Raw genomic sequence first — 53,978 nt, 5'->3', positions numbered from 1 at the left:
ATATGCCGGGCATGGAGCGTTTCAATTCAGACAAGAATGAGCTTAATACGCTGCCTGATTTCAATGCGGCCGTGACAACGGTACGCGATAATCTTGCCAGAGGCGTGAATCATACAGGCGAGGTGTATGAGGTGGTTATGCCGGACAAAAAAATCGCCGTATTCGGCGTTGCCATGAATGACGCCAAAATGGGTGATGGTCGCTGGGTATACACTGTAGGCGGTACAGATTACATCGCTGGTCTGCCCTATGAAATCTATATCGTCGGTAACAAGGTATATTCTCTCTATGCGCGTTATCGTATCGCACTTGGCTGGCCGAATCTGAGTATGGGGCATTTCACGCGGATTATCGAAATTCCGGATGAAATCCGCGACACCATGAGCAAGGTGGCGGGTGCAACGACAGAATAAAAAAAGAAATTCGGTCATGGCCCCGCTGCGGCGGGGCTTTTTGTTGCAGGCTTACGTTAAATTCGTCACACTCTAAAGTTCGAAAATCAGGAAAGATCAGTTATGAAATCAATTAAAGTCACCGATGTGGGTTCGTTAAAAAATGAACTGAACAAATACAAGAAAGGCAAGAAGCTCGATATCCGTTATTTCAACCAGGCGGCGCGTATGGCGTGGCTGGGTAAAATCAGCATGAGTCCGGTGGATGCTGAGGACCCGGATTGCAAGTCCTGGTTACTGCATGTGCAGGCACCTGAAGGTTTTGCCGCTCATTTCGTGGATGTGGATGAGGATCTGATCAATGAAATCCATATTCTTGACGCCGAACAGGGACAGTATCTGGTTGAAATCATGCGCGCAGGTTTGACTGCGCGCGCTGAAGAGTTGGAGCAACTGAACCGGCGTGATTTCTATTTCGGCAAGTTTTTCAAGGAAAATACCGACAAGCCTGCTGAGGGAGACGAGCCATCCGCCTCCTGAAGGCGCGCTGGATTGATCTGGGTTGCTGTGATCCGTGGGATTACCATGCCACCTACGCAGGTGTGGCAGAAGCCATGCAACCCGGCGATTTACCCGCTGTGATATGGGGCAGACCACAACCACATGTTTGCCTGGGGCAGCATCAATCCGCGTCCGTTGAGCTCAGTACCGCCTATGCGGATGTGCCGGTAGTACGGCGTCCATTGGGGGGTGGCAGCGTTTGGGTGGATACTGATCAAGCGTGTGTGGTGCTGGTGGCGCCACTGGATTTTTTTCCGTTCCGCACTGTTGATTGGTACGCGCATGCCCTGCAGCCTATTGTTCAGGTTTACCGGGAAGCCGGGCTGCTTGCAGTGCTTGAGGTACAGGATATCTGGCTGCATGGCAGCAAGCTCGCGGGAAGCGGCGCCGCTACCATTGGTCGCGCCGGCGTGGTGGGATCAAGCTTTATGCTGAATTTTCCCATTGAACAGTTTGCCGGGCGCGTGGCTGCTCCTTCTGCTGGTTTTTACCAGTGGCTGCTTGAGGCCTTGCGTGCATCGCTTACCTGCTGGTCGCAACATGCCAATGTGCCCGACTGGGAATGGCTGTCCATGGTGTATCGCCGTGCAGCGAATGCTCAATTTGGTTGGCGCTGGGAACAGTCGTTGTTGCGAGAGGATGAGCGTGCTGCCAGTGACGATTGGCGCGCAGAACTGATCCCTGATCACGAAGCGAGTCAACGCATGATTCCCCACGGCATCAAAATCAATGCAGCGTGCTTTCTGACCGAGCGCCAGTACGGGAATGACTGGGTGCGGGTACTAACCCATGGGCGACAACTCGCGCGAGTGGCACTGTCCGTCGCTCCCGGTTTACCAGAGGTGCATTTGGAAAATGAGCATGATTCAATTATCGTGGCCCTGGCCCGTTATCTGGATAACACTGCATCACGTCTATGGGCGGAGCGCATTATCGAGACCGCTTATTTCAATCCGGAGGCCATATGAGTCAACCCACTATCGAAGCGCGTCTGCAACGCAAATTTATCCTGATGAGCAACGATGCGGATGTGGCGGCGCAACTGCGGTCGCACTTGCCACCAGGCTGGCAGATGGTGGAAACCCTGGATCTCGAGAGTCTGGGTGAGTTTCATGATGTTCTGTTGCATCGCTTCATATTTCTCGATCTGGATACGCTGACAGATGATTTCGATCCGCAGGATGCCATACGCCAGGTGCGTATGGAATGGATGCTTAACGTACCCGTATTCTGTTTCGGTGGCAGCCGCGATGAACGCGATCAGGCCAGGTTGAACCGGGCTGATCGCTTTTTTGAGCGTACCGAAGTGGTGGAGCGCGTAGAGCAGTTCTGCCACCAGTACCGCTGGGGGGAGGAATAATTATCCCATGCCGACCCCGGTCGGCATGGGAGATAACTATGTGTGTGCCGCGAGTCGGATCAACTGGTCTTGCAGTTTGTCCAGAGTGTCCTTGAAATCCATCAGGCGCTGTTTTTCCTGATCGACCACGGCGGCGGGAGCGCGATCCACGAAGCTGGCATTGCCCAGTTTGGCTTCGCATTTGGTGATTTCGCCTTGCAGGCGCGCAAATTCTTTTTCCAGCCGGGCTTTTTCTGCGTCTCGATCGATTTCGATCAGCAGCATCAGCCGGGTGTCGCCGATGATAGCCACAGGCGCATCCCCGGGCGGTAACGCCGAGTCTATTTTGACGTCACTCAATTTTGCCAGCGCCGCCAGATAAGGAGCGAAACCGGCGAGGGTAGCGGCATTGCCGCTAATGGCCATGGGTACTTTCAATGCCGGTGACAGGTTCATTTCGCCGCGCAGACCCCGGGTAGCGTTGATCAGGTCTTTCAGCAGCACGATGCGTTCGCATGCATTGGCATCTATTTTGGTTGTATCGGCTAACGGGTAGGGTTGAGTCATGATGCTCGGCCCCTGCTTGCCTGCCAGTGGTGCCACGGTGTGCCAGAGCTCTTCAGTAATGAAGGGAATAATCGGGTGCGCCAGACGCAGAGCGGCTTCCAGCACGCGCACCAGCGTGCGGCGTGTAGCGCGGGCGGCCGCCTCATCGCCACTGTTGATCTGCACCTTGGCAAGCTCCACATACCAGTCGCAGTATTCATCCCAGACAAATTCGTAAACAGCGCGGGCCGCCATGTCGAAGCGATAGTCTGCGAACGCACTGGCGACTTCGGTTTCGGCCTGCTGCAGGCGGCTGATGATCCAGCGGTCGGCATCGGAGTAGGTAAGCGGCAGGCTGTCGTCCAGTCCCACGTCCTTGCCTTCGCAGTTCATCAGCACGAAGCGCGTGGCATTCCACAGCTTGTTGCAGAAGTTGCGATAGCCGTCGGCGCGTTGCAGGTCGAATTTGATGTCGCGGCCATGGGTGGCGAGGCTGGCGAAAGTGAAACGTATTGCATCGGTGCCGAAGGCCGCGAAGCCATTCGGATAGTCGGTGCGGGTCTGTTTGGCGATGGCCTGCGCCTGCCTGGGGTTCATCATGCCGGTGGTGCGCTTGGCGATCAGGCTGTCGAGGTCGATGCCGTCGATCAGGTCGAGCGGGTCAATCACGTTGCCCTTGGACTTGGACATTTTGTTGCCGTGGGCATCGCGTACCAGGCCGGTCACATACACTTCGCGGAATGGCACTTCGCCGGTGAAATGCAGCGACATCATCACCATGCGCGCGACCCAGAAAAAGATGATGTCAAAGCCGGTGACCAGTACCGAGCCGGGCAGGAAGGCGCCCAGTTCAGGGGTTTTTTGCGGCCAGCCCAGAGTAGAGAACGGCCACAGCGCGGAGGAGAACCAGGTGTCGAGCACGTCCTCGTCGCGGGTCAGCGGGCGGCCGGCGGCGAGTTTGCGCGCTTCGGCTTCGCTGCGCGCGACGTAGTGATTGCCGTCCTCGTCGTACCAGGCGGGGATGCGATGTCCCCACCACAATTGGCGCGAGATGCACCAGTCCTGGATATTTTCCAGCCACTGGTTGTAGGTGGTGGTCCAGTTTTCCGGCACGAATCGGAGCTTGCCGGACTTGACCGCATCGAGGCCGCTCGCGCCCATTTGTTGCATCGCGACAAACCACTGGTCGGTGAGCATGGGTTCGATCACGGCGCCAGTGCGGTCGCCGCGCGGCACCATCAGCTTGTGCGGTTTAGCGGCGACCAGCAGGTCTTTGGCTTGCAGTTCGGCGAGCAGTTTCTCGCGTGCCACGTAGCGATCCAGCCCCTGGTATTCGGTGGGGCAGAGGTCGTTCATTTTGGCGTCGAGCGTCAGCACGCTGATCGGCGGCAGCTTGTGACGTATGCCCACGGCGTAGTCGTTGAAGTCGTGCGCCGGCGTGATTTTGACCACGCCGGTACCGAACGCCGGGTCAACGTAGTCATCGGCAATCACCGGGATGCTGCGCTCGGCAATCGGTAGCCGCACATGGCGGCCGACGAGATGTTTATAACGTTCGTCGTCGGGGTGCACCGCCACCGCGACGTCGCCGAGCAGGGTTTCCGGGCGGGTGGTGGCGACTTCGACAAAGCCGTCCTCGCCTTCGATTGGGTAGCGGATGTGCCAGAGGAAGCCGTCCTCTTCTTCGGATACCACTTCCAGGTCGGACACCGCCGTGCCCAGCACCGGATCCCAGTTGACCAGGCGCTTGCCGCGATAAATCAGCCCTTCGTTATAGAGCTTTACGAATACTTCCGTCACCGCCTCGGACAGGCCTGCGTCCATGGTGAAGCGTTCGCGCGACCAGTCGCACGAGGTGCCCAGACGGCGCATCTGGCGGGTGATGGTGGAGCCGGAGTGCTCCTTCCATTCCCATACTCTTTTCAGGAAAGTTTCGCGCCCGAGCTGATGCCGCGACTCGCCTTTGGCGTCGAGCTGGCGTTCCACCACGATCTGGGTGGCAATGCCGGCGTGATCGGTGCCGGGCTGCCACAGGGTATTGTCGCCCTGCATGCGGTGGTAGCGGATCAGTGCGTCCATCAGCGTATGCTGGAACGCATGACCCATATGCAGCGTGCCGGTGACGTTGGGCGGCGGCAGCATGATGCAGTAGGCGGGGCGGCTGGCGTCCATGCTGGGACGGAAATAGCCGGACTGTTCCCAGTGCTGATACCAGCGTTGCTCGATGTCGCGGGGTTCGAAGCTTTTGGCGAGTTCCATGATGCGTGTTGTTGAGCCTTAAAACACGCGATTATACCGGATTGGGCGGCTTCTCCGCGGGGTTGGCGCGACGAATGCCATGCCGGGCCAGCTCCTCGACCACGGCTTCGCGTACGAGAGATTCCATGTCGAGCGCAAGCTGGGTGAGTAAAGTGGATAAGGCGTCGTCGACAACGCGGCGCAGACGTTGTGCCACCACGGTGTTGACCTCATGCATGAGGTAGCCATCGATCATGCCCAGTACGTGGGTAGCGACCGAAGTGGCAAGCAGCTCGGCCTGCTCAGGGCTGGTGAAAGGCTTGGGGTGCTCCTCGATGGGTGCGGTGAGATGGGTAATTTCTACTGGAGTGAACGGCACATCGACCGGTGGCAGTGGGCTGGATATATCTACGGTAGGCGCAGTTAAATGCGGGTTTTCTTCCGGAGCATCCGCAACATCGGCTGGCAGTCCCTCGGGTTGGGGGAAATCATGGGTGTCCGGGTGTGCTGCTTCAATTGCGGCAGCGCTATCCTCGATGATATCGGGCGCTGTTTGCGTAGCGTCGGTTGCCACGCAGGAGAGCGGATCCTCGTTTCGCCAGACGATATCGGTCAGCACCGGTGGGGCGACAGCAGGATAGGGATCGGTCTGTTCCTCCGGGGTGAATGATTCCGGAATATCCACCATTTCCTCCGTTAAACGGGTGCTGCCTGCATCGGCGAAATCCGGTGCCGGTTGCGTCGTTGAGGAAGGTGCGTCAGCAATGATTTCGCCGCGCCGTACGATGTCAGTTAAAACCGGGAACGGGGTGGCTTCAGACACATTGCCGGTCGATGGTGCGGCGGGTTCTGTCTCGTGCATCACCGGCGCATCGCGATGCTTGCCCATGAGGTTCTGCATCTTATCCAGCAGTTGGTGCATCGGATCAGTCATGTTTGCTTTTCACGCAGGTCATGATTGCGCATCTCGTAGCCGCGCTGTTTGTAAAAACGCCAGCGCAGGCGCGCGGCGTCCTGATCGGCATCGTCCAGCGAAACAATTTCGATCAGGCGTTCAAAACGGCTGAAAAATGTGGGCGTGCTGTCGTGCAGATTGATCAGCACGTTATCGTGCGGCAGGTGATCGGCGCTCTCCCCGAGTATCACCGGCGTGGTACCGGCGTGTGGCGCAGAACACTTGCAGTGCGGCAAAAAACTGTTGGCGGGTGTTTCCCACAGGCGTTTATCCATATCCGCCATCACCCGGCTGTCGGGTGAGTAAAGCATGACTTTTAGTCCCTGCCGATAGGCCTTGCCGGTGAGAATACGCGCCAGATCCAGCTTGTCCGGCGCGTGCGTATAAAAATCCACGCGCGTCATTTGGCCCTGCTGGCACGGTTCATCAGAAAATGTACCAGCAGCGGAACGGGCCGTCCGGTGCTGCCTTTGTCCTTGCCGGATTTCCATGCGGTGCCGGCGATGTCGAGATGCGCCCAGTCGTATTTTTTGGTAAAGCGCGACAGGAAACAGGCAGCAGTGATGGAGCCGCCTGCGCGGCCGCCGATATTCGCGATGTCGGCAAAATTGCTGTCCAGCTGCTGCTGGTAGTCATCCCACAGCGGCAGGCGCCATACGCGATCTTGCGAGGCGGTAGCGGCGTGTTCGATTTCCTGCGCCAGACCGTTGTGATTGCTGAACATGCCGGTAGCATGATGTCCCAAGGCAATGACACAGGCACCGGTGAGTGTGGCGATATCGATTACGGCGGCGGGTTCGAAACGTTCGCTGTAGGTGAGCGCATCGCACAGAATCAGCCGGCCTTCTGCATCGGTGTTGAGGATTTCGATGGTCTGGCCTGACATCGAGGTGACAATATCGCCGGGTTTGTTGGCGTCCCCGTCCGGCAGGTTTTCACAAGTGGGGATAACGCCGATGACATTGAGCGGCAGCTTCATCTCTGCAATAGCGCGCAGTGTACCGAGCACACTGGCGGCACCACACATGTCGTATTTCATTTCATCCATTTCGGCGGCAGGCTTGAGCGAGATGCCGCCGGCGTCGAAAGTGATCCCTTTGCCAACCAATACCACAGGTTTATCGCTTTTTTTGCCGCCGTTATGATGCAACACAACCAGCTTGGGCGGTTGCCGGCTGCCTTTCGCTACCGACAGGAAAGAACCCATGCCGAGTTTTTCGATGCCTTTTTTGTCGAGTACCTCGCATTTGAGCTTGTGCGACTTCGCCAGGGCCTGCGCCTGTCCGGCCAAATAGGTTGGAGTGCAGACGTTGCCGGGCAAGTCGCCCAGCATTTTAGCCAGGCTCATGCCGGCGCCTATCGCCAGGCCTTGGGCCATGGCTGTTTCGGCACTTGCCTGTTGAGCGCGATCACCAATACCTAAAGTCAGTTTGCGTAGTTTGGAAGGTGATTTGTCTTGTTTGCTTTTGAGTTTACCGGGCTGGTACTGGCTGGCTTCGGCGGCGATAACCAGCTGTTCGATATTCCACGCCAGATTGCGGCCCTTGACGCTGGTTTGAATCGTATAGATAACCGCATCGGTTGCGCCACTGGCAGCGAGTGCCTTGAGTGTTGCATGACAGGCATCCAGGTAGGATTTCTCGTTCATGTCACGTTCGCGCCCGAGTCCGACCAGCAATACCCGTTCACAAATCGTGCCCGGTACCTTATGCAATACGCAGGTACTGCCCAGGCGACCATCCATGTCGCCATGGCGCAGGATGTCGGTCAGATAGCCGTCAGCCTGCTGGTCGATTTGCGTGGCTGCAGGCGAGAGTTTGCGCGATTCATGTACACCCACTACGATGCAGGCGGTACGTTGTTTGTCAGGGCTGGTACTTTTTATGCTAAATTCCACCGATGTACTCCTTAATGTTATCCGAGTGATTTCTAAACTGCGACTCGATTGGCCCAGGTACTTCAATGCATTATTTGCAGTGTTGGGGCAAATGTCAAAACAACTACGCCATTATCCTCCGCAAAAATGATTTTTCGACGCGCGCTGCTGCGCGAACTTGTATATAACTGTCTGGCGGTGTCCATGGTGCTCATTACGATCACCCTGAGCACGCTGCTCATTCGGCTGCTTGGCGATGCAGCGCGCGGCAAGCTGGCGCTGGATGCAGTATTGGCGTTTCTCGGATTTGGCCTGCTCGGCTTTATGCCGGTGCTGTTGTCTCTTGCCCTGTTTATTACTGTCATGATGACCGTGTCGCGTGCATATCGTGATAGCGAAATGGTGGTGTGGTTCAGTGCCGGACAGGGCTTGCTCAGCTGGATCAGGCCGATATTGTATTTCGCGCTGCCCGTGGTGTTCGCCATCGCTGCACTTAACCTTGCCGTGATTCCCTGGGCCTTGCAGAAAAAAGATCTGTACCAGGGGATGCTGAATAGCCGTGACGATATGTCGGCCATTTCGCCAGGCATGTTTATCGAATCCAGAAATGCGGACCGGGTCTATTTTGTCGAGAGTCTGTCGCAGCTTGGTACGCGGGTGAAAAACGTATTCATGCAGTCGCTGGACAATCACCAGTTGGGGATTGTCGTTGCCAGAGAGGGTTTTCATACCGAACTGCCCAATGGCGAGCGTTATCTGGTACTGGAAAATGGCCGGCGCTACGAAGGCGTACCAGGGCGCGCTGATTACAAAACCGTCGAGTTCGGCCGCTATTGGGTGCGTATTGAACCAACCCATATTGTCGAGCGATCGACTTTCGAACCTAAAGTGCTGTCCACCAGCAAACTGATGCAGGATCCTACGCCCGCCAATACAGCGGAATTGATATGGCGCTGGAGTTTCCCGATCAGCGCTGCGGTTCTGGCCTTGCTGGCGATCCCGCTGAGCTTTGTCAATCCGCGCGCAGGACGTTCGTTCAAACTGATTTTGGCGCTGCTCATTTACGTTATCTACAATAACCTGCTGGGTATTTCCCAGGCATGGGTGGCACAACAGAAAATCTCGCCATTAGCCGGCATGTGGGCAGTACATCTGCTAATGGCAGGTGTGCTGGTGTGGATGTTCTACCAGCGCATTTCCATGCGTACATGGTGGCGTAGACGCCGATGAAAATCCTGGCTCGCTATCTGGCGAAAGAAATCCTGATCAGTTCGCTGTTTGTGTTTACCGCGCTGATCACGCTGTATGCCTTTTTCGATTTGCTCAACGAGCTAGGTTCCTTGGGGCAGGGCGGTTATGGTTTGCTCAATATCCTGGTTTTCGTGGCTCTGAGTGTGCCGGGGCATGTCTATGAGTTATTACCCGTGGCGGCATTGATTGGTACGCTGTTTGCGCTGGCACGCATGGTGGCCAATTCAGAATTCACCATTATGCTGGTGTCGGGCATGTCGATCCAGCGCGTAGCAGTCTATCTGATGAGCGTCGGATTGCTGTTTACGTTGTTGACATTCGTGTTTGGCGAACTCATCGCGCCTGTTTCCGAGCGTTATGCCCAGCAGGTCAAGCTGACTGCAACGCATACATTGGTGGCGCAGGCTTTCCGTTCCGGGCTGTGGGTGAGGGATGGGCAAAGTTTTATCAATATTCGCGAAGTGACGCCTGGAAACGAGTTGCGTGATGTGAATATATACACATTTGACGATGGCTTTCATTTGCAGAAAATCAGCCATGCCAATCAGGGTGATTATCTGCGTGATAATCGTTGGCGCCTGCAGGATATTACCGAAACCAATTTCAGTGCAAATGGTGCCATTAGCGTCAGCCATACGCCCGAAGAAACCTGGCGTTCGGTGCTGACACCGGGAATCATGAGCGTGCTGCTGGTGGCGCCGGAAAAAATGTCGGCATCCAATTTGTGGTCATACATCCAGCATTTGCGCAAAAACAAACAAAGAACAGAACGCTATGAAATTGCTTTGTGGTCCAAGTTGATTTATCCGCTTTCCGCGCCGGTGATGTTGCTGATCGCCTTGCCGTTTGCGTATCACCGGCCGCGTTCGGGTGCGGTGGGTGCACGCGTGTTCGCCGGGATCATGCTTGGTTTGGGGTACCACTTGCTGAACCGGCTGTTTGCCTACCTGGGGCTGCTCAATGATTGGCCGGCGCTGATCAGTGCCCTATTGCCGACCTTGATCTTCCTGCTTATAGCGATCGCGATGATACGCAAGGTGCAGAAACAATAAGCGCAATGAATCTAAACGTCGGTTCTCACCAGTCTGGTGCCGGCGAGACGGTCATGCAGAAATTGTTTGTCTCGATCAAACAAGGCCCAAATCAGACTGATACCGAATGCCGGAATGAGCAAAAAAGCCAGTGCAAAACGTAATAGCGCTTGTTTTAATGTGATCGGCGCGCCTTCCCGGCTAACGACCCGAATACGCCAGGTTTTCATCGCAAGTGTTTGTCCATGCGTCCAGAACCAAGTGAAATAGGCTACAGTTACGACCATACAATAAATACTAAATGGCGTTTTCATTGCGGGTGAATTGGCGTCTTGGGTGAAACCCAAAAATTTGGTGAGGCCGAAATACAATAAGCCTGCGATAAGCCAAAGTGATACTAACAGTAGCGTCTCATAAATTATTGCCGATATCCGGCGCCATAAACCCGCTATTGGTAACGAAGGAGTTGCACTTTTTTCCATAATCTCTATTCTATTCCAAAAGAAGGCAGTAAGCCGCGTTCGCGGTTTCGTTGCAAGCATAACAATGGAGGAGGGGATATGCATATAGCAAAACAACTCATGGCCATCCCGGGCGTTATTGCAGCCGGAGAATACGCCTACCGGGGTGACCGCTACACATACGAAGGCGGGCTTACCGATGAATATGCCCGCATGGCATCGATTCTGTGCCGCGCCAATACACTCAATGCCAGTATGCAGGCTGAAATGTTCAGTTCTTTCGCCGAACATTGCGGCTGCCGTCCACTGCAAGGCTGGGTGGTGCGTGGAAAACAGGTTAGCGTGTGTGCTGTGGGCAATTTTTTTTGCATGCTGGAAAATCGTCAGGGAGTACTGAACGACGTAATGACGGTGATGCGCGCCAAAGTAGGCGATATCAGCGATAACGTATTGAAAGCCATGTACTCCAAAATCGGCGGTGATGTAACCGAACAGCTGGTTTAATCTAAAAATTCTAAATCGCAACAGGAGGAAAATATGGACCTGGCCAAACTGATGGAAGTCCCCGGCGTAATGGCAGCGTTTACATACACTGATAAAGGTGATCTGACCGGCCAGCTAATCAAGGAAGGGAACGAACTGACCCCGCAGGTACTCGATTTGCTGGCGCATACCTGTGTCGCCAATATGGCGGTTGCTACCATGGAGGCGCGGGGCTGGGAAGCGCTCACCGGACAAAAAGGATTTGAGCCACTGCAGGGGTTTTCCCTGGTTGGGCTTGACTGGTCTGCTGTGGTGAATGGCAATTGTGGCGTTGTGGTCAAAAATCGCGACGCTGATTACGAGGTGGCTTTTGCTGCTATTTCAGCCTGCCAGGCATAAGGGGCGTATATGTCGCTCAAACGAATTTTAGTACTGGATGGCGTCATAGCCGTGTGCCGTTTTCAGGATGATGGCACGATACTTGAGGGTGAAGGCATGATTCCCGCGGACATGCAGGAACGTATGGCGCAGTTTGCACAATGGTACCGGCGCATGGTGTCAGGTAATACGGATCTGTTTTCTTTATTTTCCCAAATGCGCGGCTGGACCCCGGCCAAAGGCTGGATCGTGCACGGTTCTAGCATGACGGTGTGTAATGTAGCCAATCTGGTTGCGATGGTGGATAACCGAGAGGCTGCCATCAATGAGATCATGGTGGCGCTGACGGACGCGTCACACGAATAAATTCATCGCTGTGCCGTTAGCTAAAACGCCGCACTGGCAGCGTTTTAGCTTGTTTGTTACATTAGCTGTTTTTTTAAATTCTTTTTTCCATGCAAAGTGATCTCAAGGCGCTGGAATTCGACGGTATTCGCCGCATTCTTGAGCGCCTGACGTTTTCTCCCTACGGTGCCGATGCAGCGCGCAATCTGGAACCCGCTCCCAATCTCGATATCGCACGCGAAATGCAGCGCGCGGTCAGTGCCGCACGCCAGGTAGTGGATGCCTACAAGTTGCCGCGTTTTAATCAGGTGCCGGATATCCGTCCCGCTTTGCGTCAGGCGGCACAGCCGGGCGCCGCGCTACCTGCCAGCGGGCTGCATAACCTGCGTCAGGTAATGCAGACGGGTTTGAAGTTGTGTGAGCTGGCTGGCGATTTCCCGGAATTGCTCGCACGTATCAACGAGCTCAAGGCACCCGCAGCGCTGGTCGAGGTGCTGGACAAAACCATCAGCCATGCCGGGCGTTTGCGTGAAGATGCTACGCCGGCGCTGGATGCGCTGCACAAACAATATCACCAGATACGCCAGGAACTTGAAGCGCAGCTGAAGGCGCGGATGGCGAGTTCGGATATGGCGGGCATGTTCGATGAAAACAGCCGGGTGCATTGGCACGGTACGCGTGCGGTACTGGCGGTTCGCGCTACCCATGCCGATCAGATGAAGGGGGTGCGGCGTGGTTCGATTGGTGGTGGGCGTGACATTCTGATCGAACCAATTGAAGCGGTCGCACATAACAACCGTCTGGAAACTTTCAATGGCCAGATCGAAGGACAGAATCAAATCGTCCTGCGTGCAGTAACCGATGAGGTACGTATTCATCTCGACGATTTGAGCCGCCTGGTGGATGCGATTACCTGGCTGGACCTGGCGCTTGCCGCCGGGCAGTTTTCCGCAGCGCTCAACGCGAGTGCCCCTGCATTGGTGGATGAGCCGAAAGTGGTGCTTGAGCAGGCCTATCATCCGCAGTTATTGCTGCAATTTCAGCAAAAAAATATCACGCGTCTGGTACCGCTCAGCATCCATCTTGGAGATGGGCAATCGATGATGGTCATTACCGGGCCGAATACAGGTGGCAAGACTGTTGTACTGAAAACAGTCGGGTTGCTGGTCACGATGGCGCATTGCGGGCTGCATTTGCCATCGGAAGGTAATTGCATTATCGGTAACTTCAACCGGGTGATTGTCGATGTGGGTGATAAACAAAGCCTGCACAATCATTTGTCCACGTTCGCGGGGCATGTTGAAGTACTGAAAAGACTGCTGGAGGAAGCCGATCGGCATACCCTGGTGCTGATGGATGAGCTGGGTACCGGCACTGATCCGGAGGAAGGCGCCTCGCTTGCCATGGCAGTACTGGATGAGCTTGCCAACCGTCGTGTACATGGCATTGTGACCACCCACCTGACACCGCTCAAGAGCTTTGCGGATGATCACATTTATCTGTGTAATGCTTCGATGCGTTTCGATCATGCCAGCCTGTCACCGACTTACGAACTGGAGTTCGGCAAGTCCGGATTATCCCTGGGTTTGATCATTGCCGAGAAAAATGGCTTGCCTGGCGAATTGGTGAATCGCGCGCGCAGTTATTTGGCCCATATTCATGCGGTCAAACAAAAGCCGGAATAAGGCTGGAATCGCGTATGGTTTTTTTGACCTGCCAGTCGATAACCATTAGTATTGAAGGTTCTATAAATTAGGCAGATTGGCCATGGTATGGAATTGACGGGCGCCGAAATCACCGTGCGCTGTCTTGCCGAGGAAGGGGTCGAATTTGTATTCGGCTACCCGGGCGGGGCAGTTCTCAATATATACGACGAGATTTTCAAGCAGGATAAATTCAAGCATGTGCTGGTACGCCACGAGCAGGCTGCTGTGCATGGTGCAGATGGCTACGCACGCTCCAGCGGCAAGGTAGGCGTGGCATTGGTCACTTCCGGCCCGGGGCTGACCAACGCGGTGACGGGTATCGCTACCGCCTACATGGATTCCATCCCGCTGGTAATCATTAGCGGCCAGGTGCCGGTTCCTGCCATAGGCATGGATGCCTTTCAGGAAGTGGATACGGTCGGCATCACGCGTCCTTGCGTCAAGCACAATTTCCTGGTGAAAGACATCAAGGACCTGGCGACCACGATCAAGAAGGCGTTCTACATTGCCGCCACCGGACGTCCCGGTCCGGTGCTGGTGGATATCCCCAAGGATATTACCCAGCAAAGCGAGGAATTCGCTTATCCGGAAACGGTGAACATGCGTTCCTATAGTCCGGTAGTCAAGGGCCATTCCGGGCAGGTCAAAAAAGCCGTGCAAATGCTGCTTGAAGCCAAGCGTCCGCTGATCTATGCAGGGGGTGGCGTGGTATTGGGAAATGCTGCGGCCCAACTAACCCAACTTGCCAAACTGCTCGGTTACCCCATTACCAATACGCTAATGGGGTTGGGGGCTTATCCTGCTTCGGATGCCCAGTTTCTCGGAATGCTTGGAATGCATGGTACCTACGAGGCCAACATGACCATGCAGCATTGTGATGTGCTACTGGCGGTAGGTGCGCGTTTCGATGATCGCGTGATCGGTTCACCCGCACATTTTGCCCGGGATGCGCGCCGCATCGTGCATATTGATATCGACCCGTCATCCATTTCCAAGCGCGTCAAGGTGGATGTGCCGATTGTCGGGGATGTGGGCGGTGTGCTGGATGAGATGATCAAGCTACTCAAGGCCAGCAAGGAAAAGGCCGAAGCCAAGGCAATCAAGGCCTGGTGGACGCAGATCGAATTGTGGCGCGCAAAAAATTGCCTCAATTACAATCGTGCCAGCCCCATTATCAAACCCCAGTTCGTGGTGGAAAAGCTGTGGGAAGTGACCGGCGGTGATGCTTTCGTGACCACCGATGTGGGGCAGCATCAGATGTGGGCGGCGCAGTACTATAAATTCGACCAGCCGCGGCGCTGGATTACCTCGGGCGGCCTCGGTACCATGGGTTTTGGGTTGCCTTCTGCGATGGGTGTTCAACTGGCCCATCCGGGTTCCGATGTCGCTTGCGTAACGGGCGAGTCCAGTATCCAGATGTGCATTCAGGAGCTGTCTACCTGCAAGCAGTATCATCTGCCGCTGAAAATCGTGAATCTGAATAATCGCTACATGGGCATGGTGCGTCAATGGCAGGAATTTTTCTATGGGAACCGTTATGCCGAGTCCTACATGGATTCCCTGCCGGATTTTGTTAAACTCGCCGAGGCGTATGGGCACGTTGGCATGAAGATCGAGAAGCCCGCAGATGTGGAGCCCGCGTTGCGCGAAGCATTCGCAATGAAGGAACGACTGGTGTTCATGGATTTCATCACCGACCAGACCGAGAACGTATTTCCGATGGTGCCGGGTGGCAAAGGTATCAGTGAGATGATTCTGGCGGAGGAGTTGTAACATGCGCCATATCATTTCACTGTTGATGGAGAACGAAGCGGGCGCCTTGTCGCGCGTGGCCGGGCTATTTTCCGCGCGAGGGTACAACATTGAATCTCTGACCGTCGCGCCTACCGAGGACGCTACGTTGTCGCGCATGACCATCGTTACACGCGGCTCGGAAGACGTGATCGAACAGATCATCAAGCAGCTCAACAAGCTGATAGACGTGGTGAAAATCCTCGACCTGTCCGACGGCAGTCATATTGAACGCGAACTGATGCTGGTTAAAGTTCGTGCTTTCGGCAAGGACCGCGAAGAAATGAAGCGCATGGCGGAAATTTTCCGCGGGCGCATCATCGATGTAACTGAAAAAACCTACACGATTGAATTGACTGGACCAGGCTCCAAATTGGACGCTTTTATCGAAGCGCTTGACCAGTCAGCTATTCTGGAAACGGTACGTACTGGTGCTTCCGGCATCGGGCGCGGCGATCGCATTCTTAAAGTTTGATTTAATTTAACAAGGAACATGCCATGAAAGTTTATTACGATAAAGACGCCGATCTTTCCCTTATCAAAAAGAAAAAGGTCGCCATCATCGGTTATGGCTCGCAAGGCCACGCACATGCCAACAACCTGCAGGACTCCGGGGTTAAAGTGGTGGTCGGTTTGCGCAAGGACGGCGCTTCCTGGAACAAGGCCAAAAAAGCCGGGCTGGCAGTGAAAGACGTAGCCGAGGCCGTCAAGGGCGCGGATGTAGTGATGGTGCTGGTGCCGGATGAACAACAACCGGAAGTGTATCGCAACGACATTGAACCTAATCTGAAAAAAGGCGCAGTGCTGGCATTCGCCCATGGTTTCAACGTCCATTACGGTCAAATTAGCCCACGCAAGGATGTGGATGTGGTGATGATTGCGCCCAAGGGCCCGGGTCATCTGGTGCGTTCTACCTACACCCAGGGTGGCGGCGTGCCTTCACTCATTGCCGTGCATCAGGATGTGTCGGGCAAGGCGCGCGACTTGGCGCTGTCGTATGCGGCAGCCAACGGCGGTACCAAGGGTGGCGTGATCGAAACTTCGTTCCGTGAAGAAACCGAAACCGATTTGTTCGGCGAGCAGGCCGTGCTGTGTGGCGGTTGCGTGGAACTGGTGAAAGCCGGTTTCGAAACGTTGACTGAAGCCGGTTACGCACCTGAAATGGCCTATTTCGAATGCCTGCACGAGCTCAAGTTGATTGTCGACTTGATGTATGAAGGCGGTATCGCCAACATGAACTACTCCATTTCCAATAATGCCGAATATGGCGAGTACGTGACCGGCCCCAAGGTCATCGGCGATCAGGCACGTGTTGCAATGAAACAGGCGCTGGCCAATATCCAGAATGGCGAATACGCCAAGAGCTTCATTCTGGAAAACAAGGCCGGTGCTGCAGGCATGCATGCCAAACGCCGCCAGAACGCCGAGCATCCGATTGAGATCGTCGGTGCCAAATTGCGCGCCATGATGCCCTGGATTGGCAAAAACAAGTTGGTGGATCAAGCCAAGAACTAAACGGCAAGTCGAACCAGGAGGCACGGAGACGTCAAAATATTGTCGTTCCGTGCCTTTATTCATTGATTAAACATACTCAAAATTGAAAAATTATCCCCATCCCATTATTGCTCGTGAAGGCTGGCCTTTTCTGGCCGCTGCCGCGTTAATTTCCATTGTCGCAAGCGTATTCGCAGGTTGGCTATGGGCATTACCCTTGTGGGTGATCACACTGTTTATACTGCAGTTTTTTCGTGATCCGCCACGCTTTATCCCGCAAGGTGATAATCTGGTGTTGAGCCCGGCAGACGGACGTGTGGTCAAGGTGGAGCGGGTAACCGACCCCTATCTCAAACGCGAGGCATTGATGGTCAGTGTGTTCATGAATGTGTTCAACGTGCACTCGAATCGTAGTCCGGTCGATGGCACCATCAAAAAGGTATGGTACTTTCCGGGTAGTTTCGTGAATGCCGCATTGGACAAAGCATCGGTTTCCAATGAGCGCAATGCCATGTGGATCAAAACGAAATCCGGCCAGGATGTGACTTGCGTGCAAATCGCCGGGTTGGTGGCACGCCGTATCCTGTGTTACGTCAAGGCCAAGGATAAGCTGACCCGTGGGCAGCGCTACGGTTTTATCCGGTTCGGGTCACGTGTGGATGTCTATCTGCCGCTGACCGCGCGGGTCAAAGTGGCGCTGGGCGACAAGGTCAGCGCCAGCAGCGATGTGCTGGCTGAGCTATAAAGCAGACATGGCAGACAATCGTCCTCTCAAATCGATGAGCAATGACCGGGTGCAGCGGCGTGGCATCTATCTGTTACCCAACCTGTTTACTACGGGCGCCTTATTCGCCGGGTTTTACGCCATTGTGCAGGCAATGAATGGTGCTTACGAACTGTCTGCTGTGGCGATTTTTATTGCCATGGTGCTGGATGGTCTGGATGGCCGGGTGGCGCGTCTGACGCATACCCAGAGTACATTTGGCGCAGAGTATGACTCGCTCTCGGATATGGTGTCATTCGGTGTGGCACCTGCCCTTGTGGCCTATGTGTGGGCCCTCAAAGGTTTGGGGAAACTGGGCTGGATTGCCGCCTTTATCTACTGTGTGGGTGCAGCATTGCGTCTGGCGCGTTTCAATACCCAGCTGGAAGTTGCCGACAAACGCTTTTTTCAGGGGCTGCCGAGTCCTGCCGCCGCTGCCCTTATTGCCGGACTGGTATGGGTGATGAACAAATACGGAATTCAGGGCGCGGACGTGCATTGGCTTGCGTTTGTCGTGACCTTGTTCGCCGGGTTGACGATGGTCAGTAATATACCCTACTACAGCGGCAAGGAAATCAACCTGCGTCGCAGCGTACCGTTTATTGTGGTATTCCTGATTGCGATGGCATTTGTGCTGGTTGCCTATAGTCCGCCCGATGTATTGTTTGCAATTGTCGCGTTGTATGCCCTGTCAGGCTATGCAATGTCAGTATGGCAATGGTGGCATCGCAGACGGCACGGCAGAATTTCCGAAGCCGAAAAATAATAGCAAAATATTGTTTTTGTAAGGGATGTATCCATGAGCCAAGACCATTTAATCATTTTCGATACGACCCTGCGCGATGGCGAGCAAAGCCCGGGCGCTTCGATGACGCGCGAGGAAAAAGTACGCATCGCTCGCCAGCTCGAGCGGATGCGCGTGGATGTGATCGAGGCAGGATTCCCTGCTGCCTCCAATGGCGATTTCGAGTCGGTCAAGGCGGTAGCGGATGCCATCAAGGACAGCACGGTATGCGGTCTGGCGCGCGCACTGGAGCGCGATATCGAGCGTGCCGGCGAAGCGCTGCGCGGTGCCAGGTCGGCGCGTATCCATACCTTCATCGCTACCAGTGCGATCCACATGGAAAAAAAACTGCGCATGAGCCCGGATCAGGTGATCGAGCAGGCGGTCAAGGCAGTCAAATGGGCACGGCAATATACGGATAACGTGGAGTTTTCTCCCGAAGATGCGGGACGCTCCGATCCGGATTTCCTGTGCCGGGTGCTGGAGGCGGTCATCGATGCCGGGGCGGGGACATTGAATATCCCGGACACCGTTGGCTATAGCATGCCAGCCCAGTTTGGCGGGTTGATTCACGATCTGCGCAATCGCATTCCGAATGCCGACAAGGCGGTGTTCTCGGTGCATTGCCATAATGACCTAGGTCTGGCAGTCGCCAATTCGTTATCAGCGGTATTGAACGGCGCGCGCCAGGTGGAATGTACGATCAACGGTTTGGGCGAGCGTGCCGGTAACGCCGCACTGGAAGAAATCGTCATGGCGGTACGCACGCGCCAGGATGTATTTGGTTGCGAAACGCGTATCGATGCAACCCAGATCATGCCAGCTTCGCGTCTGGTATCCGGGATCACCGGTTTTGCGGTGCAGCCGAACAAGGCCATTGTCGGCGCCAATGCGTTTTCACATGAATCCGGCATTCATCAGGATGGTGTGCTCAAGCATCGCGAAACTTACGAAATCATGCGAGCTGAAGATGTCGGGTGGAGCGCCAATAAAATGGTGCTGGGCAAGCACTCGGGGCGGAATGCATTTCGTACGCGTCTGACCGAGTTGGGTATCGAGTTGGGTTCAGAAGAAGCGCTCAATGCCGCTTTCGCCCGATTCAAGGAACTTGCCGACAAAAAACACGATATCTTCGATGAAGATCTGCAGGCGCTGGTCAGCGGCGAGGCTGCCGCCAATACGCCGGAATTATTCAAGCTGGTTTCACTCAAGGTTTGTTCGGAAACCGGTGAGATTCCCAGCGCACGTGTGGTGATTGCCGAAAATGGCCAGGAGAAGAACGGGAGTGCCGAAGGCGGTGGCCCCGTGGATGCGACATTCCGGGCACTGGAGTTCATCGTCAATAGCGGAGCAGAATTGCAACTCTATTCCGTGAACAACATCACAACGGGTACCGATGCGCAAGGCGAGGTTACCGTGCGGTTATCCAAGGGTGGGCGGATTGTGAACGGACAGGGCGCTGACACTGACATTGTGGTTGCTTCAGCCAAGGCTTACTTGCATGCGCTGAATAAACTGCTTGGCAAGCTGGAACGTGCACACCCCCAAGTGTAACGGGTTTGCAGGTAAAGGGCCGGTCAGATTGAAGGGCCAAGCTTAACGGGCAATTGGTCCACGCGTTGCAGGCCGCCATGCAGTGTAGCAGCCTTGGAGTGATAGAGTGCGGTGTCAACTTTATCCAGCACGGCTTCCAGGCTGCGCCCATCTCGTGGCGCCTCGCCCATTCCGATAGTCGCGCTGCACTGATAGCCTCGCTCGGTGCACCAGTGCGCGAAAGCTGCCTGAATGCGCCGGGCGATTGGTTCGCTCTGGTCAAGCGGGGTTTCCGGCATCAAAACGATGAATTCGTCGCCACCGTAACGCGCCCTGATATCGCCGGCGCGGGTATTTTCGAACAGGATGTCGGAAAAACGCCGCAATACCTGGTCGCCATGAGCGTGTCCGTGATCATCATTGACGCGTTTGAACTGATCCAGATCCACAAACATCACGCTGGCCATGCCGCCATAGGTTGCGATACGATCAAACAATGATGTGGCGGTTTCCACCAAGCCGCGGCGGTTCATCAATCCGGTCAGCGTGTCCTGTTTACTGCTGCGTTCCAGCAGATGCTGTGCGGTCTCAATCCGGCTCATCAGGACGTAGGCATAAATCAGAATAATGCTGCCGAACAGGTTGAGAAAAACCATCCCGGCCGAGATGCCGTGTGTGCCGTAGGCGAAGCGAAAACTGAGTGCCAGCATGATAGCGAGAAAACTCCCAACCAGTGCTTCACCAAACATGCGCATCCCGTAACGCATGCCATTGCCCAGCACAATCATGATGAATACCACCAGCGATGGCGGAATATCATAGGGGTCATTCACCATGCACGTGGCGACCAGGGCGATGTCCACCCACATCGCCAGCCGGTAACGCGCAGGATGAATAGGGTGGCGCCATGCGTGGTAAAACGCAGCAGTAGTGAAGGCAAAATAACCGGCGAAAATAATATTGAGCGTAGCGAGCGGTATATGCTCACCGGACGTGGTTGCCGGGATATTGAAAAATGCCCATCCCAGCGCGCAAAAAAGATAGCGGGTGAAAAACTGGATACGCTGTTCGCCAAATGTAGGGAACCGCATTGTTGTATGGGAAGGATGTGGGCCGCGTCGCTCCTGCTCACGCCGGTCATCGGGCTCACGGCGGTCACTGGCACGGCGTAGCGGTGGGGGGTGTTCCATCCCGAGTGAACCTGGTGAATTATGATTGCGAAATCATCCCACTAAAGATTCCGATGGGCAAGGCGTCCGAGATCGCGTGCGTAGTAAATGGTGCTGAGGAAAAAAACAATGGAGAGCATGGTTTCACCCCCGGCGAGCCATGCGGACAAGCCATGATCCGACCACGCCCGTACCACACCTTCGGTGAAGTACAGCAGAATCAGCATGGAGGCCCACTGGTAGGTATAGCGCTTGCCGCGCAGGATGCCGAACAGAGGAAATAGCAGAGGCAATACTTTAAGAATCAGCATCGAGCCACCAGGCTTGAGCGGTGCGAGCCAACCTTCCCATGCCACCAGCAGAAATATCAGTGCGATCAGGCTGGCAATGCTGGTGTAATGCAGTATGACAATCCTCTTCATGCGCGACATGCCTCGGCCATGGCAACCAGTGCGCTACGCGCACTTTGTGCATCCAGCACTGGCTGGTTGAAATCGAAGCGCAGTTGCTGTGCGCCGGCACGCACATCGAATCCATCGGTATCGATTCCGAGCATGTGCGCGGAGCTGGTATTGACACCATGAAAATGGCGGCAATATGCCGCCAGGTTGTGCTGATGGTCTGTATTCATATGCGCGATAATTGCGTCCTCCTGAGCCGCCAGCTGGTTCTCTGGTGCTGCAAAACTGCTGACTTCGATCCAGTGGATTGCTCCAAAGCCGCCAATAAAACGGATATGCGCCGGCTCAATCCGGTAAAAGAAAAAGTCATGGGTGGCAAAGTAATCAACCGCACCCGGAAAATAACGCAAATAGCGCGCCCTGAGCGCGGTCTGGTCTTCCATGCGGGTGCAATGGCCAACCACTGTCACCCGCGCGTTGGCTTGTATGTCGGTACTGGAATCGTGTGCCAGCAGGCTGACGCGCGGGTCTGCCGCGATATTCTTGGTATGCTCGGCCAGTGTGCTGATGAGGATGACCGGGCGTGCCTGATGATCCAGTACAAAAGGGGTAACCGAGCCGAACGGGTAGCCATCGAGTTTTTTTGACAGCGTAGACAATACCCCATGTCGTTGCTGACGTAACAGTTGACGTGCCTCGATGGTACTCATGCGGCCAGCTTCAATGCTGTTTGCGCGAGGCGCTTGCCGAGCGCGAATGCAAGTTTGCGTTCATCTTCGCTGATCGGCCGATCGCCTGCCGCTCCGGCTACATGGCTGGCGCCGTAAGGTGTGCCGCCGCCTGCGGTAGCGGTGAGCTCGGGTTCGGTATAGGGAATGCCGAGCACTATCATGCCATGGTGCAGTAGCGGCATCATCATCGACAGCAGCGTGGTCTCCTGCCCGCCGTGCATGCTGGAAGTAGAGGTAAACACTGCCGCCGGTTTGCCCGCCAGCGCCCCTTTCATCCACAGCCCTGCAGTGCCATCCCAGAAATATTTCATGGGCGCTGCCATGTTGCCAAAACGCGTGGGGCTACCGAGCGCCAGGCCGATGCATTGCTGCAGATCTTCCAGTTCAACATAGGGAGCCCCGCTTTCCGGTACCGGCGGGGCTGCGGTTTGAGTGACGGACGCAACCTTGGGTACGGTGCGAATGCGCGCCTGCGCACCGGGCACGGAATCAATGCCGTGCGCGATAATCTGTGCCAGCTGTTTAACTGCGCCGTTCTGGCTGTAATAAAGTACAAGTATGTCTTGCATGGTAAATACCCCTTTTCCATTCTGCATTATATCGTCTGACGCTTGGCTTGATGCCCAGGATAATTTGGGCAACACTCAAAGGAATTCGTTCAGACCGGGTCAGGCGCATGGGCGTCTTCAAATTTACCGATTGTGTGCAGTATTGATGATAGCCGGATGTGTGGGCAGGACTTACCCGGATGTTGAATTTCCACAAACGGCCTAGCTGATTTCCTGGAATTCAAATAAATCGAAATTGTGGGTGTGTTCCAATACTTTGCCGGGCAGTATGCTGCTGTTGGTTGCCGCGCTTAATTCGAGCGGTATACCCGGGACGTAAACACCGCGTGGTACCAAAAGCTGCTGAGGCAATTGCAGTATGGGGTTGGCCGGTAACAGCAAGGCTGGCTGATTGGTGCGGATTCGGCCTATTGCGTTGCGTATCCATACCGGTTGCGGATTGGGTGACAACATTTGCAGGCCGAACTCAATCCGGTCGGCAGGGGAATTACGCAACCAGCGCACCACGCCTATATTCCAGAGCGGTAGCTGGTGTGAGTGTACCGCGACCACCTCACCCACTTTCAGATTGACGCTGGTGCTGTTGCGCTTATGCAGGGCCAGCCCACTGGCACTGTCATTGGTCACGATCCAGTGGGTAGCGATGATATCGGTACGATGGTTGCGGCCACGCGCCGAAATGCTACTGATGTTGATTTCGTCTGGGTCAAACGTGCCTTGTTGGGTGTTATCGGGGGCGGAGTGTGCCGCCAGCAGAAAGCCATGGATTGCCCGGATGCCGGTACAGAGTTCCGCCCCGTCATCGGTTCCACCGCGCCGATTGAAATGCCGGGTTGGTTCGTGTCCCCAATTGCGTATCAGCCGCTGCAATAAACCCTGATATGTCGCTTCATCTGCATAACCTGGCAATCCCAGCTGAACCGCCGATTTGCCTGACTTGAGAAGGTTGAATAACTGGTGGAGTCGACGCGCGAGTTCCAGGGTATTGAACAAATAGTCATGGGCTGGATCAGTGGTGCCGGTATAACGAAATAATGGCAGCGGCGGCTGATCTTTATCCGGACTGATCAAAAACAGGCCATTGGTCTGTAACGGTGATGTCAGGGGCTGGGTTTGCGCAATGTCACCATACAATCTCAGCAGATCGAGCACCTTGCTGACCTCACCCAGAGTCAGGCGGTATGGATCTGCCGTGGCAATCAGTAAGCACAGGCGATAGAGTTGACTGACACTGGCGGGGGGCGTGTCGGTGATGATGTCATCCGGAGCATTCTGGTGAACGGCATAACGGTAAATTTGATGTATTTCTGACCACAGGCCGGTTGGGACATCCGCGTAGCCTTCGTAACACAAGGTCAGCAGGCGCGAATTGGCGGACAAAATGCGCTGCATGGTTTGCGTCTGATCCGGCTTGCTGCGGAAACTGAGAAGACGTCCGCTGCTCGCCTGTAGCACAATCTTGTAACCGTTGGCCAATTCGATCAGGAGTTCGCGCGCCAGTGTTGCGAGCTGGTGCTGTTTTTCTGTCAATGGCAAGGCAGCGTCACTGATTTGCAGTTTAATGGCGCCAGTCAGTGTGTGTACGGTGACGCGGTAAAGTTCCAGCAGTTTCTGGCGGGAGTCATCTGCTATAGCCTGGCGATTTTGTGCTGCGAGAGAGAGCAACAGTGCTTGCGCTGATTCATGCAAATTGGCAACGGGTAAACGTTCCAGCCATGTTTGCAAGTATTTGGGGCGTGTTTCGGCGAGATGACCAAGGCTTGGATCAGGAACAGGAAGCGCAAGATTGAGGTGCATGTGGCGCCGGATATTTGTTTTAGGTGTGGTGAGAAAATTCTAGGGCTTATCCGCCATTTTGTAAAACCGGCGTGTCGTTAAGCGGGAAGTCAGGCAGGTATAATGCCACGGATGAAAAAAACAAAATGCATTGAATGGTCTGTTGGTACGATCGTATGGCTGCTGCTATCGTACGCCATCCACTACTGGTTAGGGTTGCAAATGCTTACTGTCGGCACGCTGCAATGGAGCTATGGGCTGAGTTATGCTGTGTTGGCTGCGCTGGTGCTGGGCTCAGTGGCGCGACTGCGCATAACCGCTCAGGCGCCGGTATGGCGCATGCTGGCATTGCTGGTCTCGACAGCGCTGGCGGCACTGGAAATCAGCCTGCAAGGCCATCCTCGGCAAGATTTTGTGATGTTGCTGGCAGCAGCGGTGGCGGGCGCATCTGCAATAATAATCATTGCCAGATATTTGCCGCGCAAGGTTTTGCACCGTTGGTTTGGCATAGAGGAGCAAGTGTGAAATTCCTGGAATTAATGTTCGAGGCTGCCTTGTGGCGCAGCCGGTATATGGTGGTGCTGGCGGTGGTGGCGAGTATGGCTGCTGCGGTGGCGGTCATGTACGTGGCGACGGTGGATGTGGTGTATCTGGTCGGTCATGTCGCGCATTACGCGGATCCGGGTCTGTCGGCTGATGCGCGCAAGGCAATCCACGACGAGACGATTACCCATGTGGTAGAAGTGGTGGATGGCTATCTGCTCGCCACCTTCATGCTGATTTTTTCACTGGGGCTGTACGAGTTGTTCGTTAGCGATATTGACGAGGCGCACGGCAGCCACGCGTCCGGCAAGATTCTGGTGATCAACAATCTGGATGACTTGAAACAGCGTCTGGCTAAAGTCATCCTGATGATTCTGATTGTGACCCTGTTCGAGAAAGCGCTGCAAATCAGAATGGATAGCCCGCTGGATCTGCTCTATCTGGGTGGTGGTATTGCGCTGATCGGCGTGGCGCTGTACTTCACCCATGCGGCAGAATCTCACGGCAAGGGGAGCGATGAGCCTGATAAAAAGGCTGGCTCCGGACACTGAGTGAGAAGCTAAAGACGGCCAGTGCTTCATCTGGCCGTCTTTATATTTCCTGTGAAACGGACGAGATCAGCCTCCCCCGCCGCCACTCCCCACACCGTGCGCGGCTTGCAACACCAGTGCGTTGAATTCGGCCTCGCTCATCAGTTTATGGGCGGTGACAATCTCGCGTACCGGCTTGCCGGTTTGCTCCGATTCCTTGGCAATTTCTGCTGCCTTCATATAGCCGATGCGGGTATTCAACAGGGTCGCCAGTCCGACGCTGTCGTGGATGAAACGCTCGCAGCGCTCGCGGTTGACCACCAGCCCCTTGAGATTTTTCTCGGTGGTGGCGTTGATCGCGTTGGTGAGCCAGTCCATGGCATCGAACAGGGCTGAGCCGAGGGCCGGCATCATCACATTCAGCTCCAGTTGTCCGGCCTGGGTCATGTAAGCTACGGCGGCGTCCTGCCCCAATACCTGATAGCACACCTGGTTCAACATTTCGAACATTACCGGATTGACCTTGCCGGGCATGATGGAAGAGCCGGGCTGCACCGGCGGCAGGGTGATCTCGCCCAGCCCGGTGCGCGGACCGGAAGCCAGCAGGCGCAGATCGTTGGCGATACGGGTCAGCTCCAGGGCCAGCCCGCGCAGCGCGGCGGACAGCGCCTGCATGTCGAACATGGATTGCATCTGCGCAGCCAGATCGCCCACACCGATGGCTTCCACGGTCAGCGCGGCCAGTTCGGCGGCCACGCGATCCGCGTAGTCGGGCGAGGTATTCAGCCGGGTGCCCGCAGCCGACCCTCCCAAGCCGGTCTGGCACAGTAGCGGGCGTACGGCGGCAAGATTGGTTGCGGCGCGGCGCAGGGTCCAGGCGTAGGCGGCGAACTCGCGGCCGATGGTGGTCGGCACCGCATCCTGTAAATGAGTGCGGCCGCTTTTGACGGTGTCGTGCTCGCGCCCGGCGATCTGTTCAAACGCAGCTGCCATGGACTCGCTGGCCGCCAGCAGGCGTGGCAGCTTGGCCAGCAGCGCCAGTCGGATCGCGGTGGGGATGGTGTCGTTGGTGCTCTGTCCCATGTTGACATGGTCATTGGGGTGGATCGGTGCGTACTGGCCTTTTTCACCGCCCAGCGCTACGTTGGCAAGGTTGGCGATGACTTCGTTGCTGTTCATGTTGTGACTGGTGCCTGCACCCGCCTGAAAGCGGTCCACCACGAACTGATCCAGCAGTTCGCCCGCCAGGATGCGCTCGCATGCGGCTACGATGGCATCGCGCTGGGTGGTAGTGAGCCAGTCCGGCTGGCAGTTGGCGCGCGCGGCGGCGAGCTTGACCTGCACATGGGCACGGATGAAGTCGGTATCCGGCATACGCCCCGAGATGGGAAAATTTTCCACTGCGCGCGCAGTCTGGATGCCATACCAGGTGTTGCGAGGAACTTTAAACTTTCCCAATGAGTCTTGTTCAATGCGGTAGTCAGTCATGGTTTAATGGCGGGCAATTTAAACAAATTTGCAATTATAGGAGTTTATGCATGTTGAAACGAATTTTGCTGTTACTGGCTATGCTGACAGTGACCGCTACTGCCTCGGCATTCAGCCTGACCGACAGCAAGGGCAAGGTGCACACGCTGGACAGCTACAAGGGGAAGTGGGTGCTGGTAAATTTCTGGGCGACCTGGTGCCCGCCTTGCCTGGAAGAGATACCTGCGCTGAATGCATTGCATGACAAATACAAAAATACCAAGCTGGAAGTGATCGGCATCGCCATGGAATACCAGAGCCCTAAACAGGTACTGGATTTTGCCGATAGTATGTTTATCAGCTATCCAATCGTGCTGGGAAGTTCTAAGATTGCGGCACAGTTCGGCCCTGTTCAGGGTTTGCCAACAACTTACCTGTTTAACCCCGCAGGTAAACTGGTTGCCTATCAGGTGGGCGGGATTACCCAGCAGGCTGTAGAGAACTATATTAATAGTAAAAACGCCACACAAAAATAACCACCTGCGAAATGCGGGGGATGAAGGAGACGGCAATGTTACGTATTTTAGGTATCGCCTTGTTGATGTTCGCAACCACGGCGCTGGGCGAGGTGCGCGATGTGCAGACTTATTTTTTCCAGCCCAAGCTGGGCGATTTCAAGAGTGAGTTGCAAACCGCCCGGAAGGAAAACAAGACGGGCGTGCTGATCATGTTTGTCCAGGAAGGTTGCCCGTTCTGCGAGCGCATGAAAACAACCGTATTGAATCAATCCAGCGTGCAGGATTACTATCGCAAACATTTTCTGGTCTTCGAAATGGATGTGAAAGGTGATACCCCCATGGTGGATTTCAAGGGCGCCGATACGACCGAGAAAGACTTTGCGCTTAAAAACCGTGCACGTGCCACACCCACTTTCCTGTTTTTCAATACCAAGGGTGATCTGGTTACCCGTTACATCGGCGTTACCCGGGATGCGGATGAATTTCTGCTGCTGGGGCGTTATGTAGTGGATGGCGTCTATAAGGATAAGCCGTTTGCAGCTTACAAGATGCAAGCGCAGAAATGATTTATCCGCGTTGTTTTTTGTCAGCCATCGTGCTGGCAGGCGCGTTCATGTCGGTATCCGCCCACGCATTGACTTTGGCCGAAGCGCTAGCCACTGTTGATGCGCCCCATCCGGACATACGCAGTGCCGAAGCAGACTTGGCTGTTGCACGTGCTGACCAGCAGGCAGCTGCCGCCAGCCGTGATCTGACGGTCAATTTCGAAGGCATATTGCGCCGTGGGCGTCAGTCCGTCGGAGCAGATGCCTGGAGCGCAGACAATAGCGCGCGTATTGTGGCACGTAAAAATCTGTATGATTTTTCGCGTGGCGAATATGCCATCAGCGCCGCCCGTGATGAGATGAGCGCGCGTGAAGATGCACTGCTGGATACGCGTGATCAGCGCCGTTTAAAGATCATGACGCGATATTTTGATGTGCTGCTCGCCGATGAGCAATATGCGGCCGACAATGAATTCATGACGGTAGCCTATGTGTCCATGGACCATGCGCGCGACCGGGTCAAGGTCGGGCAAATGTCGCGGCCTGATTTTGCTATTCTGGAGGCGCGCTATCAGGACCTGCGTGAAAAACGCAACGCCAGTCAGGCCCAACAGCGTATTACCCGCGCATTGCTTGCGGATGCCCTCAACCGTCCCGGTGAATTGGCCTCGAATCTCGAAGACCCCAAGTTGCCGGATAACAATGTCAAGCTGCCCGAGTATGAAAAATTGTTGCCTTGGGTGCTGGAGCATAACCGCCTGATGCGTGCCCAGTTGCAATTGCTGGCCGCAGCACAGCAGCGCCTGGCCGGGCTGCGCCATGAAAATTCTCCAAGCCTGGATGCGGAAATAGCGGCGGCTGACTACAGTCGCACCTCGATTACACGTGATAGTGTCAGTGCAGGGGTGATTCTGTCCTGGCCACTCTACCAGGGTGGGCGCATAGATGCGCGTATCTCACGCGAGCAAGCGCAATTTCAGAAACTGCAGGCAGGAGCGGACAAGCTCCATATGCAGATCGCGCAAAGCCTGCTGGAAACGCTGCTCGAAATTCAGCAACTGCGGGATAGCAGCCGTCCCGCAGCCCAGGAACAGATTAAATACCGGGATGTTGCGCTGGATCGCAGCCGTGCCGATTATGAACTCGAACTCAAAACGGATTTGGGTGATGGTATGGCACAGACCTTGGCTGCAGCATTACGGGCCCGCCGTGTGGAATTTCGACTGGCGCTGGCGCTGGCCCGCTTGCAGGCTTTGGCCGGCAAGCCGCTGGCTGACATTGTGGCGCTGACCGATAAACAATCAAAAGGATGAGCGTTATGAAAGCTTTGTGGGCACTGGTATTTTTATTCGGCAGCCTGTCTGCCTCGGCGACAGGTGAGGCGACTCGAATACAGAGTGTTCCGCTGACCACCCCTGTGTCGGGCGTGGTCAAAAACGTATTTGTCAGCGTAGGTCAGCAGGTTAAAAAAGGTCAGCCGCTGCTGGCGCTGGATGATGCCATCTATCAGGCGCGCGTCATGGAAGCCGAGGCTGGCGCAGTACGTGCCAAGGAAGAGGATCTGGATGCGGGGCGTAATCTGGCGCGCGCTAAAGAGCTGTATAGCCGTGCAGTGAGTTCAACTACCGAGATGGATGCAGCCAGGTTGCGCAGTGCACAAGCGGATGCGGCTTCAAAAGAAGCGCAGGCGCGTTTGATCATTGCGCGAAAAAATCAGCAATACACGATATTGCGTGCACCCTTTGACGGTGTGGTGAAGGCGCGTCTGGTTGAGCCGGGCATGTATGTGGCGACGACGCTACAGCCGCCCACGCTGATTGTGCTGGAAAAACGCTAATCCCTAACTATTGGGTGGAATAGGATTTTCCGCTGTTTTGGTGAGGGGGCGGAAGGTCCAGTGTTTTTTCCAGGCTGATAACACCATCGCGGGATAGCCCGGCTTACCCAGACTGCCGTTGTATCGACCCAGGGCGCGGTAGATATTGCCTTTTTCGATATTCAGATAGAGCCGCAGGATGTTGCAGCCATAGCGCAGATTGGTGCGTAATTGAAACAGGTCCTGATTGGGTGTGCCGATGGTTTTTACCCAGAACGGCATGACTTGCATGTAACCACGCGCTGAGGCGCTGGAAATGGCATATTTCTTGAAGCCGGATTCTACTTCTATCAGCCCCAGTACCATTTCAGGATCAAGGCCGGCACGGATGGCTTCGTAATAGACGGTATTCAGGAAATCTCTGCGTCGTTCCGGGTCCGGCATGCGTTTGCTGAGACGTTGCGACATTTCGGCCAGCCACGCCTGTCCATGCGGGTTGTCGAGAAAACTGACATTGGTAACAGGCGTATCTGCAACGGATTTGCCGAGCGCGGCGCGTACACTGGCCGACATCGGTTCATAAATCTGACCACCTGCATGCGCTGACAACACCACCAGAAGGGTGCTGGCAGCGATCAGGCTTTTACCAAAAATATTGATATTTTTCAAATTCATTTTGTCAGCAGTTGGGTTAAAAAACCGCCAATTTCGGTGACGGGGATTGTACGGGCAGCATCATCGCGCCTTCCCTGGTATTCAATCAGGCCGTCTTTCAGGCCGCGTTCACCAATCACCACGCGATGGGGAATGCCGATCAATTCCATGTCGGCAAACATTACACCCGGGCGCTCATTACGGTCATCCATTAATACATCAATACCTGCCATCAGCAATTCTCTATAGAGATTATCGGCAGTTTCGCGCACAACTTCACTTTTTTGATAGCCTACAGGCACGATTGCGAGCAAAAACGGTGCCATCGTTTCGGACAGCAGCATGCCACGCGCATCAAAATTTTGCTCGATAGCGGCAGCCACGATACGCGATACGCCGATACCATAGCAGCCCATCTCCACAAGCTGCGGTTTACCAGCCTCATCCAGATAAGTGCATCCCATGGCTTCCGAATATTTGCTGCGGAGCTGGAAAATATGCCCAACCTCGATGCCTCTGCAGATATCGAGTGTGCCTTTGCCGTCCGGACTGGGGTCACCCGCAGCTGCATTGCGGATGTCTGCTACCTCAGGTTCGGGCAGGTCGCGCCCGAAGTTGACCCCGGTCAAATGAAAGCCATCCTCATTGGCCCCGCACACGAAATCAGCCATCGCCAGCACTGAGCGATCGGCAATCACCGGGATATTCAATCCTGACGGACCAATCGAACCCGCGCTACAAGCCGCGACAGCCTGTATCTGGGCTTCGCTTGCGAAACGGATGTCCTGACCGATGAGTTTGGCGGCCTTAACCTCATTCAGTTGATGGTCACCGCGCAAAAGAAGAGCCACAGGGCCTTCCTTACCCTCTACGATGAGGGTTTTTACAGTTTGTGAGGGTGATGTTTTGAGAAAATCCGCGATTTCAGCGATGCTGTGCAGGCCTGGTGTCGGGATTTTTGACAGTGCCTGTGTTGCAGCAGGGCGTGTTATGGCTGGTGCAACTGCCTCGGCCAGTTCGACGTTGGCCGCATAATCCGAGCCCGGGTTATATGCGATGGCATCCTCGCCCGAATCCGCCAGCACATGGAATTCATGCGAGCCGGATCCGCCGATCGCGCCGGTATCGGCGGCCACCGCGCGGAATTTCAATCCGAGTCGGGTAAAAATGCGCGTGTAAGCTTCATGCATGGCCCGGTAAGTCTGTTCCAGGCTGGCAAAATCGGCATGAAAGGAATAGGCATCCTTCATCATGAACTCGCGTGCGCGCATCACACCAAAACGTGGGCGAATCTCGTCGCGGAATTTGGTTTGGATCTGGTAAAAGTTCAGCGGTAACTGTCGATAGCTTTTGATCTCGCGGCGTGCGATATCGGTAATGACTTCTTCGTGGGTAGGTCCAAAACAGAAATCCCGTTCATGCCTATCCCTGATTTTCAGCATCTGGGGGCCAAATACATCCCAGCGTCCGGTTTCCTGCCACAATTCAGCAGGCTGGACCGCTGGCATCAGCAATTCCATCGCCCCTGCCTTGTTCATTTCCTCGCGCACGATGGCCTCCACCTTGCGCAGGACGCGCAGACCCAGTGGCATCCAGGTATATAGCCCGGAGCCCAAGCGCTTGATGAAACCGGCACGCAGCATCAGACGATGGCTGACGAGCTCAGCTTCGGATGGCGCTTCTTTCAGGGTGGAGAGAAAAAATTGTGAGACGCGCATGGTGTAAGCTATCCAGTTGTTCGTAAAATGCTGGCAATTTTAACAGTTACGTCTGCGCTACAGTTTACAAATAGGATTTTCATGCGATTTTTCAAACGACGTATTCACAAGGCGGTATCCGATCTGGATACGGTCGAAATCAGTGAGCAGGATGGCGTGCGTTTTCTGCATCTGGGAAATGATACGGTGCAATCCGCCATGCGCCTGTCCGACCCGAATGGGCTGGAGCTGTCCTATACTCGTGCCATGCTGGGTTTTTTGCTGCTTGTGGCACCACCCGAGAACGTGTTGTTGCTTGGGCTGGGAGGCGGGTCGCTGGCGAAATTCCTGTACCAGCGATTACCTGAAACAAAACTGGTTGCCGTGGAAATCAATTCGCAGGTAATTACCGCTGCAAGAGGGTTTTTTCAGCTACCACCTGATGATGAACGCCTGCATGTGGTACACGGCGATGCATCCAGTTATATCGTTGAACATCTGGGCTGGGACGCTATTCTGCTGGATGGCTTTGATTCCGGCTGTCAGGTCGAATCCCTCGCTACCCAGGACTTCTATGACCACTGCGCGATGGCACTTACCCGGCAGGGTGTGCTGTCCGTTAATTTATGGGGCAGCGACCCCAGCTTCGAGGTTTATCTCAAACGGATCGAAACGGCTTTTGACGGACGTATCCTGTGTCTGCCCGCCGAACGGCGCGGCAATGTCATCGTGTTCGGCTTCGCCAGCAAACCGCGCCATGCCGAATGGGAAATGCTGCGCAATCGTGCTGCCCGGCTGGAAGCGCAGCTGGGGCTGGAATTCCCTGATTTTGTGGATGGATTGCGGATAATGAATGAGCATGACCACAAGGGGCTGGCATGAGCGATATGCACGAAATCAGGCCGGGACAGTCCATCGAACTGCTTAAAGAGCTGCATATCCTTACCCGCGACGGCAAGATGAATCAGGATAGCCGGCGCAAGCTCAAGCAGGTGTATCACTTGTACCAGTTCATCGAACCATTGCTGCAGGCCATCCGGCAAGATTATGCCGATATCCAGCTGGTTGATCATGGTGCCGGCAAGTCCTATCTGGGCTTTATTCTGTACGATCTGTTTTTCAAGACGCTGAATGGCGAATCACATATTTTCGGCATCGAAACCCGTGACGAGCTGGTGAAAAAGTCGCAGGAGCTGGCAACCCGGCTTGGTTTCTCGGGAATGAGCTTTCTCAATTTGTCTGTGGCCGAGTCCATTACCTCAGACTTGTTGCCGGCTAAAGTCGATATTGTAACGGCGCTGCATGCATGTAACACGGCTACCGACGATGCAATTCATTTTGCGTTAAAACGGCAGGCACAATTCATGGTGCTGGTGCCGTGTTGCCAGGCCGAAATCGCTTCGATGTTGAAGAAAAACAAAAGCAGAACACTGGCCAAAAATGTTCTTGCCGAAATTTGGCGACATCCCTTGCATACGCGTGAATTCGGTAGCCAGATCACCAATGTCCTGCGTTGTCTGCAGTTGGAGGCACACGGTTATCAGGTCAGTGTGACTGAGTTGGTGGGGTGGGAACACTCGATGAAAAATGAGCTGATTATAGCCAGCTATAAAGATCTGCCTCGCAAGCGTCCGGCAGAGCGATTGAATGAGGTATTGGAAACGCTGGGGCTGGAGGAAATGCGGGAGCGGTTTTTTACGGGACTCTAGTTTTTAAGCATGGACCAAAACAAAAGGGTGGCTTGCGCCACCCTTTTTTTAAACAGAATCAATATGTAAAACTGAAGGGGGTGATTGACCTCCCCAAGTTCAACCTTAAATACCCAATTCTTTTTTCCAGTAAGCCTCAATCAGGCTAACAGTACGCTTTGGCAACGGTACATAGGCCAGCTTTTCAGCATCTGCCTGGCCATGTTCGAGGAACCATTTGGCGAATTTCACTACTTTCTGATTTTCAGCCTTAGGATAGTCCTTGCGCATCAGGAAGTAGGTAGCGGCAGTAATCGGCCAGCTCGTTGCACCTGGCTGATTGGTCAGGATGAGATAGAAGTCGCTGACCTTGGAGAAGTCGGCATTGCCCGCAGCATCCTGGAAACTTTTCATGCTGGGCTCAACAATCTTGCCGTCAGCATTTTTCATGCGGGTGTAAGTCAGCTTGGTTTCCATGGTGTACGCATATTCCACATAACCAATGGAACCCGGGAGCTGTTTCACAAAACCAGCCACGCCTTCGTTACCTTTGCCGCCTACGCCGCCGGGCCAGGACACGGAGGTGTCGGAACCCACTTTTGCTTTCCACTCAGGGCTGACTTTGGACAGATAGTCGGTAAAGTTGAAGGTAGTGCCGGAACCGTCTGAACGATGCACGGTGGAAATCGCCATGTCAGGCAGTTTCATGCTGGGGTTGAGTGCGTGGATGGCCGGATCGTTCCATTTGGTGATCTTGCCCAGATAAATGTCTGCCAGCACGGAACCATCCAGTACCATCTGGCCGGGTTTCACGCCAGGCAAATTGACCACAGGGGTAATGGCAATAATCACCGCAGGAAATTGCGCCAGGCCGTCTTTGTTCAACTCGTCTGGGGTCAAAGGCTTGTCGCTGTCGGCAAAGGCCACGGTCTTGTTCTTGATTTGCTTGATGCCGCCACCAGACCCAATAGACTGGTAATTAACTTCGGTACCGGTTTCTTTTTTATATGCGGCTGCCCATTTTGACAACACTGGATAGATGGCGGTGCCACCTGCGCCGGTCAGCATGTCAGCTGCCGCAGCGACCTGGCTACCTAGAATCATGCTGGATGCAATAAAACCTATTGCGAGTGGTTGATATAAACGTTTGAGCGCTGCTGCTAGCATCGTGGACTCCTTAAAAATTGAAAACCAGGTAGTTGGAAATACCAAAACCACGATCAGTTTGAGCTATTTGTATGACAGTATTGTGACAATGAATCAGGTAACGCAACCCGCGCTTTGTGATTGATCAACTCACCGAATCATTTAATCAATCTGGTTTGTCCGGGTCTTTGCCGGTATTGCGTGTCCTTCGCGCCTTTGGCGGCAGCACGGGCTACCAACGGATCTTCATCCAGCCGGAGTAATGCGCGTTGTGTCTCGCTGGTGAGCGCATTCCGTGAGATGGCGTGACGTACATTGGGATCGCGATCATTGACACATTTCTCCACCATGGCTGGGGTGAGGTCGGGACGTTTGGCGATGCACAAGCGAATGACGTGATCCTGGTCTTCTATCAGCGCAGCGACTTCGTTCTGGCTCAGATCGGCGCGGCGGGCAAAGTAGCATTTGATGACCATCCACTGCTCATGCACCATGAAGAGACGGTACTGTGCAGGCAGTGATTCGGACAGTGCAAGATCCAGTCTTTCGGCTAACGGAAGTGCTTTGTAATGTTTTTCAAGATCATCCATGTTCGGATATGCGTGATGAATGTGTGGTAAAACCAGTATCGGGCAACTCAGTTAGGCCGTGCGCGGTGCAGCGTGGTTTTGCACAGCAATTCCTGACGCCGTATACACAGCTCCGGAAATAGGCGTTCAAGGGAATATATCTTGGCTTTCCAATGTTTCCGAACTGTGGAAAAATGGGCTCAATTGTAACGGATTAATTTTGGTGGCGGATATGATCGACAAGGAGGGGTATCGCCCCAATGTCGGCATCATTCTATGTAATTCCCGGAATGAGGTGTTTTGGGGCAAACGCATACGGCAACATTCCTGGCAGTTTCCGCAGGGTGGAATCAACCACGGCGAAACTCCGGAACAGGCCATGTACCGGGAACTGATGGAAGAAGTCGGCTTGGCGGCGCAATATGTACGGATCCTTGGGCGCACACGCGATTGGTTACGCTACGACGTGCCGAATCAGTGGGTGCGGCGTGACTGGCGCGGAAATTATCGTGGTCAGAAGCAGATATGGTTTTTGCTGCGCTTGACCGGGCGCGACTGTGATGTGTGCCTGCGCGCCTCCACGCATCCGGAATTCGATGCCTGGCGCTGGAATGATTACTGGACAGCGATGGAATCGGTCGTGGATTTCAAGCGTGAAGTATATCGCTCGGCGCTGACTGAATTGGAGCGTTATCTTGAGCGTGATGTGCCGCACAAACATGGCACGGCCAGGCTTTACGGCCAGATACATCACCACGAATAGGGGGTTGAATGCAAAAACTGTATGAATCTTTTGATCGCAGTGTGTACTACCTGCCGGGCACACACCCGGCAGTTTTTTTTCTGGCGGATAAAGAGGGTGGCGGCATACTCATCAATTCGCCGGTTTTTTCGCCGGAGATGCTGGCGCAGATCAATGCCATCATGCCGCTCAAATTCATTTTTTATCCCAGCCGTTTCGGTGCCAAGGATGTTGAAGCCTGGCGCAGTGCCTCGGCAGCACAAACCATGGCTTACGGTCACGAAGCCCTGCATATTTCAGGCAAGACAGATATCGTGCTGGAACGCGAAAACCGATTCTCGCGCACCATTGATTTTTTGCCCATGTCAGGGCGTACCGAGAGTAGTTGCGCATTGCGATGCAAAAACAAGCCCGGATTGATATTTTTCGGCCCAATATTGTCTCGTGGTGAATCGGGCTGGCCGACCGTGATTGCGCAACCCGATGATTATTCATTCGAAAATCGCCTGTTCGGCGCGCTGGGTTTGCAGGATGTGAAATTCGATTATGCCTTCACCGATGATTTCGATCCGCTGATCAGTCATTTCGGACCCGGGGCAGACACAGCCATTCAGAGCGAAATCGAACATGTATTGGCGGATTGAGGTTTTGCCTGCGAAGGCCTATATTGGTTCAGACCTGTCCGGTATCGACAGGGGATCAGGATAAACACGACAAAATCAGACTAAGGCGACAATACATGAGCGAGCTCTATCACATCCTTCCTTCCGGACATCTTGAGTCCGGCGCAACATTTCACAAGCCCGTGCAGAATCTGCCTGAGCGCGTCACTTTGAACAGCCCTGCGCTGGATGTGATGACCGATTTCAAGATTGTCACGGCATATACGATTTTCCCATTGGAAAGCATAGAAGAGGCGCAGCACAAGATGATTCACCGTGGTGTGCGCTTGCTGCTGGTCGTGGATGCAAAAAATACACTGTTGGGATTGGTAACTTCTACCGACTTGATGGGGGAGAAACCCATGCAGGTGATTCAGAATACCGGCTGTACACATGTGGAGGTGCTGGTACAGGACATCATGACCCCGGGCGACAAACTCGAAGTAATTTGCATGAATGACGTGGAGCGGGCCAGAGCAGGTGATGTGCTGGCAACACTGAAAGCGAGCGGGCGTCAGCATGCATTGGTGGTGGATCGGTCTGCGCCGGGGCTGCCGCAGAAGGTCCGCGGTATCCTGTCGCTGTCACGCCTGACCAGGCAACTGGGTGTTACTGTGCAGACAGCGGAAATAGCACGCACTTTTGCGGAGATTGAAACACATCTGGCGCACTGATGTGAAGTAGCGCTTCTGCACAGCGCGTAAACTTTATCCATGGGGATAAGTTCATGAAACCGGCACGTTTTACAAATCGAGCAGCACTCACTGCGCAAACTGCCAAGCCGGCGTTGCCGATGTGGAAAGTCGTGCCCACACGCGATGAAAATGGCAAAATGCTGACCGATTTCATGATGCTCCTACCCAAGCTTCGGCATCAGCCCAAAGACTATATTGAGCGCACCGTGCTGAGTATCGAGGCGGTGCTGGCTTGTTATCGAGAGGTGGTATTTGCCGATGTGAACTTGTCTATCAACGTGTTATGGGTATCGTTGCGGCATCGTTCCGGGGTAGTGCTGGAAATAGCGGGTGCCATTCGAAACCGTGTGCCTGAAGCTTTACTGGTGGGGCACTATACCGGGCGAGAGGCGTAAATTAGCGCAATGTGTTAATTTGATACTGGCATTCGATACGTCGTGGTGATTAAAAGTTGAATCTGTGACCGTAACCCATAAAAAACATGGTTTGTTGCTGGTCTAAAGTGAATAACCGGGGTTCTCCCCGGTTTTTGTTTTGGCATGCATGGATACAACAGGATAGATTGTTTAAAATTAGATATTTCGTGCACATCGAAGGAGTCAAGAGTAATGCCCATATCCGAGTTGCAAGTCCAGACCGCATTGAAAGAAGTGATCGACCCCAACACGCACAAGGACTTCATCACCAGCAAATCCGCGCGCAATATCAAGGTGGATGGTAGCGACGTGGCTCTGGATGTGGTGCTGGGGTATCCTGCCAAAAGCCAGATGGAAATCATTCGCAAGATGGTGGCTGACAAGCTGGGTACGCTGGCTGGTGCGGGGAAAATTACCGTTAATGTCAGCTACAAGATTGTTTCGCACAGTGTGCAGCGCGGTGTGAAACTCATCCCGGGCGTAAAAAACGTGATTGCCGTGGCCTCGGGAAAAGGCGGTGTGGGCAAATCCACCACAGCGGTTAATCTGGCGCTGGCGCTGGCGGCAGAAGGTGCCAGTGTCGGGATGCTGGATGCCGATATCTATGGGCCATCCCAGCCCACCATGCTGGGCATCGTCGGGCGTCCTGAATCGCGCGACGGCAAGACCCTGGAGCCGATGGAAGGCCACGGCCTGCAAGCCATGTCCATCGGTTTTCTGATTGATGCGGAAACCCCCATGGTATGGCGCGGCCCGATGGTCACCCAGGCGCTGGAACAATTGCTGAACGATACACGCTGGCGCGACCTCGATTATCTGGTGGTGGACTTGCCGCCAGGCACAGGCGATATCCAGCTGACATTAGCACAGCGGGTACCTGTTACCGGTGCAGTGATCGTTACCACGCCACAGGACATTGCCTTGATCGACGCGCGCAAGGGTTTGAAAATGTTTGAGAAAGTCGGTATCCCGATTCTCGGTATCGTGGAAAACATGAGTATTCACATTTGCAGCAATTGCGGACATGAGGAACATGTCTTTGGCGAAGGCGGCGGTGAGCGTATGTCGGCCGACTATGAAATCGAATTCCTCGGCGCGTTGCCGCTCGACATGCGTATTCGCAAAGAGGCGGATTCCGGCACGCCGACAGTGGTTGCCGCACCGGATAGCCGCATTGCCGAAATTTACCGCGACATTGCGCGGCGTGTGGCTGTGAAAGTGGCTGAACAGTCGCAGGATCACAGCAACGCCTTCCCCAAGATTGTCATTCAGAACACCTGAACGCCGGAATATATACAGATGAGCATCAAGTCAGACAAATGGATCCGCCGTATGGCGGAACAGCAGGGGATGATCGCGCCGTTCGAGCCCAATCAGGTACGCGAGGTAAACGGTCAGAAAATCGTTTCCTATGGTACCTCCAGCTATGGTTACGATATTCGCTGCTCGAATGAATTCAAGCTGTTTACCAATATCAATTCGACCATCGTGGATCCGAAGCATTTCGACTCGAATTCTTTCGTGGATGTGGTAGGTGATTCATGCATCATTCCGCCCAATTCATTCGCGCTGGCGCGTACCGTGGAATATTTCCGGATTCCGCGCAATGTGCTGACCATATGTCTGGGTAAATCCACTTATGCGCGTTGCGGCATCATCGTCAACGTCACCCCGTTCGAGCCTGAATGGGAAGGTTATGTCACGCTCGAATTCTCCAACACCACGCCACTGCCGGCGCGGATTTATGCCAATGAGGGCGTGGCGCAAGTGGTGTTCTTCGAGGCAGATGAGGAATGTGAAACCTCGTATCGTGATCGCGGAGGTAAATATCAGGGGCAGAGCGGCGTTACCTTGCCGAAAATATAGATTTGTATCATGTCAGGCGATAACGCCAAACCGTCAGGACAGCCTGTCACCATGCGCTGTGTTGGCGGTTTCATTGTTTATATCCGCGCTGTCCTTGTACAGTCGGCCATGAGGAGCCAGTAATGAAATTCCGTTTTCCCATCGTCATCATCGACGAGGATTTCCGTTCGGAGAACGCCAGCGGGCTGGGTGTGCGGGCGCTGGCCAAGGCGATTGAAGACGAAGGCACTGAAGTGCTGGGTGTTACCAGCTATGGTGATTTGTCCAGCTTTGCCCAGCAGCAGAGCCGTGCATCGTGCTTTATTCTGTCGATCGACGACGAAGAATTTTCTTCGCCCAATGCGGCCGATCAGGCCGTCGCCCAACTGCGAACTTTTGTGGAAGAAATCCGTTTCCGCAACAGTGAAATCCCTATTTTTCTGTATGGTGAAACGCGTACCTCGCGCCATATCCCCAACGACGTATTGAAGGAATTGCATGGTTTCATCCATATGTTCGAGGATACGCCGGAGTTCGTAGCGCGCCATATCCTGCGCGAGGCGAAAACCTATCTCGACGCATTGGCGCCGCCGTTCTTCCGTGCACTCACCCATTACGCTTCGGATGGCTCCTATTCCTGGCACTGCCCTGGTCATTCAGGGGGCGTTGCCTTCCTGAAAAGCCCGGTGGGGCAGATGTTTCACCAATTCTTCGGCGAAAACATGCTGCGCGCCGACGTGTGCAACGCGGTGGATGAACTTGGCCAATTACTGGATCACACTGGTCCGGTCGCGGCCTCAGAGCGCAATGCGGCACGTATTTTCAACGCCGATAACCTGTTTTTCGTGACTAACGGCACCTCCACATCCAACAAGATGGTGTGGCATTCGACCGTGGCGCCAGATGATATCGTGGTGGTGGATCGCAATTGTCATAAATCCATTTTGCACGCCATTACCATGACGGGTGCGATTCCGGTATTCCTGACGCCGACGCGGAATCACTACGGCATTATCGGCCCGATCCCGCTGTCCGAGTTCACGCCCGAAAATATCCAGAAAAAAATCGACGCCAATCCGTTTGCCCGCGCCGCCAAGGGCAAGCCCCGCATCCTTACCATTACCCAGAGCACTTACGATGGCGTGCTCTATAACGTAGAGACGATCAAGGCTTTACTCGACGGTCAGATCGATACGCTGCACTTTGATGAAGCCTGGTTGCCGCACGCTACTTTCCACGATTTTTATCAGGGCATGCACGCCATTGGCAAAGACCGGCCGCGTTGCAAGGAATCCATGATTTTTGCCACGCAATCCACCCACAAGATGCTGGCCGGATTGTCGCAGGCTTCGCAAATCCTGATTCAGGACTCCGAGACGCGTACGCTGGATCGGGATATCTTCAACGAAGCCTATCTGATGCATACATCCACCAGCCCGCAATACGCCATCATTGCCTCCTGCGACGTATCGGCATCAATGATGGAGCCGCCGGGAGGTACTGCGCTGGTGGAGGAATCCATTATGGAAGCGCTGGATTTCCGTCGCGCCATGCGCAAGGTGGCCAACGAATTCGGCGATTCATGGTGGTTCAAAGTATGGGGACCGGAACACCTGGCCGAGGAAGGGATGGGGGAACGCGACGACTGGATTCTGCGTGCCAATGAACGCTGGCATGGCTTTGGCGACCTCGCTTCGGGCTTCAATATGCTTGACCCGATCAAATCCACCATCATCACCCCCGGTCTCGATGTGGACGGCGATTTTGCCGACTCCGGCATGCCTGCCGCCATCGTGACCAAATACCTTGCCGAGCATGGCGTGATCGTGGAAAAAACAGGTCTTTATTCGTTTTTCATCATGTTTACCATCGGCATTACCAAGGGCCGCTGGAATACCATGTTGACTGCTTTGCAGCAGTTCAAGGATGATTACGACCGCAATCAGCCGTTGTGGCGCGTGTTGCCTGAATTCATCGCCAAATATCCGCGTTATGAGCGCATGGGTTTGAAGGATTTATGCGACGCCATTCACGGTATCTATAAGGCCAACGATATCGCTCGTCTCACCACCGAGATGTATCTTTCCAATATGGAACCGGCCATGAAGCCGAGCGACGCATTTGCAAGAATGGCACACCGTGAAATCGACCGGGTGGAAATCGACAAACTCGAAGGCCGCATTACCAGCGTATTGCTGACCCCCTATCCACCGGGTATTCCCTTGCTGATTCCGGGCGAACGCTTCAATGCCACCATCGTGCGCTACCTCAAATTTGCACGCGACTTCAACGAACGCTTCCCGGGTTTCGAGACCGATATTCACGGGCTGGTGAAGGGAGAAACGGACGGCAAGCCGGTTTATTATGTGGATTGTGTGCGCTAGCATCGAGCACAATCGGTGCTGGTGCAATAGAGATTAAATAACACGCATGGAGCGGAAAATCCGGGTATTGGCGTAAAAGCCAGGAAGCTCGCTGGCAGGGGTTACACCAGGAATACCCAGTAGTGGCAATGGTGGAAATTGTGCTGGTGTTTGCGGTGGAGTTGCCAATAGCTGTCGCGCCAGCATGGCGTCCAGTTGCAGGCGTTGCTGTGCGGTATCCCGCGCAAAAAATTCATTCGGAACCAAAATAGGTACGCATTTGCCCGTCATCGACGGATAGGGTGTCAGCGTTTTTTCATGAAGCGCATGGCCGATCAGGTAAAAGCGCATGTTGGCGCGCACGGCTGCACGTTGCCGGACAAACAAGTCGTGCCAGTCTGCATGTGCCAGGCGATTCCACAAAGCGGGTTCGGAATAAGCTACGACCACACCACTTTCGTCGAGCAGGGTAAGGGCATCGCGCGGTCGGCTGCGTATGGATGATCCCCCGGTGCGGATATGCAATGTATTGAGCGCGGCCTTGGTGTTGGGCCAGTTGAGCCATACCAAAGCGTTGAAGAAATCGTGCCAATTGTGACTGCGTGTGGCTACCGTGCCAAGGCTATAAATAGCCGTTTCATAAGCCAGCGCCGGGTTGGTGTGATTGCCGGATTCGAAGTGAATAGCCTGGCCATTGGTGTTGACCACGCCGCGTTCGGCAGCGCAACGGGAGAGTGTGGTGGTATCCGGCCAGCATGACGCCGTAGTCAGTGTGCCTGGCAGCGGCAGCAAAGACTCAAATAGTGGTGAATGCGCTGGCCAGTTGGATAGCCAGGTGTGGGCGTTATTTTCGATAGCGATATTTCAATATCAGGATGACCAGCGCCAGCATCATGGTGACTGCATTGGCCAGCATGACGGGCAGGGATGCGATCTGAATGCCGTATATCATCCATAGGGCTACGCCGACAGTAAAAATCAGGAACATGCTGACGGAAATATCATCGGCTTTTTTGCTGCGCCATATCTTGATCACCTGCGGGATAAAGGCGACCGTGGTGAGCGTCCCTGCCACCAAGCCGATCCAGTCATGCAGGAACATGTTGGTCAGTGAAGTGCGTTGACGAGTTGAGGGCGGTATTGCGTAGTGAGCGGATGCGTGGCACCCAGCATGTCAAACAGGCTGACCAGACCACGGCGACCGATATCCTGACGAAAACCACGGTCACGACGGACGATTTCCAAAAGTTCGGCCATGGCTGAATCCATGTCATCCGCTACCAGAAATACAGCGGCAAGCTGGTAGCGTGCTTCCAGATCGTTGGCGTCCTGCGTTATACGCTGTTTTAGCTCGGCAGGTGGCAATGCGGAATGGGCGGCCAGAATGAAATCGAGATGGGTGATCAAGCGGCTGATTTCCGCATCTTCGCGCAAGGCGGGTGATAGCGCGGTGAGCAGGTCGTGAGCTTGCTGCATTTCGCCGCCGGCCATGAGCAGTTTTGCCAGATCAGCGGGAATGCGCGGGTTTTCGGGATCGGTCAGGGCTGCCTCGACCAGCAATAGGCGTGCCGTTTGGGCATCGCCATGCTGCTGGCTGGTGAGCGCACGTACGTGGAGCGCATCGCTGTCGCGCGCGATGAAACGATCCAGTACCTTGCGGAATTCCGCATCCGGATCGGCACCGTGGATGGTGTGGACAATCTGGCCGTGACGGAAAAATTTCACGGTAGGCACGCTGGTCACGTTGTATTCGCGAGCAATAGGGCCAAGCTCGTCGGTATTGACCATCACCAGCAGGAATTTGCCGTTATATTCGGTGGCAAGCTTGATCAGACGCGGCATCAGCAGCATGCAGGGCCCGGCTTTAGGGGTCCAGAAATGCACCATGACCGGCCCCTTGTCCGAATTTCCCAGCACCAACTGAGGAAAATTATCCCGGCTGGCATCCAATACAAAACGAGAGTCTGCCATCTGCGCCTACACCCGTTTCAACACGACGCCATTATTGAGCCAGTGCGCCCATTGCCCATGGTGGGAAACGTCCACATTTGCTGATTTGGCCATCTGTTGCAGATAGGTTTGCAGCGCCTGCAATAATTCGGAATCCATCAATTGAGGATTGTCGGGCAGTGCAGCGTGCAGCGTGAGATAAACGAGCTTGAGTTCATCGAGGTCGTAGTGATCGAGTGATTTCATGATGGCCGGAAACGAATGAGACGAGAGCAATAGCCTACCACCAGGCAGGGTGGTATGGGTACCTGATTCGCGTCAATATGAGTGCGGCATCTCAAAGCGAATGCGGATTTGATCATCCCTTACAAATTAGGGATGGGGTTGATCCGACTTGTTCAACACAGCCCTATCACGCACACTGGATCATCATTCCATAAGTTTGGATCGCTGCATGATACTGAAGATATGACTGAGGTGGTACGCTATGCACACCGGCATCATGAGGTGATCGCCCGATTTGGACGCTTTCCACATCGCAATGCCATTGTTGGGCCGCTCCAGCAGTGCCGACGAGTTGGTTTTTTTACAGCAGCCAGGATATTCCTTTTGACATTTTATAGTGACATTATCTTCAAACAACATGGTCACAATTGATTATGAGCGACACATCCGTTTCCATCTCATTCCATCCGCGCGAAGAAAACGGCCCGGTTCTCAAACACTGGCAGACCTTTCCCGGTAATTTCAGGGGATTGGTAACAAATGCTACTGAAATGGACTGTGGCGACTACGATCTGGAGGGAGGCGTGGTCGTGGAGCGCAAGTCAGCTACCGATTTCAGCTTGGCAATTATGGATAACCGACTGTTTGGCGAAGTAGGCAAGCTCAAGTCCAGCTTTGATCAACCGATATTTATCATAGAGGGTGATCTGTACGGCGGGCGTTTTCATACCGATCCCCTGGTGATTCGCGAGGCGATTGCCTGGCTCACCGTGGGAGAAGGCGTGCCGCTGGTGCCTAGCCCGGGTGCCGAGTTCAGCGCTGAGCTGATGTATACGATGGCGAGCCAGGCGCAGCACGGTATTGGCCACCCGATTGTAATGCGTAGCGGCAAGCCGTTCGACCCGATGAATGGCCAGCGCTATCTGGTAGAGGGGCTACCGGGTATCAACGAAGGTATGGCGCGCACATTGCTCGATCACTTTGGCAGCGCGGCAGCCGTGTTTGCCGCCAGTGTAGATGACCTGGCCGGGGTGACAGGCATCACGCCGCAGGCGGCCGGGCGGATGCGCAAGGTGCTTGACGCGCGCTGGCCTGGGGGGCGTGCATGAACAATAGTCCATTCCGTTTCGCCCATTCCGGTCTCGGGCAATGGATGGAAGCAGCTGAAGCATGTTTGCGTGGATTGCAGCCGGTGCCGGTAGCTGCCAATCTGGGGTTTGTGTATGTAACTGATTTGTATGCCAATCGGTTGCCGGAGATTGTTGACTACTTGCGAGTACATAGCGGTGTGCCGCATTGGGTGGGATCGGTGGGTGTTGGCGTATGCGCCACCGCACAGGAATATCTGGATGAATCGGCTATTGCGGTAATGCTGGGCGAGTTTCCCGAAGAGGGTTTTCGCGTGTTTGGCAATGTGACTGAACTCGCGCAGCTTGATGGGCAAGCGGGCGGCTTCGAAGTCGGTGGGCGCGCTGCGCATTATGCATTGGTGCATGGTGATGCGCGCAACGCCGAGGTGCCGGATATTATCGAAGCGCTGGCGGCACGGATGCAGAGCGGCTTTGTCACCGGCGGTATTACCAGCTCGCGGTTTCAGTCGCAACAGGTGGCGGATGATGTCGTACATGGCGGTTTGTCGGGCGTGATGTTTGGCGCACAAGTCCCGGTGATGACGCGTCTCACGCAAGGCGTTACGCCGATCGCCGCACCGCATCAGGTGACTGCCAGCCAGGAAAATATACTGATCTCGCTGGATGGCCGTCCGGCGCTGGATGTGCTGAATGAAGATATCGGCGAAATCCTGGCGCGAGACTTGAGCCGTGCAGCCGGTTATATTTTTGCTGCGCTTACGGTTTCCGGCTCGGATACGCGCGATTACCTGGTCCGTAACCTGATTGGCGCCGACACGAATGAGCGTCTTGTTGCGATCAGCGAGGTGGTGCCAGCCCAGGGTGAAGTGGTATTTTGTCGTCGTGACGCCAGCGCGGCACGTGAGGATATGTTGCGCATGCTCGGTGACATTAAGCAGGCATTGACTGCACCACCGCGCGGTGCAGTGTATTATTCCTGTCTGGGGCGGGGTGAAGGTTTGTTCGGTGCTGATTCGGTTGAGTTGAAGCTGATCAGTGAGGTGCTGGGTGAATTCCCCTTGGTGGGGTTTTTCGCCAATGGCGAGATTTCGCATGATCGCCTGTATGGTTATACAGGTGTGCTGACATTATTTTTATAAAGAGGGGATTATATGTTGAACACGCAAAACCATCAGGAAGCTGCCATGATGCGCGATGAGGTGGAAATACTCATGCGCGAGCGCGATTCCCTGCTGCGGGTGACCGGCGCCGCAGCTGTATTCGTAGCCGAGATCGACAGTGCCAGCCTGGCAGCAGAAACCCTGCAAGCGGCTGAAATGCTGGCAGAAAGCCTCAATCTCCTGTCTGAAGATACCTTGCGCGAATCGCTGGAGGCGGTTAAGGCGCATATTGATGCGGTAGCGTAACGGCTTGTATTAGCCAACTGCTACCGTATCGTCGACGCACTATCCATGTACCCGGCTGTGCCCGTTCAGGGCATGTGACAAGACATGCAAAAATTCCGGATACCCTCTGGACTTGTTCCCGATATGCGCTGGTTAGCCGAGCCACTGGCTCTGGCTGGGGCCTATGTTTTAATTGCGCGCTTTGGCCTCTGGATGGCAGCGTACATGCATCCCGGCATCAGCGTAATCTGGCCTGCCAGCGGGTTGGCGTTGGCTGCACTGGCGTTATTTGGCCGGCGTTTATGGCCTGGTATTTTGTTGGGTGCGTTCATCGCCAACTGGATCGATCTGGATTGGCCCGTCGCTCTGTTCATGGCGGCAGGAAGTACCCTGGAAGCCGTTCTGGCAGTTTGGTTGCTCAACCGCTTTGACAAATTCCAATCCAATCTGGAACGCGTGCACGATGTGATCAAACTGGCTTTGTTCGCTGCGCCGATCGCCTCTCTGGTGGGCGCTGCGGCAGGCGTGGCTACGCTCGCCCTGTATGGTCAGTTGCCAGAAGCGCGATTGATGCAGGCTGGATGGAGCTGGTGGCTTGGCGACATTATCGGTTTTCTGTTGTTTGCACCTCCGATCATGGTGGGTTGGCACGCCTGGCATTCGGGTAATCGTTCTGCCCCGGCTCTGGAATTTTGGACTGTACTGGCGTTGATGCTGGTATTGACCAGCTTGCCAATTGTGGGTCTGGATATCCTTCCCGGCCTGAACGGCGGCCACTACCTGCTGTTTGTTTTTGTGATCTGGGCAGCATTGCGCCTGGGGTTGCCTGCTACTACGCTGGTGACGCTGTGTGCGGCTGCACTGGCCATTGTGCCTGCCCTGATGAGCAATGGCGCATTAGTCGACTTCATTGCCTACCCGTTATTAGTGAACCTGCAAGTCATGTTGATCATGATTGTATTGTCCGGCCTGCTGGTGGCGGCGGCAATTGCCGAACGCAAGCTTACCGAGTGGCGCCTGGATCAACTGGCACGCTTCGATCCCTTGACAGGACTCGCCAATCGCGCGGCATTTCAGGAATATCTCGACCGCGTCACGGCCCATGCCCAGCGCCATGGCGGTAATGTGGCGCTGCTTTATCTCGATCTCGACCACTTCAAGAATATTAATGACACGCTCGGCCATCAGACTGGCGACGAGCTGTTACGGATTGTGGCGGCGCGCATCAAGGCTGGCGTGCGTAAAGAGGACTACGTTGCCCGCTTGGGCGGAGACGAGTTCACCGTGCTGGTGGTCGGCAATCAAGCTGCCCGCGCTGCCGCTTCGGTTGCACAAAAAATACTGGAAACGCTGAACGAACCGATCAATCTGCTCGGACGGGATTACATCATGTCTGCCAGCATAGGCATCAGCGCGTTGCGTGGTTCGGTCACCACTACGGGTGGTACGACTGTTCTGGATGATGCTCAGGAGCTAATGCGCCAGGCTGATACTGCCATGTACCGTGCCAAGCGGCAGCATGGCGGGTTTCTGTATTTCAATTCGAGCATGAATGTCGCCGGTAAACGCCAATTGTCGCTGGAAAGCGGTTTGCGTCGCGCGCTGGAGCAAAATGAATTTGAAATGCATTACCAGCCTAAAATTCACCTTGCCAAGGATCATATTACCGGGGTTGAAGCCCTGCTGTGCTGGCGTCATCCGCATAGCGGAATCATCGGGCCGGATCGGTTCATTGCCGATATCGAAGCCACCAATCTGATCGAGCCTGTAGGGGAATGGGCGCTGCGAGAGGCCTGTCAGCAGATGACGGCATGGTGTCGAGCAGGGCTGGACGGACAGCGTGTGGCGGTGAATCTTTCCGCGCGCCAGTTTGCGCAACCTGATCTGTTGCTGGTATTGGATCAGATACTGCAGGAAACCGGTTTGCCGGCCAGTAAACTGGAGCTGGAAATCAGCGAAACCACTGCCATGGGGGATGCCGCGCAGACGCTTAAAGTCCTGACGGCATTGAAACAGCGCGGTGTGTATTTATGTATTGAAAGTTTTGGTACTGGTTATTCCAGCGTGAGCTATCTCAAGCGTTTCCCGATTGACTCGATCAAAATAGACCAGTCCTTTGTTCATGATCTGGAAAGTGATCATGATGCCGCTACCATCGTTTCGGCCATCATCCAACTTGCCCATAGTATGGGCATCAGCGTTATCGCTGAAGGTGTGGAGACGACCGGGCAACGCGATTTTCTGGCGCGGCATGGTTGTGATGAGATTCAGGGATTCTTGTACAGCATGCCGCTGCCTGCCGAGGATTACGCTGAATTATTCGGTCAGCATGCCTAGCTGTAGCTAGCCCCCGAAATTGGTCGTGTCTTTCGCCACTTTCTGACCCGCGTTTATCCAGGCTTCAAACCCGCCAGCCATAGATACCGGGTTGATATAACCCAGGCGCTGCAAGCTGAGCGCGGCAAGCGCGGAGCGGCCGCCGGTTTTGCAATACAACAGGATTTCGGCTTCCTTGTTGGAAAGGGCCGGGTGGTCACCTGTTTTGAATTCCAGTACGCCGCGCGGAATATTCACCGCATTGGGTAAATGCCCGGCATCGAATTCGGCTGGTTCGCGCACGTCGATCACGATAGCACCGGCGCCAATGCGCGTCGCAGCGTTATTGGCGTCGGTTTCCTTGATCTGGGTTTTGGCTTCGGCGACAAGTTGCTGGGGTGTCATGCTCATTCAGTTCTTCCTTTAATAAAAAATTCAGTGTGTATTGCGCATATGGTCAGCGACTTTGGCAAATGCGGCTGATAATTCGCCGCGTAATTGCTGATCCTCAACGACCTCAAGCAGTGCGGTATTCATGCATAGCAGCCACTGGTCGCGTTCGGATGCGCCGATCGAAAAAGGCAAGTGCCGACGGCGCAGCATGGGGTGTCCGTATTCCTGCACATACAATTGCGGCCCATCCATCCAGCCGCACAAAAACTTGAACAGCTTGTCTTCCGAACCTTGCAAATCCTCCGCATGCAGTTTGCGGATGCCATAAGCCTCAGGCAACTCATCCATGACTTGATAGAAGCGCTTGACCAATGCTCGTATCGTGTCTGCGCCGCCAATACGGTCAAAGTGGCTGACGGTCGTCGCGGTTTCAGTTTGCATGGTTCCCCTGTTTGACTCTGCGCCGGTCAATGTTTGTGCGTGGCATCACGCCAACGTGCCGGGCAGGCGATATTATCCTATTTGCGCAGGATGATGGCGAGTGCACATGCTGCAATCTGATGGTTTAAACCGGAACAACCTTGAGTTTTCGGTATTTACTGAGGCACTTCTTCAATTTTCATCCACACGCCGCCCTGGGCTGCACTGGTGCTGCCGGTAACGCCCAGCAACGCTCTGTTTTGATGGTCCCCTTGCGTGTCAGTTCCGCCGATTTGCGTCCATTCCCCCAGGCGGGTGGTGATGGTCGTGTAAAGTCGTTGCTGTTCGACAGCCCCATTTGCTGACAGCTTATCCTGTTGCGGACTGATTTCCAGCGTTACATGTTGACCGTTGACGTGGGGTTTGGCATAAAAGCCGCTACCGATATCGCGATAGACACGGCTATCTGAAATGATGGCTCCGCCGGGGGACAGATAAACCTGATGCATCTGTATGGGAATGGACACCCCGGTTTGGATATAGGCGCTACCGCCGTCGACCACGCGTAACATCTGGTTGGTGTGCTGATCTGTGCTGCGCTGGGTATTGCCCAGGCGTATGCCGGCATTGACGTCGCCATTGCGGATGCCGGTGGTAACCTGGCCATCAGGGCTGGTACCCGATTGACGTCGCGGCGACATGGTATTTCTGCCGAGATTTACATGTCCTGACAATTCGTTCTGTTCGTTGTTTTGCTGATGATTCTGGCTGACATAAATCAGCAATTGACGTGCCGGTATGTCTATTTTGGCAAGCGCAGCCTTGATTTGTGCGCGATTGGCGCTGGATGCGCGCAGGATAATCTGGTCGTTGATCCCTGTCATTACTCCGCCGGGTTCCAGTAGCGGGCGCAAAACCGGCAGTACCCCGCTGACACTGCGATTCTGCAGGGTGAGGACTTCCATCCCGCTAGCCAGCGCCAGGGTGGGCAACAGGCACATCAAGACGATGACCCGATACAACGCGCGCACGTTATTTCTCCAGTGATTCTTTTTCCATCAATATATAGGTATTGTAGGCATTGGGACGATTAGCTTGCGGGAACGCCGGCAATTTGGCGTATTTTGACCAGTCGGTGTGTGCGTAGGCTTCGTCGAAAGGCACCAGATTACTCACAGCCTTGCCCATTTCTGTGCGTACGTAAGTGAGATAGTCACGAGTCAGAGTCAGGTCAGAGAGCGGTGTATCGGAAACCGCACCATGTCCTGGTACCAGGACGCGTGGTTTCAATGCGATGAGTTTGTTGAGTGCTGCGAGCCAGGCTTTGCTGTCGGCATCGCCGATGAAGGGCACGCGACCCTTGAAGACCAGATCGCCTGCATATAGTACGCCGTCTTCCTTCACCAGCATGGCCATGTCCTCGGCAGAATGCGCCGGTCCGACAAAGCGCAAGGCAAAATGGACGCCGCCCATCTCGAAATCGGTATCGCCATCCAGCCATTTGTCAGCCGGTGTTAGGTGGGTGTTTTGGTCTACCCATGGGAATAGCGTTTCCTTACGCTGTGCCAGGCGAGCAGCCGCAGCATCAGTACGGATCGCGCCCTGGCCATTTTTATGGGCCCAGATTTCCGCACCCAGCTCTTTAAATACCTGCGTGCCGTAATAGTGATCGGCATGGTAGTGACTGATAATGACGATCTTGATCGGTTGCTGGGTGATTTTGCGGATTTGCTTGACCAGTTCCGCTGCCAGTGACGGGGTGCCCAGTGTGTCAAACACCACGACCCCGGCCGGTGTGATGACAAACCCGGCGTTGGACATATAGCCTTCGTTGGCGGAGGAGGCTGCACCGGATAAGCCTTGCACGTAATAACTATGGGTACCCACTTTAATCGGAGTGACCTTGACGCCGACAGCGGCATATTGCGCGCCATGTGCAAACGTAACGATGCAGAACAGGAATAGCGCGGTGAGTATTTTCATGGGAAACCTCCTTTATTATCGTATTTCCTGGCATTGTACGCGCGACAGTGGTTGTTGCGGTATGGTATCTTCCCACCGTGTAAAACAGCTTCCCTGAGGATAAGTTTTGATCAAGAGAAATTGGTTTCCTTTTCTGCTGGCTTTTGTGTTGCCGATTGTGCTGGTGTTCTGGTGGTGGGGTGGATTTAATCGTGCAACGATAGTGCAGACCGTGGCGGGCCCCTATCATTATGTGTATGCCGAACACATTGGTGATTATGGCAAAATCCCTGACATACAGGTGAAGGTGGCCGACGCGCTGCGCGCCCAGGGCATTGCGCCGGGTGCGCCGGTTGCTATCCTCTATAATGATCCGCGTACTACACCGAAAAGCAGCCAGCGTGCACACGTTGGCTATTTGCTGGCTCCCGGCGTGGTCATCAAAGCGCCGTTGCAGGTAGGGGATATTCCGGCACGGCCAGTGCTGGAAGCCCGTGTGCAGGCCAGCATGCTGCTGGCACCGAGCACTGCCTATCAGGCATTGCACGATTACCTCAAATCCAGCGGACAGGATATCCGCATGCCTACGGTAGAAATTTACGTGCCAGGAAAATCCATCAACCAGATGGGTGTGCTGACCGTGGAAATGCCGATTTGACCGGCTGACGGCGCGATGACCTTCTTCTCACTGCTCGCCGCCTTTCTGCTTGAATACTTCCGGCCATTGGGCTATCCATTACCGCACTATCGGGCGTTTTGGCGCTACGCGCAATACATCGAACGTTATCTCAATACAGGGTCATATCAATATGGCGTTTTTGCATGGCTGGTAGCGGTATTGCCCGTTCTGATGGCGGTGAGCGTCATATATTTCCTGCTGGAGAACGTGAGCCCCTTGCTGGCCTGGATATGGAGCGCATTCGTTCTGTATGCGACGCTAGGCTTTAGGTATTTCAGCAAGACAGGCGAACGCATCGCGCGAGCCCTGGAGGTGGATGAACTGGATGCCGCGCGCAAAGTCCTGGCTGAATGGCGCGGACTGGATGCCAGCACATTGAACGCCAGTGATATTGCACGACTTGCCACGGAGCGTACCTTGGAGAGTGCACATCGACAGATGTTCGGGGTCATTGTGTGTTTCGTGTTGTTGTCGCCATTGGGGCCGGTGGGTGCAGTTCTGTATCGTCTGGCGTCGATTCTCGGACGCAAATGGCTCAGCACAACCGGAGGAGGGCAATTTGGTGAATTTGCCGCGCGCGCCTATTACTGGATCAACTGGATTCCGGTCCGATTGACTGCGCTCAGCTTTGCAGTGGCGGGTGATTTCGAGGATGCCATCTATTGTTGGCGCACACAGGCGCAAGATTGGCCGGATGCGGCTGAGGGGATCGTGCTGGCAAGTGGTGCAGGGGCGCTCGGGGTACGGCTCGGGTTGCCGATTAGCGATGCTGATGGAGAAATATATCGGCCCGAACTCGGTCTGGGAGACAGTGCCGATGCCCAATATCTGGATAGCGCGGTGAGTTTGTGCTGGCGGGTACTTGGATTGTGGCTGCTGGTTTTATTGCTGATTGCACTGGCCAAACTGGCGGGATAAATTTTGCTCAACGCAATCTGGATCGGTTTTTTTCTCATTGCGTTTGTCTTTGCTGCTGTCAATTTGATATTTTTTGGTCAGATCGACAGTTTTGCGCTGGTCATGAAAGCCGCTTTCGACGCTGCAAAAAACGGCTTTGAAATCGCCCTGGGCCTGACCGGTGTCATGGC

The 53,978-nt window shown here is 54.7% G+C and carries 62 protein-coding genes (2 of these 62 cut by a window edge); 39 read left to right on the top strand and 23 right to left on the bottom strand.

Annotated elements, in window-relative coordinates:
• The 4 genes from ACYCZJ_RS00855 to ACYCZJ_RS00840 all read left to right on the top strand — a co-directional run.
• Positions 1 to 413, top strand: the 3' portion of a protein-coding gene (locus ACYCZJ_RS00855) for a hypothetical protein (RefSeq protein ID WP_461552327.1). The gene continues 466 nt to the left of window position 1, outside the view; only the last 413 of its 879 coding nucleotides appear in the window; its start codon lies beyond the left edge, outside the window; the stop codon is at positions 411 to 413.
• Between the two features lie 102 nt (positions 414 to 515).
• Positions 516 to 932 (top strand): hypothetical protein, encoded by a 417-nt coding sequence (locus ACYCZJ_RS00850; RefSeq protein ID WP_461552326.1) that lies wholly within the window; start codon positions 516 to 518, stop codon positions 930 to 932.
• 74 nt (positions 933 to 1,006) lie between these two features.
• Positions 1,007 to 1,921 carry a lipoate--protein ligase family protein gene (locus tag ACYCZJ_RS00845; protein WP_461552325.1) on the top strand — a complete coding sequence of 305 codons (915 nt, stop codon included), beginning with the start codon at positions 1,007 to 1,009 and terminating at the stop codon, positions 1,919 to 1,921.
• Positions 1,918 to 2,313, top strand: a complete 396-nt coding sequence (locus ACYCZJ_RS00840) for a hypothetical protein (protein WP_461552324.1) — start codon at positions 1,918 to 1,920, stop codon at positions 2,311 to 2,313. The genes ACYCZJ_RS00845 and ACYCZJ_RS00840 overlap by 4 nt, the downstream gene beginning before the upstream one ends.
• 36 nt (positions 2,314 to 2,349) lie before the next feature.
• Here the strand turns inward: ACYCZJ_RS00840 and ACYCZJ_RS00835 are convergent, their stop codons facing one another.
• The 4 genes from ACYCZJ_RS00835 to ACYCZJ_RS00820 are packed head-to-tail and all read right to left on the bottom strand — an operon-like array spanning position 2,350 to position 7,928.
• On the bottom strand, positions 2,350 to 5,097 hold the full coding sequence (locus tag ACYCZJ_RS00835) for a valine--tRNA ligase (protein WP_461552323.1): 2,748 nt from the start codon (positions 5,095 to 5,097) through the stop codon (positions 2,350 to 2,352).
• Positions 5,098 to 5,128: 31 nt separating this feature from the next.
• Positions 5,129 to 6,010 carry a hypothetical protein gene (locus ACYCZJ_RS00830; RefSeq protein WP_461552322.1) on the bottom strand — a complete coding sequence of 294 codons (882 nt, stop codon included), beginning with the start codon at positions 6,008 to 6,010 and terminating at the stop codon, positions 5,129 to 5,131.
• Positions 6,007 to 6,435 carry a DNA polymerase III subunit chi gene (locus tag ACYCZJ_RS00825; RefSeq protein WP_461552321.1) on the bottom strand — a complete coding sequence of 143 codons (429 nt, stop codon included), beginning with the start codon at positions 6,433 to 6,435 and terminating at the stop codon, positions 6,007 to 6,009. Before ACYCZJ_RS00825 ends, ACYCZJ_RS00830 begins: the two co-directional genes overlap by 4 nt.
• Complete coding sequence (locus tag ACYCZJ_RS00820; protein WP_461552320.1) at positions 6,432 to 7,928, bottom strand: leucyl aminopeptidase; 1,497 nt, start codon at positions 7,926 to 7,928, stop codon at positions 6,432 to 6,434. Before ACYCZJ_RS00820 ends, ACYCZJ_RS00825 begins: the two co-directional genes overlap by 4 nt.
• Before the next feature lie 126 nt (positions 7,929 to 8,054).
• On the opposite strand from ACYCZJ_RS00820, the gene lptF reads away from it, so the two are divergent.
• A complete protein-coding gene (gene lptF / locus ACYCZJ_RS00815; RefSeq protein WP_461552319.1) occupies positions 8,055 to 9,137 on the top strand; it encodes an LPS export ABC transporter permease LptF in 1,083 nt (360 codons plus the stop codon).
• Positions 9,134 to 10,210, top strand: a complete 1,077-nt coding sequence (gene lptG, locus ACYCZJ_RS00810) for an LPS export ABC transporter permease LptG (RefSeq protein ID WP_461552318.1) — start codon at positions 9,134 to 9,136, stop codon at positions 10,208 to 10,210. The genes lptF and lptG overlap by 4 nt, the downstream gene beginning before the upstream one ends.
• Before the next feature lie 11 nt (positions 10,211 to 10,221).
• On the opposite strand, the gene ACYCZJ_RS00805 is transcribed toward lptG, so the two are convergent.
• Entirely contained in the window at positions 10,222 to 10,671 is a 450-nt protein-coding gene (locus ACYCZJ_RS00805; RefSeq protein WP_461552317.1) for an RDD family protein, read from the bottom strand.
• A 78-nt stretch (positions 10,672 to 10,749) separates the two neighbouring features.
• On the opposite strand from ACYCZJ_RS00805, the gene ACYCZJ_RS00800 reads away from it, so the two are divergent.
• From ACYCZJ_RS00800 to ACYCZJ_RS00755, 10 genes are all read left to right on the top strand, one after another.
• On the top strand, positions 10,750 to 11,154 hold the full coding sequence (locus tag ACYCZJ_RS00800) for a DUF2173 family protein (protein ID WP_461552316.1): 405 nt from the start codon (positions 10,750 to 10,752) through the stop codon (positions 11,152 to 11,154).
• 33 nt (positions 11,155 to 11,187) lie between these two features.
• On the top strand, positions 11,188 to 11,532 hold the full coding sequence (locus tag ACYCZJ_RS00795) for a DUF2173 family protein (protein ID WP_461552315.1): 345 nt from the start codon (positions 11,188 to 11,190) through the stop codon (positions 11,530 to 11,532).
• 9 nt (positions 11,533 to 11,541) lie between these two features.
• Positions 11,542 to 11,877: a DUF2173 family protein gene (locus tag ACYCZJ_RS00790; protein WP_461552314.1), complete on the top strand. Its 336-nt coding sequence runs from the start codon at positions 11,542 to 11,544 to the stop codon at positions 11,875 to 11,877.
• A gap of 89 nt (positions 11,878 to 11,966) precedes the next feature.
• The gene (locus ACYCZJ_RS00785; protein ID WP_461552313.1) at positions 11,967 to 13,541 is read left to right on the top strand and encodes an endonuclease MutS2; all 1,575 of its coding nucleotides are present in this window, start codon (positions 11,967 to 11,969) and stop codon (positions 13,539 to 13,541) included.
• Positions 13,542 to 13,628: 87 nt separating this feature from the next.
• A complete protein-coding gene (locus ACYCZJ_RS00780) occupies positions 13,629 to 15,335 on the top strand; it encodes an acetolactate synthase 3 catalytic subunit (RefSeq protein WP_461552312.1) in 1,707 nt (568 codons plus the stop codon).
• A 1-nt stretch (position 15,336) separates the two neighbouring features.
• On the top strand, positions 15,337 to 15,828 hold the full coding sequence (gene ilvN / locus ACYCZJ_RS00775; RefSeq protein ID WP_124704827.1) for an acetolactate synthase small subunit: 492 nt from the start codon (positions 15,337 to 15,339) through the stop codon (positions 15,826 to 15,828).
• 23 nt (positions 15,829 to 15,851) lie between these two features.
• Positions 15,852 to 16,868 carry a ketol-acid reductoisomerase gene (gene ilvC / locus ACYCZJ_RS00770; protein WP_461552311.1) on the top strand — a complete coding sequence of 339 codons (1,017 nt, stop codon included), beginning with the start codon at positions 15,852 to 15,854 and terminating at the stop codon, positions 16,866 to 16,868.
• 82 nt (positions 16,869 to 16,950) lie between these two features.
• Positions 16,951 to 17,592 carry a phosphatidylserine decarboxylase gene (locus ACYCZJ_RS00765; protein ID WP_461552310.1) on the top strand — a complete coding sequence of 214 codons (642 nt, stop codon included), beginning with the start codon at positions 16,951 to 16,953 and terminating at the stop codon, positions 17,590 to 17,592.
• Between the two features lie 7 nt (positions 17,593 to 17,599).
• Positions 17,600 to 18,376, top strand: a complete 777-nt coding sequence (gene pssA / locus ACYCZJ_RS00760; RefSeq protein WP_461552309.1) for a CDP-diacylglycerol--serine O-phosphatidyltransferase — start codon at positions 17,600 to 17,602, stop codon at positions 18,374 to 18,376.
• A 33-nt stretch (positions 18,377 to 18,409) separates the two neighbouring features.
• On the top strand, positions 18,410 to 19,948 hold the full coding sequence (locus ACYCZJ_RS00755; RefSeq protein ID WP_461552308.1) for a 2-isopropylmalate synthase: 1,539 nt from the start codon (positions 18,410 to 18,412) through the stop codon (positions 19,946 to 19,948).
• Between the two features lie 23 nt (positions 19,949 to 19,971).
• On the opposite strand, the gene ACYCZJ_RS00750 is transcribed toward ACYCZJ_RS00755, so the two are convergent.
• From ACYCZJ_RS00750 to ACYCZJ_RS00730, 5 genes are all read right to left on the bottom strand, one after another.
• A complete protein-coding gene (locus ACYCZJ_RS00750) occupies positions 19,972 to 21,117 on the bottom strand; it encodes a GGDEF domain-containing protein (RefSeq protein ID WP_461552307.1) in 1,146 nt (381 codons plus the stop codon).
• 41 nt (positions 21,118 to 21,158) lie between these two features.
• A complete protein-coding gene (locus ACYCZJ_RS00745; RefSeq protein ID WP_461552306.1) occupies positions 21,159 to 21,518 on the bottom strand; it encodes a DUF2069 domain-containing protein in 360 nt (119 codons plus the stop codon).
• Positions 21,515 to 22,207, bottom strand: a complete 693-nt coding sequence (locus tag ACYCZJ_RS00740) for a HugZ family pyridoxamine 5'-phosphate oxidase (protein ID WP_461552305.1) — start codon at positions 22,205 to 22,207, stop codon at positions 21,515 to 21,517. The genes ACYCZJ_RS00745 and ACYCZJ_RS00740 overlap by 4 nt, the downstream gene beginning before the upstream one ends.
• Positions 22,204 to 22,797 (bottom strand): NAD(P)H:quinone oxidoreductase, encoded by a 594-nt coding sequence (gene wrbA / locus ACYCZJ_RS00735; RefSeq protein WP_461552304.1) that lies wholly within the window; start codon positions 22,795 to 22,797, stop codon positions 22,204 to 22,206. The genes ACYCZJ_RS00740 and wrbA overlap by 4 nt, the downstream gene beginning before the upstream one ends.
• Positions 22,798 to 22,998: 201 nt before the next feature.
• Positions 22,999 to 24,594 (bottom strand): hypothetical protein, encoded by a 1,596-nt coding sequence (locus ACYCZJ_RS00730; protein ID WP_461552303.1) that lies wholly within the window; start codon positions 24,592 to 24,594, stop codon positions 22,999 to 23,001.
• Positions 24,595 to 24,705: 111 nt separating this feature from the next.
• On the opposite strand from ACYCZJ_RS00730, the gene ACYCZJ_RS00725 reads away from it, so the two are divergent.
• On the top strand, positions 24,706 to 25,098 hold the full coding sequence (locus tag ACYCZJ_RS00725; protein ID WP_461552302.1) for a hypothetical protein: 393 nt from the start codon (positions 24,706 to 24,708) through the stop codon (positions 25,096 to 25,098).
• A complete protein-coding gene (locus tag ACYCZJ_RS00720) occupies positions 25,095 to 25,667 on the top strand; it encodes a YqhA family protein (RefSeq protein WP_461552301.1) in 573 nt (190 codons plus the stop codon). The genes ACYCZJ_RS00725 and ACYCZJ_RS00720 overlap by 4 nt, the downstream gene beginning before the upstream one ends.
• A gap of 66 nt (positions 25,668 to 25,733) precedes the next feature.
• Here ACYCZJ_RS00720 and ACYCZJ_RS00715 read toward each other — a convergent pair whose 3' ends face one another.
• Complete coding sequence (locus tag ACYCZJ_RS00715; protein WP_461552300.1) at positions 25,734 to 27,134, bottom strand: aspartate ammonia-lyase; 1,401 nt, start codon at positions 27,132 to 27,134, stop codon at positions 25,734 to 25,736.
• A gap of 50 nt (positions 27,135 to 27,184) precedes the next feature.
• On the opposite strand from ACYCZJ_RS00715, the gene ACYCZJ_RS00710 reads away from it, so the two are divergent.
• From ACYCZJ_RS00710 to ACYCZJ_RS00695, 4 genes are read left to right on the top strand one after another with little or no spacing between them, the layout of a single operon-like run.
• Positions 27,185 to 27,649 (top strand): TlpA disulfide reductase family protein, encoded by a 465-nt coding sequence (locus ACYCZJ_RS00710; RefSeq protein WP_461552299.1) that lies wholly within the window; start codon positions 27,185 to 27,187, stop codon positions 27,647 to 27,649.
• Between the two features lie 35 nt (positions 27,650 to 27,684).
• Positions 27,685 to 28,197 carry a thioredoxin family protein gene (locus ACYCZJ_RS00705; RefSeq protein WP_461552298.1) on the top strand — a complete coding sequence of 171 codons (513 nt, stop codon included), beginning with the start codon at positions 27,685 to 27,687 and terminating at the stop codon, positions 28,195 to 28,197.
• Positions 28,194 to 29,489, top strand: coding sequence for a TolC family protein (locus ACYCZJ_RS00700; RefSeq protein ID WP_461552297.1), 1,296 nt, complete (start codon positions 28,194 to 28,196; stop codon positions 29,487 to 29,489). Before ACYCZJ_RS00705 ends, ACYCZJ_RS00700 begins: the two co-directional genes overlap by 4 nt.
• Before the next feature lie 5 nt (positions 29,490 to 29,494).
• Positions 29,495 to 30,013 carry an efflux RND transporter periplasmic adaptor subunit gene (locus ACYCZJ_RS00695; RefSeq protein WP_461552296.1) on the top strand — a complete coding sequence of 173 codons (519 nt, stop codon included), beginning with the start codon at positions 29,495 to 29,497 and terminating at the stop codon, positions 30,011 to 30,013.
• Between the two features lie 3 nt (positions 30,014 to 30,016).
• Here ACYCZJ_RS00695 and ACYCZJ_RS00690 read toward each other — a convergent pair whose 3' ends face one another.
• On the bottom strand, positions 30,017 to 30,667 hold the full coding sequence (locus tag ACYCZJ_RS00690) for a lytic transglycosylase domain-containing protein (protein WP_461552295.1): 651 nt from the start codon (positions 30,665 to 30,667) through the stop codon (positions 30,017 to 30,019).
• On the bottom strand, positions 30,664 to 32,364 hold the full coding sequence (locus tag ACYCZJ_RS00685; protein WP_461552294.1) for a proline--tRNA ligase: 1,701 nt from the start codon (positions 32,362 to 32,364) through the stop codon (positions 30,664 to 30,666). Before ACYCZJ_RS00685 ends, ACYCZJ_RS00690 begins: the two co-directional genes overlap by 4 nt.
• A gap of 81 nt (positions 32,365 to 32,445) precedes the next feature.
• On the opposite strand from ACYCZJ_RS00685, the gene ACYCZJ_RS00680 reads away from it, so the two are divergent.
• Entirely contained in the window at positions 32,446 to 33,225 is a 780-nt protein-coding gene (locus ACYCZJ_RS00680; protein ID WP_461552293.1) for a polyamine aminopropyltransferase, read from the top strand.
• A complete protein-coding gene (locus tag ACYCZJ_RS00675) occupies positions 33,222 to 34,052 on the top strand; it encodes a class I SAM-dependent methyltransferase (RefSeq protein WP_461552292.1) in 831 nt (276 codons plus the stop codon). The genes ACYCZJ_RS00680 and ACYCZJ_RS00675 overlap by 4 nt, the downstream gene beginning before the upstream one ends.
• A gap of 105 nt (positions 34,053 to 34,157) precedes the next feature.
• On the opposite strand, the gene pstS is transcribed toward ACYCZJ_RS00675, so the two are convergent.
• Positions 34,158 to 35,198 (bottom strand): phosphate ABC transporter substrate-binding protein PstS, encoded by a 1,041-nt coding sequence (gene pstS, locus ACYCZJ_RS00670; protein ID WP_461552291.1) that lies wholly within the window; start codon positions 35,196 to 35,198, stop codon positions 34,158 to 34,160.
• A gap of 137 nt (positions 35,199 to 35,335) precedes the next feature.
• Complete coding sequence (locus tag ACYCZJ_RS00665) at positions 35,336 to 35,767, bottom strand: hypothetical protein (protein ID WP_461552290.1); 432 nt, start codon at positions 35,765 to 35,767, stop codon at positions 35,336 to 35,338.
• A 211-nt stretch (positions 35,768 to 35,978) separates the two neighbouring features.
• Here ACYCZJ_RS00665 and ACYCZJ_RS00660 point away from each other — a divergent pair, with 211 nt between their 5' ends.
• From ACYCZJ_RS00660 to ACYCZJ_RS00630, 7 genes are all read left to right on the top strand, one after another.
• Positions 35,979 to 36,509 carry an RNA pyrophosphohydrolase gene (locus ACYCZJ_RS00660; RefSeq protein WP_461552468.1) on the top strand — a complete coding sequence of 177 codons (531 nt, stop codon included), beginning with the start codon at positions 35,979 to 35,981 and terminating at the stop codon, positions 36,507 to 36,509.
• A gap of 8 nt (positions 36,510 to 36,517) precedes the next feature.
• Positions 36,518 to 37,132 carry a hypothetical protein gene (locus ACYCZJ_RS00655; protein WP_461552289.1) on the top strand — a complete coding sequence of 205 codons (615 nt, stop codon included), beginning with the start codon at positions 36,518 to 36,520 and terminating at the stop codon, positions 37,130 to 37,132.
• 95 nt (positions 37,133 to 37,227) lie between these two features.
• The gene (locus tag ACYCZJ_RS00650) at positions 37,228 to 37,824 is read left to right on the top strand and encodes a CBS domain-containing protein (RefSeq protein WP_461552288.1); all 597 of its coding nucleotides are present in this window, start codon (positions 37,228 to 37,230) and stop codon (positions 37,822 to 37,824) included.
• Positions 37,825 to 37,877: 53 nt separating this feature from the next.
• Positions 37,878 to 38,240, top strand: coding sequence for a hypothetical protein (locus ACYCZJ_RS00645; RefSeq protein ID WP_461552287.1), 363 nt, complete (start codon positions 37,878 to 37,880; stop codon positions 38,238 to 38,240).
• A 213-nt stretch (positions 38,241 to 38,453) separates the two neighbouring features.
• Entirely contained in the window at positions 38,454 to 39,542 is a 1,089-nt protein-coding gene (gene apbC, locus ACYCZJ_RS00640) for an iron-sulfur cluster carrier protein ApbC (protein WP_461552286.1), read from the top strand.
• 18 nt (positions 39,543 to 39,560) lie between these two features.
• Complete coding sequence (gene dcd / locus ACYCZJ_RS00635; protein ID WP_461552285.1) at positions 39,561 to 40,127, top strand: dCTP deaminase; 567 nt, start codon at positions 39,561 to 39,563, stop codon at positions 40,125 to 40,127.
• 122 nt (positions 40,128 to 40,249) lie between these two features.
• The gene (locus ACYCZJ_RS00630) at positions 40,250 to 42,490 is read left to right on the top strand and encodes an Orn/Lys/Arg family decarboxylase (protein WP_461552284.1); all 2,241 of its coding nucleotides are present in this window, start codon (positions 40,250 to 40,252) and stop codon (positions 42,488 to 42,490) included.
• A gap of 33 nt (positions 42,491 to 42,523) precedes the next feature.
• On the opposite strand, the gene ACYCZJ_RS00625 is transcribed toward ACYCZJ_RS00630, so the two are convergent.
• The 4 genes from ACYCZJ_RS00625 to ACYCZJ_RS00610 are packed head-to-tail and all read right to left on the bottom strand — an operon-like array spanning position 42,524 to position 44,665.
• A complete protein-coding gene (locus tag ACYCZJ_RS00625) occupies positions 42,524 to 43,261 on the bottom strand; it encodes a DUF3025 domain-containing protein (protein WP_461552283.1) in 738 nt (245 codons plus the stop codon).
• Positions 43,262 to 43,313: 52 nt separating this feature from the next.
• Positions 43,314 to 43,571, bottom strand: coding sequence for a SemiSWEET transporter (locus ACYCZJ_RS00620; protein WP_461552282.1), 258 nt, complete (start codon positions 43,569 to 43,571; stop codon positions 43,314 to 43,316).
• Between the two features lie 5 nt (positions 43,572 to 43,576).
• Positions 43,577 to 44,440 carry a tetratricopeptide repeat protein gene (locus ACYCZJ_RS00615; RefSeq protein WP_461552281.1) on the bottom strand — a complete coding sequence of 288 codons (864 nt, stop codon included), beginning with the start codon at positions 44,438 to 44,440 and terminating at the stop codon, positions 43,577 to 43,579.
• Between the two features lie 6 nt (positions 44,441 to 44,446).
• Positions 44,447 to 44,665: a hypothetical protein gene (locus ACYCZJ_RS00610; RefSeq protein WP_461552280.1), complete on the bottom strand. Its 219-nt coding sequence runs from the start codon at positions 44,663 to 44,665 to the stop codon at positions 44,447 to 44,449.
• A gap of 132 nt (positions 44,666 to 44,797) precedes the next feature.
• On the opposite strand from ACYCZJ_RS00610, the gene ACYCZJ_RS00605 reads away from it, so the two are divergent.
• From ACYCZJ_RS00605 to ACYCZJ_RS00585, 5 genes are all read left to right on the top strand, one after another.
• Positions 44,798 to 45,076, top strand: a complete 279-nt coding sequence (locus ACYCZJ_RS00605; RefSeq protein WP_461552467.1) for a DUF924 family protein — start codon at positions 44,798 to 44,800, stop codon at positions 45,074 to 45,076.
• A gap of 2 nt (positions 45,077 to 45,078) precedes the next feature.
• Positions 45,079 to 45,753: an ERCC4 domain-containing protein gene (locus ACYCZJ_RS00600; RefSeq protein ID WP_461552279.1), complete on the top strand. Its 675-nt coding sequence runs from the start codon at positions 45,079 to 45,081 to the stop codon at positions 45,751 to 45,753.
• Positions 45,750 to 46,874: an FIST signal transduction protein gene (locus ACYCZJ_RS00595; protein WP_461552278.1), complete on the top strand. Its 1,125-nt coding sequence runs from the start codon at positions 45,750 to 45,752 to the stop codon at positions 46,872 to 46,874. Before ACYCZJ_RS00600 ends, ACYCZJ_RS00595 begins: the two co-directional genes overlap by 4 nt.
• A 12-nt stretch (positions 46,875 to 46,886) precedes the next feature.
• Positions 46,887 to 47,141, top strand: a complete 255-nt coding sequence (locus tag ACYCZJ_RS00590) for a hypothetical protein (RefSeq protein WP_461552277.1) — start codon at positions 46,887 to 46,889, stop codon at positions 47,139 to 47,141.
• A gap of 123 nt (positions 47,142 to 47,264) precedes the next feature.
• A complete protein-coding gene (locus ACYCZJ_RS00585; RefSeq protein WP_461552276.1) occupies positions 47,265 to 49,457 on the top strand; it encodes a putative bifunctional diguanylate cyclase/phosphodiesterase in 2,193 nt (730 codons plus the stop codon).
• Between the two features lie 6 nt (positions 49,458 to 49,463).
• On the opposite strand, the gene ACYCZJ_RS00580 is transcribed toward ACYCZJ_RS00585, so the two are convergent.
• From ACYCZJ_RS00580 to ACYCZJ_RS00565, 4 genes are all read right to left on the bottom strand, one after another.
• A complete protein-coding gene (locus ACYCZJ_RS00580) occupies positions 49,464 to 49,847 on the bottom strand; it encodes a rhodanese-like domain-containing protein (protein ID WP_461552275.1) in 384 nt (127 codons plus the stop codon).
• A 24-nt stretch (positions 49,848 to 49,871) separates the two neighbouring features.
• Positions 49,872 to 50,270, bottom strand: coding sequence for a group II truncated hemoglobin (locus ACYCZJ_RS00575; RefSeq protein WP_461552274.1), 399 nt, complete (start codon positions 50,268 to 50,270; stop codon positions 49,872 to 49,874).
• Between the two features lie 155 nt (positions 50,271 to 50,425).
• Positions 50,426 to 51,280, bottom strand: coding sequence for a hypothetical protein (locus tag ACYCZJ_RS00570; RefSeq protein WP_461552273.1), 855 nt, complete (start codon positions 51,278 to 51,280; stop codon positions 50,426 to 50,428).
• Position 51,281: 1 nt separating this feature from the next.
• Entirely contained in the window at positions 51,282 to 52,232 is a 951-nt protein-coding gene (locus ACYCZJ_RS00565; RefSeq protein WP_461552272.1) for an MBL fold metallo-hydrolase, read from the bottom strand.
• Between the two features lie 106 nt (positions 52,233 to 52,338).
• Between ACYCZJ_RS00565 and ACYCZJ_RS00560 the strand changes: the two genes are divergently transcribed.
• The 3 genes in view from ACYCZJ_RS00560 to ACYCZJ_RS00550 are tightly spaced (at most 15 nt apart) and all read left to right on the top strand, a layout consistent with a single transcriptional unit that may run on beyond the window.
• Positions 52,339 to 52,869: a GyrI-like domain-containing protein gene (locus ACYCZJ_RS00560; protein ID WP_461552271.1), complete on the top strand. Its 531-nt coding sequence runs from the start codon at positions 52,339 to 52,341 to the stop codon at positions 52,867 to 52,869.
• Positions 52,870 to 52,884: 15 nt separating this feature from the next.
• Entirely contained in the window at positions 52,885 to 53,808 is a 924-nt protein-coding gene (locus ACYCZJ_RS00555) for a CobD/CbiB family protein (RefSeq protein WP_461552270.1), read from the top strand.
• Positions 53,809 to 53,811: 3 nt separating this feature from the next.
• Positions 53,812 to 53,978: the start of a nucleoside recognition domain-containing protein gene (locus ACYCZJ_RS00550; protein WP_461552269.1), read on the top strand. 1,063 nt of this gene lie beyond the right edge of the window; only the first 167 of its 1,230 coding nucleotides appear in the window; its start codon is at positions 53,812 to 53,814; the stop codon falls past the right edge of the window.

Source organism: Sulfuriferula sp., from assembly GCF_054605375.1.
Note: the sequence above shows the minus strand (reverse complement) of the source record. Positions and strands in the feature narration are given on the sequence as shown.

What these genes read in the sequence shown, in the direction of transcription:
- lptG (WP_461552318.1), top strand. Translation starts at nt 9,134, where the DNA reads ATGAAAATCCTGGCTCGCTATCTGGCGAAAGAAATCCTGATCAGTTCG.
- ACYCZJ_RS00840 (WP_461552324.1), top strand. Translation starts at nt 1,918, where the DNA reads ATGAGTCAACCCACTATCGAAGCGCGTCTGCAACGCAAATTTATCCTG.
- ACYCZJ_RS00715 (WP_461552300.1), bottom strand. Translation starts at nt 27,134, where the DNA reads ATGACTGACTACCGCATTGAACAAGACTCATTGGGAAAGTTTAAAGTT.
- ACYCZJ_RS00620 (WP_461552282.1), bottom strand. Translation starts at nt 43,571, where the DNA reads ATGTTCCTGCATGACTGGATCGGCTTGGTGGCAGGGACGCTCACCACG.
- dcd (WP_461552285.1), top strand. Translation starts at nt 39,561, where the DNA reads ATGAGCATCAAGTCAGACAAATGGATCCGCCGTATGGCGGAACAGCAG.
- ACYCZJ_RS00780 (WP_461552312.1), top strand. Translation starts at nt 13,629, where the DNA reads ATGGAATTGACGGGCGCCGAAATCACCGTGCGCTGTCTTGCCGAGGAA.
- lptF (WP_461552319.1), top strand. Translation starts at nt 8,055, where the DNA reads ATGATTTTTCGACGCGCGCTGCTGCGCGAACTTGTATATAACTGTCTG.
- ACYCZJ_RS00555 (WP_461552270.1), top strand. Translation starts at nt 52,885, where the DNA reads ATGACCTTCTTCTCACTGCTCGCCGCCTTTCTGCTTGAATACTTCCGG.
- ACYCZJ_RS00740 (WP_461552305.1), bottom strand. Translation starts at nt 22,207, where the DNA reads ATGAGTACCATCGAGGCACGTCAACTGTTACGTCAGCAACGACATGGG.
- ACYCZJ_RS00595 (WP_461552278.1), top strand. Translation starts at nt 45,750, where the DNA reads ATGAACAATAGTCCATTCCGTTTCGCCCATTCCGGTCTCGGGCAATGG.
- ACYCZJ_RS00695 (WP_461552296.1), top strand. Translation starts at nt 29,495, where the DNA reads ATGAAAGCTTTGTGGGCACTGGTATTTTTATTCGGCAGCCTGTCTGCC.
- ACYCZJ_RS00580 (WP_461552275.1), bottom strand. Translation starts at nt 49,847, where the DNA reads ATGAGCATGACACCCCAGCAACTTGTCGCCGAAGCCAAAACCCAGATC.
- ACYCZJ_RS00660 (WP_461552468.1), top strand. Translation starts at nt 35,979, where the DNA reads ATGATCGACAAGGAGGGGTATCGCCCCAATGTCGGCATCATTCTATGT.
- ACYCZJ_RS00705 (WP_461552298.1), top strand. Translation starts at nt 27,685, where the DNA reads ATGTTACGTATTTTAGGTATCGCCTTGTTGATGTTCGCAACCACGGCG.
- apbC (WP_461552286.1), top strand. Translation starts at nt 38,454, where the DNA reads ATGCCCATATCCGAGTTGCAAGTCCAGACCGCATTGAAAGAAGTGATC.
- ACYCZJ_RS00685 (WP_461552294.1), bottom strand. Translation starts at nt 32,364, where the DNA reads ATGCGCGTCTCACAATTTTTTCTCTCCACCCTGAAAGAAGCGCCATCC.
- ACYCZJ_RS00850 (WP_461552326.1), top strand. Translation starts at nt 516, where the DNA reads ATGAAATCAATTAAAGTCACCGATGTGGGTTCGTTAAAAAATGAACTG.
- ACYCZJ_RS00610 (WP_461552280.1), bottom strand. Translation starts at nt 44,665, where the DNA reads ATGAAATCACTCGATCACTACGACCTCGATGAACTCAAGCTCGTTTAT.
- ACYCZJ_RS00690 (WP_461552295.1), bottom strand. Translation starts at nt 30,667, where the DNA reads ATGAATTTGAAAAATATCAATATTTTTGGTAAAAGCCTGATCGCTGCC.
- ACYCZJ_RS00615 (WP_461552281.1), bottom strand. Translation starts at nt 44,440, where the DNA reads ATGGCAGACTCTCGTTTTGTATTGGATGCCAGCCGGGATAATTTTCCT.
- ACYCZJ_RS00805 (WP_461552317.1), bottom strand. Translation starts at nt 10,671, where the DNA reads ATGGAAAAAAGTGCAACTCCTTCGTTACCAATAGCGGGTTTATGGCGC.
- ACYCZJ_RS00795 (WP_461552315.1), top strand. Translation starts at nt 11,188, where the DNA reads ATGGACCTGGCCAAACTGATGGAAGTCCCCGGCGTAATGGCAGCGTTT.
- ACYCZJ_RS00680 (WP_461552293.1), top strand. Translation starts at nt 32,446, where the DNA reads ATGCGATTTTTCAAACGACGTATTCACAAGGCGGTATCCGATCTGGAT.
- ACYCZJ_RS00835 (WP_461552323.1), bottom strand. Translation starts at nt 5,097, where the DNA reads ATGGAACTCGCCAAAAGCTTCGAACCCCGCGACATCGAGCAACGCTGG.
- ACYCZJ_RS00590 (WP_461552277.1), top strand. Translation starts at nt 46,887, where the DNA reads ATGTTGAACACGCAAAACCATCAGGAAGCTGCCATGATGCGCGATGAG.
- ACYCZJ_RS00700 (WP_461552297.1), top strand. Translation starts at nt 28,194, where the DNA reads ATGATTTATCCGCGTTGTTTTTTGTCAGCCATCGTGCTGGCAGGCGCG.
- ACYCZJ_RS00800 (WP_461552316.1), top strand. Translation starts at nt 10,750, where the DNA reads ATGCATATAGCAAAACAACTCATGGCCATCCCGGGCGTTATTGCAGCC.
- ilvN (WP_124704827.1), top strand. Translation starts at nt 15,337, where the DNA reads ATGCGCCATATCATTTCACTGTTGATGGAGAACGAAGCGGGCGCCTTG.
- ACYCZJ_RS00790 (WP_461552314.1), top strand. Translation starts at nt 11,542, where the DNA reads ATGTCGCTCAAACGAATTTTAGTACTGGATGGCGTCATAGCCGTGTGC.
- ACYCZJ_RS00575 (WP_461552274.1), bottom strand. Translation starts at nt 50,270, where the DNA reads ATGCAAACTGAAACCGCGACGACCGTCAGCCACTTTGACCGTATTGGC.
- ACYCZJ_RS00605 (WP_461552467.1), top strand. Translation starts at nt 44,798, where the DNA reads ATGGGGTTGATCCGACTTGTTCAACACAGCCCTATCACGCACACTGGA.
- ACYCZJ_RS00650 (WP_461552288.1), top strand. Translation starts at nt 37,228, where the DNA reads ATGAGCGAGCTCTATCACATCCTTCCTTCCGGACATCTTGAGTCCGGC.
- ACYCZJ_RS00725 (WP_461552302.1), top strand. Translation starts at nt 24,706, where the DNA reads ATGAAAAAAACAAAATGCATTGAATGGTCTGTTGGTACGATCGTATGG.
- ACYCZJ_RS00830 (WP_461552322.1), bottom strand. Translation starts at nt 6,010, where the DNA reads ATGACTGATCCGATGCACCAACTGCTGGATAAGATGCAGAACCTCATG.
- ACYCZJ_RS00730 (WP_461552303.1), bottom strand. Translation starts at nt 24,594, where the DNA reads ATGCACCTCAATCTTGCGCTTCCTGTTCCTGATCCAAGCCTTGGTCAT.
- ACYCZJ_RS00565 (WP_461552272.1), bottom strand. Translation starts at nt 52,232, where the DNA reads ATGAAAATACTCACCGCGCTATTCCTGTTCTGCATCGTTACGTTTGCA.
- ACYCZJ_RS00745 (WP_461552306.1), bottom strand. Translation starts at nt 21,518, where the DNA reads ATGAAGAGGATTGTCATACTGCATTACACCAGCATTGCCAGCCTGATC.
- ACYCZJ_RS00655 (WP_461552289.1), top strand. Translation starts at nt 36,518, where the DNA reads ATGCAAAAACTGTATGAATCTTTTGATCGCAGTGTGTACTACCTGCCG.
- ACYCZJ_RS00825 (WP_461552321.1), bottom strand. Translation starts at nt 6,435, where the DNA reads ATGACGCGCGTGGATTTTTATACGCACGCGCCGGACAAGCTGGATCTG.
- ACYCZJ_RS00600 (WP_461552279.1), top strand. Translation starts at nt 45,079, where the DNA reads ATGAGCGACACATCCGTTTCCATCTCATTCCATCCGCGCGAAGAAAAC.
- ACYCZJ_RS00755 (WP_461552308.1), top strand. Translation starts at nt 18,410, where the DNA reads ATGAGCCAAGACCATTTAATCATTTTCGATACGACCCTGCGCGATGGC.
- ACYCZJ_RS00585 (WP_461552276.1), top strand. Translation starts at nt 47,265, where the DNA reads ATGCGCTGGTTAGCCGAGCCACTGGCTCTGGCTGGGGCCTATGTTTTA.
- ilvC (WP_461552311.1), top strand. Translation starts at nt 15,852, where the DNA reads ATGAAAGTTTATTACGATAAAGACGCCGATCTTTCCCTTATCAAAAAG.
- ACYCZJ_RS00845 (WP_461552325.1), top strand. Translation starts at nt 1,007, where the DNA reads ATGCAACCCGGCGATTTACCCGCTGTGATATGGGGCAGACCACAACCA.
- ACYCZJ_RS00665 (WP_461552290.1), bottom strand. Translation starts at nt 35,767, where the DNA reads ATGGATGATCTTGAAAAACATTACAAAGCACTTCCGTTAGCCGAAAGA.
- ACYCZJ_RS00645 (WP_461552287.1), top strand. Translation starts at nt 37,878, where the DNA reads ATGAAACCGGCACGTTTTACAAATCGAGCAGCACTCACTGCGCAAACT.
- pssA (WP_461552309.1), top strand. Translation starts at nt 17,600, where the DNA reads ATGGCAGACAATCGTCCTCTCAAATCGATGAGCAATGACCGGGTGCAG.
- ACYCZJ_RS00785 (WP_461552313.1), top strand. Translation starts at nt 11,967, where the DNA reads ATGCAAAGTGATCTCAAGGCGCTGGAATTCGACGGTATTCGCCGCATT.
- ACYCZJ_RS00675 (WP_461552292.1), top strand. Translation starts at nt 33,222, where the DNA reads ATGAGCGATATGCACGAAATCAGGCCGGGACAGTCCATCGAACTGCTT.
- wrbA (WP_461552304.1), bottom strand. Translation starts at nt 22,797, where the DNA reads ATGCAAGACATACTTGTACTTTATTACAGCCAGAACGGCGCAGTTAAA.
- ACYCZJ_RS00710 (WP_461552299.1), top strand. Translation starts at nt 27,185, where the DNA reads ATGTTGAAACGAATTTTGCTGTTACTGGCTATGCTGACAGTGACCGCT.
- pstS (WP_461552291.1), bottom strand. Translation starts at nt 35,198, where the DNA reads ATGCTAGCAGCAGCGCTCAAACGTTTATATCAACCACTCGCAATAGGT.
- ACYCZJ_RS00750 (WP_461552307.1), bottom strand. Translation starts at nt 21,117, where the DNA reads ATGGAACACCCCCCACCGCTACGCCGTGCCAGTGACCGCCGTGAGCCC.
- ACYCZJ_RS00630 (WP_461552284.1), top strand. Translation starts at nt 40,250, where the DNA reads ATGAAATTCCGTTTTCCCATCGTCATCATCGACGAGGATTTCCGTTCG.